The sequence below is a fragment of the Parahaliea mediterranea genome, assembly GCF_017255185.1.
GTDB lineage: Bacteria > Pseudomonadota > Gammaproteobacteria > Pseudomonadales > Halieaceae > JAFKCZ01.
Genome location: NZ_JAFKCZ010000023.1, coordinates 1 through 45156, shown reverse-complemented (window position 1 = coordinate 45156; position 45156 = coordinate 1). Strand labels below are relative to the sequence as shown.

The window sequence follows — 45156 nt, the reverse complement described above, 5'->3', positions numbered from 1 at the left end:
AAGCATTATCAAACCCGCGCCGATGCACAGCAGGACATACTGGACTACATTGCGATGTTCTATAACAGCCAACGGCTGCATTCGTACCTGGGTTACACCAGTCCCAGCCAGTACGAAGCAGCTATGGTGGAAACGAAGAAAGCAGCTTAACTGGGTTGTCACAAATTAGTTGACCACTCCAACTCGCCACATTAAGAAGTAAGGAGGCCGACGCGCCGCATGCTCCCCGGAGCGGAACAAAAGAGGTACCGCCTGCCGGGGCACGATGCAGCGGCCGCCAGGCCGCTTCCCAGCCAGGACCAGCAACACCAGACCGCCTCCCAGCCAGGACCAGCAACACCAGACCGCCTCCCAGTCAGGGCCAGCAACACCAGATCGCCTCCCAGCCAGGGCCAGCAACACCAGGCCGCCTCCCAGCCAGGACCAGCAACGCCAGACCGCCTACCAGTCAGGACCAGCAATACCAAGCCGCCTCCCAGTCAGGACCTGCAACACCAGGCCACCTCCCGGCCAGGACCTCCAAAACCCGATCGCTTTTCAGACAGGGCCTCCAATACAGGCGGTCTTGCTACCAAGCTCCCAAGCCAACAAAGGCTCATGAGATCCCACCCAAAAAACAGGCAAAAAAAAGCCCGCGCAATGGCGGGCTTCCGAAGCGTAAAAGTACCGTGACCGCTTACACGGAGTAGTACATATCGAACTCCACCGGGTGGGTGGTCATGTCCAGGCGCTGTACGTCCTCGGACTTCAGTGCGATGTAGCCGTCGATCATGTCGTTGGTGAACACGCCGCCCTCGGTCAGGAAGCCGCGGTCCGCGTCCAGGGCTTCCAGTGCCATGGTCAGGCTGGAGGCCACGGTGGGGATCGCCTTGCCTTCTTCCGGCGGCAGGTCGTACAGGTCCTTGTCCGCCGGGTCGCCGGGGTGGATCTTGTTCTTGATGCCGTCGATACCCGCCATCAACAGCGCCGCGAAGGACAGGTAGGGGTTGGCGGTGGGATCCGGGAAGCGGATTTCCACGCGCTTGCCTTTCGGGTTCGGCTCATAGGGGATGCGGATCGAGGCCGAGCGGTTGCGGGCCGAGTAGGCCAGCATCACCGGCGCCTCGAAGCCCGGTACCAGGCGCTTGTAGGAGTTGGTGGACGCGTTGGTGAAGGCGTTCAGGGCGCGTGCGTGCTTGATGATGCCGCCGATGTAGTACAGCGCGGTCTCGGACAGGCCGGCATAGCCGTCGCCGGCGAACACGTTGTCGCCGTCCTTGGAGATCGACTGGTGCACGTGCATGCCGGAACCGTTGTCGCCCACCAGCGGCTTGGGCATAAAGGTCGCGGTCTTGCCGTAGGCGTGGGCCACGTTGTGCACGCAGTACTTGAGGATCTGCACCTCGTCGGCTTTCTTGATCAGGGTGTTGAATTTCACGCCGATCTCACACTGGCCGGCGGTGCCCACCTCGTGGTGGTGCACTTCCACCGCCAGGCCCATCTGCTCCATCGCCGAGCACATGGCGGCGCGGATGTCGTGCAGGGAGTCGACCGGCGGCACCGGGAAATACCCGCCCTTGACGCGCGGACGGTGACCGATATTGCCGTCCTCAAAGCTGGCGTTGGAGGACCAGGCCGCTTCGTCGGAGCTGATGGTGTAGCCGCAGCCGCTGATGTCGGCGTGCCACTTGATGTCGTCGAACACGAAGAACTCGGGCTCCGGGCCGAAGAAGGCGGTATCGCCGATGCCGGTGGACTTCAGGTACTCCTCGGCGCGGCGCGCCACGGAGCGCGGGTCGCGCTCGTAGCCCTGCATGGTGGTGGGCTCGACAATGTCGCAGCGCAGGATAACGGTGGTGTCATCGGTGAAGGGGTCCAGCACCGAGGTGCTGTCGTCCGGCATCAGGATCATGTCGGATTCGTTGATGCCCTTCCAGCCGGAGATGGAGGAGCCGTCGAACATCTTGCCCTCTTCGAAGAAATCCTCGTCGACCTCGGTGGCGGGAATGGTGACGTGCTGTTCCTTGCCGCGGGTGTCGGTGAACCGCATGTCCACCCAGGCCGCTTCGCTTTCTTTGATCAGGTTCAGAGTTTGCTCTGACATTGTTTTTCCTCCATGGGATGGTTTTCGTGCCGCTTTGCCGGCCCGTGTGCGTTGTCCTGGTGCGGCGGGCACTTGCGATTGCCCCGGCAGCGGCCAGAAGTTGTTGGTAGTGTGAAGGATAGCAAGAGCTGTGCCAAAAAGGTGCCAATTGTAAGCGATTGAAATCTATCAATAAAAACTTCGAGACCCACGCTCGCCTGGCAATGATGCACCAACAAAGAGCGCATAGGCACCATTTTGGTGCGCCGCTGGCGGTGATTGCCCGATTACTGGCCACACACGGCGCGTCGCAATCCGTATAATACGCAGCCGTTTCAAGCCCACTCGTTATCGTCTTCATGAAACTGGTTGTCAAGTTCTTCTCCGAAATCGCCATCAAGAGTAAGCCGGTGCGCCGCCGCTTTGTCGACAAATTGGCGGAAAACGTGCGCGCGGTGCTGCGCGATATCGACCCGGCGGTGGAGGTGCGTCGCCACTGGGACAAGCTGGAAGTCCAGTGCGCGGCGGATGCCGCGAGCCAGCGGCGCATGGTCGAGGCCCTGGGGCACGTCTCGGGCATTACCTATATCCTGGAGGTCCAGTCGCACCCACTGGGCGAAGTGGAGGAGATTGTCGAGCACGTGCTGCCGGTGTACGCCGGGCGGCTCGCGGGCAAGACCTTCGCCGTGCGCTGCAAGCGCTCGGGCCAGCACGACTTTACCTCGGTGGAGGTGGAGCGCACGGTGGGCGGCGCCCTGCTGGCGCGCACCGACGCCGCCGGGGTGCGTTTGAAGGACCCCGAGGTGACGGTCGACCTGGAGATCAGCAAGCACACGCTGTACGTGGTTGGCCAGCGCCACCGCGGCCCTGGAGGCTACCCGGTGGGCAGCCTCGACCCGGTGCTGTCGCTGATTTCGGGGGGCTTCGATTCGCCGGTCGCCAGCTACCTGACCATGCGCCGGGGCATGCGCACCCACTACCTGTTCTTCAACCTCGGCGGGCGCGACCACGAGGTGGGGGTCAAGGAGGTGGCCCTGTACCTGTGGCAGAAATACGGCTGCAACCAGCGGGTGCTGTTTATCAGCGTGCCCTTCGAGGAGGTGGTGGCGGAACTGCTGGGCAAGATCCAGGACAGCCAGATGGGGGTGATCCTCAAGCGCATGATGCTGCGGGTGGCGGACCGCATCGCCGACGACCTGGAGATCGACGCCCTGGTGACCGGCGAGTGCGTGGCCCAGGTCAGCAGCCAGACCCTGCGCAACCTGTCGGTGATCGACGCGGTGAGCGAGCGCCTGGTGCTGCGGCCGCTGATCGCCACCGACAAGGAGGACATCGTGCGCATCGCCACCGAGATCGGCACCCGCGACTTCGCCGCCAACATGCCCGAGTACTGCGGGGTGATTTCGGTGAACCCCACCACCCGGGCGCGCCTGGCGCGGGTGGAGGCGGAAGAACGGCGCTTCGACATGGCCATCCTCGATCGCGCTCTGGCCAATGCCAAACAAACCCGCATCGACCGCCTGGCACAGGAAGAGCTCGAGCGGGCGGACGTCGAAGTGCTGTCGGTGCCCCTGGCCGGGGCCACGATCATCGATATCCGCCACCCCGACGAGGAGGAGTTGGCCCCCCTGCGGGTGCGCGGCGAGGTGCTGAAGATTCCCTTCTATGAACTCCACGGCAAAGCCGCCGGCCTGCCGCGGGGGCAGACCTACATGCTCTACTGCGGCAAGGGCGTGATGAGCCGACTGCACGCCAGCCATCTGCAGGGCGAGGAGGGCCTGGAGGTCAAGGTCTACGCGCCCTGATCCAATTCCCGCAGGCCAATTCACCACGGCCGAAAAGCGGCGGACTAAATGACCCAAAAAGCGGCGGAATAAATTCCGCCCTACAGTGAGCCCCCCTGTAGGGTCGAATTCATTCGACCAAAACAGAAGCCGCCTCCCCCTGCAGGGCCGAATGCATTCAACCAAAGCAGAAGCCGCCCCCCTGTAGGGTCGAATTCATTCGACCAAAACAGAAGCCGCCCACCCCTGCAGGGCCGAATGCATTTGACCAAAACAGAAGCCGCCTCCCCCTGTAGGGCCGAATTCATTCGGCCACGGCGGAAACCCGCCCGCTCCCCCTACAGCGCTCGCATTCATACGACCGAATCCCGCCGCCAGCAGCCGAATCAATAACCTGAAAAAGGGTGGGCGCTAACGGCCCTAGACAGAGCTGGACAGCTTCATAACAACCATGCCGCTCACGATCAGCAGCGCGGCGCCGGCCCGCAGCGGCGTCAGGGTCTCGCCGAGCAGGACCACGCCGGCAATAAAGGCGCCCACGGCGCCGATGCCGGTCCAGATGGTGTAGGCGGTGCCCAGCGGCAGCTCGCGCATGGCCAGCGCCAGCAGGCCGAAGGAGCCGGCCATGGCCAGCACCATGACCGCGGTGGGTAGGGGGCGGGTGAAGCCCTCGGACTGTTTCATCGCCAGGGCCCAGACAATTTCCAGCAGGCCGGCGAGGCCGAGCAGAATCCAGGACATGTGTGTGTCTCCTGTCCCGGGTCGTCCCGGCAGATTGGCCCATGATGGGGGAGGCCGTCCTCCGCCGCGAATTATGGAGTCTCCGGGATAATTTTCAAGTCCGCCGGGCGGGGGAGTGACTTGCGCCGGTGACAGCGGCATCGTAGTGTGCCGGTGATGGAATCCACCTGGACCCGCACTGAATACCTGTTTCACGCCGCCAGTGAATTGCCGGTGGAAGAGCGCGATGCCTACCTGGAAAAGGCGTGTGCGGACGATTCGGCGTTGCTGGCGGGTGTGAAGGAGCTGCTGTCGCACGCCGGTTCGGACTTCGATCCGCGCGCGGCGGTAATCGCCACGGCCGGCGACCTGCTGAGCCAGGAAACCGATCTCAGCGGCCAGCACCTGGGGCCCTATCGCCTCAAGCGCGTCCTCGCCCGCGGCGGCATGGGGGTCGTGTATCTGGCGGAGCGGGCCGATGAGCAGTTTTACAAGCAGGTGGCCATCAAGCTGATCGGCTCGCCCCTGGTCGGCGAGGAACTGCCGCGCCGCTTTCGTGAAGAGCGCCAGATACTGGCCAGGCTAGAACATGCCTACATTGCGCGCTTGCTCGACGGCGGCTCCACCGATCAGGGCCTGCCCTACCTCGTGATGGAGTACGTGCAGGGCGAGGCGCTGGACAGTTACTGCGCCCGCCACGCGCTCGGCCTGAACCAGCGGCTGGCCCTGTTCCAGAAAGTCTGTGCCGCGGTCGACTACGCCCACCGGCAGCTGGTGGTGCACTGCGACCTGAAAGACTCCAATATCCAGGTGACCCCGGAAGGCGAGCCGAGGTTGCTGGACTTCGGCATCGCCACGCTGATGCGGCGCTCCGATTTCGGGGTTGAGCCGCGCGGGCCCCGGCGCATGACGCTGCGCTACAGCAGCCCGGAGCAATTGCGGGGCCAGCCGCTGGGGACCGCCACAGACATCTACGCGCTCGGGGTCATCCTGTACGGCCTGCTCAGCGGCGGCCCGCCCTTTGATATCGATGAAGGCGACCCCGAGGCCTACGCCGATGCGGTGCTCGCCTCCGACCCGCCGGCGGTGAGTGTTTCGGCCCGGCGCCACGGCTTGCCGCACTGGCGGCGCCTGCGGGGGGACCTGGACGCCATCGCCGCCAGGGCGCTGGCAAAGTCGCCGGAGGATCGCTATTCCACCGCCGCCGAGCTGTCGCGGGATATCGGCCATCACCTGGCGCTCAAGCCGGTCACCGCGCGGGCGGATACCTGGCTCTACCGCAGCGCGACCTTTGTGCGCCGCAACCGCTTTGCCGCCGGCCTGGCCAGCCTGTTGCTGCTGTCGATTCTCGCCTCGGGCGGCCTGCTGGCCGTGAAGTCCGTGGAACTGGCCCAGCAGCGCGATCGCGCCAACGAGCAGCGCGACCGGGCGCTTGCGGTGACCGGGTTCCTCACTGAGATGTTCGAGCTCGGTTCGCCCTACAACACGCTGGGCGAGGAGATTTCGGTGACGCAACTGCTGCAGATGGCCAGTGCGGAGCTGGATCAGGACGGGCGCAAAACCGAAAACGACCGCGAGCTGGAATCGCACATCCACAGGGTTCTGGGGCGCGTCAACTTCGATCTTGGCGCGTTTGAGGCGGCCCGTCAGCACCTGCGCCGCTCCGTCGCATTGTTGCGCGCAGCGGGAAAAACCGATTCGGAGCGTTACCTGCTGAGTTTGCTGGACCTGGCGCGCCCGGAAGACCTGCTCGATCACCAGGACGCCGTGCTCGCCCTCAACACGGAGGCGCTGGCACTCAGCCGGCGCCTGTACGGTGACGACCACCAGCATACCCTCGGCACGCTCAATAACCTGGCGCAGCACCACGCCGAGCAGGGCAACCTGCGGCGGGCGGAGGCCCTGCACCTGGCGGTGTACCAAAAGCGGTTGGCGCTATTTGGCGCCAGCAATCACCACACGGTCGAAACGGCCTATAACCTCGGCAGACTGTACGAACAGTGGGGCAAGGCCGAGCAGGCCGAGCACTACTTCGATGCCTGTCTGCGAGCGGGCCAGGCCGGCCGGGGCCGGCGGCACATCTATACGCTGCGCTGCGAGGGGGCATTGATCGACCTTCAGGCCAGAACCGGGCGCCACCGGCAGGTCCTGGCCTCCGCCAGGGCGCACCTGGCGCTCATGCGCGAGGTCATGGGCGAGCGTCACCCGGACACGTTGCAGGCGATGCACACCCTGTCGCTGGCGTTGCAGCGCAATGGCCGGGTGGCCGAATCCGAGGCCTTGCTCGGGCGGACCCTGGCGCTGCGCCGCGAGGTGTTGGGCGCGCGGCACCGGGATTCCCGGGAGAGCGCCGCGCTGCTGGCCGTCCTGCGGCAGCACCCGCCCGAAGGGCAGGGTGGGGGCAATTCCCGCTTGCGCGCCGAGCACGCCCCGCGGCCCGATCGATAGCCGAGGGGCCGGCGCGCCCCGCGCCGGTGTGACATACTGCCGTCCTGCAAGGCTGCGGCCGTCCCTCGGCCTGGGGTATAATCCGCGCCCATTTTAAGCTGCCGCCCCCCAGGGCCCGGATTTCCCTTGATCGACAATCTTCGCAACATCGCCATCATCGCCCACGTTGACCACGGCAAGACCACACTGGTGGATTGCCTGCTGCAGCAGTCGGGCACCCTCGACCGCCGCGACCAGGGAGCCGAGCGGGTCATGGACTCCAACGACCAGGAGCGCGAGCGCGGCATTACCATCCTGGCCAAGAACACCGCCATCAAGTGGGGCGACTACCGTATCAATATCGTCGATACCCCCGGGCACGCCGACTTCGGCGGCGAAGTGGAGCGGGTGCTGTCGATGGTGGATTCGGTGCTGCTGTTGGTGGACGCGGTGGACGGGCCCATGCCCCAGACCCGCTTCGTGACCCAGAAGGCCTTCGAGCAGGGCCTCAACCCCATCGTGGTAATCAACAAGATCGACCGCCCCGGCGCGCGCCCGGACTGGGTGATGGACCAGGTCTTCGACCTCTTCGACAGCCTCGGCGCCACCGAGGAGCAGCTGGATTTCCCGGTGATCTACGCCTCGGCGCTGAACGGCATCGCGGGCCTGGACGACAGCGACATGGCCGCTGACATGACCCCCCTGTTCCAGATGATCGTCGACCGGGTCAGCCCGCCGGCGGTGGACCTGGAGGGGCCCTTCCAGATGCAGGTCTCGGCGCTGGATTACAGCAGCTATGTGGGTGTGATCGGCGTCGGCCGCATCAAGCGCGGCACCCTCAAGCCCAACCAGCAGGTGGTGGTGCTCGATCGCGAGGGTAACAAGCGCAAGGCCAAGGTGCTGCAGGTGATGGGTTACCTGGGGCTGGAGCGCACCGAGGTGGCGCTGGCCAGCGCCGGCGACATCGTGTGTATCACCGGCGTCGGCGAGCTGAACATCTCCGACACCCTGTGCGACCCGGAACACCCGGAAGCCCTGCCGGCGCTGACCGTTGATGAACCCACCGTCAGCATGACCTTCCAGGTCAACGATTCGCCCTTCGCCGGCAAGGAAGGCAAGTACGTCACCAGCCGCAATATCAAGGAGCGCCTGGACCAGGAGCTGATCCACAACGTGGCCCTGCGGGTGGAGCCCGGCGATTCGCCGGAGAAATTCAAGGTCTCCGGGCGCGGCGAGCTGCACCTGTCGGTGCTGATCGAGAACATGCGTCGCGAAGGTTTCGAGCTCGGCGTGTCGCGGCCGGAAGTGGTGCAAAAGGAGGTCGATGGCGAGATCCACGAGCCCTTCGAGCAGGTGGTGATCGACCTCGAGGAGCAGCATCAGGGCGCGGTGATGGAAGAGCTGGGCCTGCGCAAGGCGGAGCTGACCAATATGGAGCCCGACGGTAAGGGCCGGGTGCGGCTGACCTTCGTGGTGCCCTCGCGGGGCATGATCGGTTTCCGCTCCCTGTTCATGACCCTGACCAGTGGCTCGGGCATCATGACCAGTATCTTCGACCACTACGGCCCGGTGAAAATGGGCGAGGTGGGCAAGCGCATCAACGGCGTGCTGGTGTCGATGGTCAAGGGCAAGACCCTGGCCTACGCGCTCTACACCCTGCAGGACCGCGGACGGCTGTTCCTGGGCCACGGCGAGGATATCTACGAGGGCCAGATCGTGGGCCTGCACTCGCGCAACAACGACCTGGTGGTCAACCCCACCAAGGCCAAGCAGCTCACCAACATCCGCGCCGCCGGTACCGACGAGGCCCTGACCCTGACGCCGCCGGTGCGTCACACCCTGGAGCAGGCGCTGGAGTTCATCGAGGACGACGAGCTGGTGGAGGTCACTCCCGAGAGCATCCGCCTGCGCAAGAAGCTGCTGCTTGAGCACGAGCGCAAGCGCGCCAGCCGCGCCTGAAACCCCGGGGACCGTTTTACCGAACCATCCACCCGGTAAACGGTCCCCGATGCGTCTATGAAAGCACTCATCCAGCGCGTCAGTTCCGCCGCCGTATGTGTAAACGGCGATTGCATCGGCGAGATCGGCCCGGGCCTGCTGGTACTGCTGGGCCTGGACCGGGGCGACGACGAGACCCGGGCCGCACGGCTGCTGGACAAAGTGCTGCGCTACCGGGTGTTCGCCGACGACGAGGGGCGCATGAACCGCAGCGTGGCGGACACCGGCGGCGGGGTGTTGCTGGTGTCCCAGTTCACCCTGTCGGCGGAGACCCGCAAGGGCCTGCGGCCGAGCTTCACCAGCGCCATGCCGCCGGTGGAGGCCGAGGTGCTCTACGATGAATGCTGCAAGCTGCTGCGGGCCAGGCACGGCAACTGTGCCTTTGGTCGCTTTGGCGCCGACATGCAGGTGTCGCTGGTTAACGACGGGCCGGTGACCTTCTTGCTGGAACTCACGGATTAGCTCCGGTTGGCCGAATGAATTCGGCCCTACAAAACCACCCCCACCCCCTGTAGGACCGAATTCATTCGGCCACCGAGACACCGATCCCCCCTGCACGGCCGAGGATCCGCCCCTCTTTCCCGGACACAACGGCCCTCTTTTTACCGGATCATTTATTCTGCCGTCAAAACGCTGAACAGGCCGGTTGAAACCGGCCCTACCGTGGCGCCGCGTAATTCATATGCACATGGGGAATCCCGTCCTCCAGGTAATTCTCCCCGTCGCGGACAAAGCCCAGGCTGCCGTAGAAGCGCTCCAGGTGTGCCTGGGCGCCGATGCGAATGCCGCTGCCTGGCCACTGCGCCAGGTTGTGATCGATACCCCGCTGCACCAGCTCCCGCCCCAGCTGCAGGCCGCGGGCGGCGGGCGCCACCACGATGCGGCCCAGGGAGCTTTCGGGATAGCTGAGGCCCGGGGGCAGGCAGCGCTGGGTGGCGAGCAATTCGCCGCCCCGCCAGCACAGCATGTGCAGGGCGCCCTGGTCCCGGTCGTCCAGGTCCTGGTAGGCGCAGTCCTGCTCCACCACGAACACCGCCTGCCGCAGCCGCAGGGCGGCGTAGAGTTCCCGCAGGTTCAGCGCGTCGAAGGCGCTGACTTGCCAGCGCAGCGCCGTTTCCCGTTCCGCGCTCAATGCTGGTGGCCGCCGACGCCGTGGGCATGGCCGTGGTCGATTTCCTCGCCGGTGGCTTCGCGCACCTCGAGGATCTCGACCTCGAAGCACAGGGTCTTGCCCGCCAGGGGGTGATTGGTATCGACGGTGGCCGAGTGGCGGCCCACCTTGAGCACGGTGACCGGCACCCGGCCCTGGCTGGTGTTGAGCTGGGCCACCGCGCCGGGGCGCAGCCGGCCCTCGAACAGCAGGTGTTTGACCGGCACTTTTTGCTCCCGCTCGGCATTGCGCAGCCCGTAGGCGTCGGCGGGCGGCAGGGTGATTTCCACCGTTTCGCCGGGGCCGTGGCCGGCCAGGGCGTTTTCCAGGCCGGGTATGATGTTGTTGGCGCCGTGCAGGTAGGCGCTGGGTTCGCCGCCGCGGGAGCTTTCCAGCTCGCCACCCTGTTCGTCGCGCAGGGTGTAATGGAAGGTGGCGACACAGTTGTCGGAAATGTTCACGGTACAGTTGCCTCGGATGTGGAGTGGCCGATTCTAGCGATGGCGCCGGCCCGATTCCAGAAAACTCCGGTTTCCGATACTCCCCCGGCGATGCACTTGCTAATATACTGCCCAGGCGCCGGATGGAAATCCGCCAGCGCCCGCAGTCGAAAGCAGGGGCACGGCGGAGCCCCGTACCAACAGACACAGGGCCAACTATGTTAGCGAACGCAGAGCTCGCCCAGGATTTCAACAAACTGAACCAGCAGTACAAGGAGCTGGTGACCGCGCTGCTCGATGTCGTGAATATCCCGCCGGTGCGTCTCGAGGTGGACGCCACCCCCGAGGGCCATTTTCGCGGTTTCGACGGCGGCAAGTTCTACCTTATCGACAGCGGTTCGATCAGCGCGCGCTACCGCGGGCGCACGGTGTACTTCCTGGAAGAGGGCGACATGCTGTTGCCGGACATCGCCGGCGTGACCCACAAGGACATGGCGGTGTTCTACGGCAGCGAGGCGGGCGCCAGTCTGTATAGCTACCCCGCGCTGGAGTTCATGCAGCGGGTGTTCGCCGAGCCGACGGCCATCAAGTTGTGGACCCGCCTGCTCATCACCTACGCGGGCATGATGCTGCGCCTGACCGCCGCGCGCACCAACGAGGACAGCCAGGCCACCCCGGGTTTTGAAATCTACGAGCCGGGAGAGATCATCATTCGCCAGGGCGACCGCGCCGATTACGTCTTCAACCTGTCCACCGGCGTGGCCGAGGTGCTGGTGGATGACGTCACCGTGGGTCGTATCGGCGAGGGCGAGATCTTTGGCGCCATGGCGGCCCTGACCCACGCCGACCGCAGCGCCACCGTCAAGGCCAAGACCAGCTGCGCCGTGGTCAAGGTGCCCAAGGAGCAGTTCACCGACCTGATCAAGAGCAACCCGGCTACCATTCACAGCCTGCTGATCGACATGGCGAACTCCATCGTTAACCTCAACGAACAACTGGTGGGCCTGCGCAGTAGTACCCGCGACCGCGATTTCGACATATAGTACGCCCACACCTAAAAAACCCGGCAGCCCCGCTCCGCCCCCGAGCGGGGCCGCCACGTGTTACCCAATACAGGACCGAGTAAGACATGTCCGACATGCTGCAACTGGACGAGGACGGCGCCGAAAAGGTCTCCCTCAAGCAATACACCGAAAAGGCGTACCTGGACTACTCCATGTACGTGATCCTGGACCGGGCGCTGCCCCATATCGGCGACGGGCTCAAGCCCGTGCAGCGGCGCATTGTCTACGCCATGAGCGAGCTGGGCCTGAAGGCCTCGGCCAAGTACAAGAAATCCGCCCGCACCGTGGGCGACGTAATCGGTAAATTCCACCCCCACGGTGACAGCGCCGCCTACGAGGCCATGGTGCTGATGGCCCAGGAGTTCAGTTACCGCTACCCGCTGGTGGACGGCCAGGGCAACTGGGGCTCACCCGACGATCCCAAGTCCTTCGCCGCCATGCGCTACACCGAGTCGCGCCTGACCCCCTACGCCGACGTGCTGTTGGGCGAGCTGGGCCAGGGCACGGTGGACTGGGTGCCCAACTTCGACGGCACTCTGGATGAGCCATCGGTACTGCCCGCCCAGGTGCCCAACGTGCTGCTCAACGGCATCACCGGCATCGCCGTGGGCATGGCCACCGACGTGCCGCCCCACAACCTGCGCGAGGTGGTCGCCGCGGCGGTGCACCTGCTGGAGTCGCCCAGGGCGACCCTGGAGGAGTTGTGCGAGCACGTTCAGGGGCCGGACTACCCCACCGAGGCGGAGATCATCACCCCGCGGGAGGAAATCCTGCGCATGTACCAAACCGGTCGCGGCGGCATGCGCATGCGCGCGGTGTGGGAGCGGGAGAACGGCGATATCGTGGTCAACGCGCTGCCCTACCAGGTGTCCGGCTCGCGGCTGCTGGAGCAGATCGCCCAGCAGATGCAGGCCAAGAAGCTGCCGATGGTGGCGGATTTGCGCGACGAGTCCGACCACGAAAACCCGACCCGCCTGGTGATCGTGCCGCGTTCCAACCGGGTGGACGTCGAGGCGCTGATGAGCCACCTGTTCGCCACCACCGACCTGGAGAAGACCTACCGGGTCAACCTGAACCTGATCGGCATCGACGGACGCCCGGCGGTGAAGTCCCTGGACGTGATCCTCAGGGAGTGGCTGCAGTTCCGCACCACCACCGTGCGCCGGCGCCTGGAATACCGCCTGGAGCGGGTGCTCAGGCGCCTGCACATCCTGGAAGGCTATCTGGTGGCCTACCTCAATATCGACGAGGTGATCCACATCATCCGCACCGAGGACAAGCCCAAGCTCGCGTTGATGGAGCGCTTCGGCATCACCGACGTGCAGGCCGAGGCCATCCTCGAATTGAAGCTGCGCAACCTGGCCAAGCTCGAGGAGATGAAGATTCGCGGCGAGCAGGACGAGCTCGAGCAGGAACGCGACAAGCTGGAGCAAACCCTGGGCTCCGAGGCCCGGCTGAAGACGCTGATCAAGAAGGAGCTGAAGGCGGTGGCCGAGCAGTACGGCGACGACCGCCGCTCGCCCCTGGCGCAGCGGGAAGAGGCCCGGGCCTTCAGCGCCCTGGAGCTGATGAGCGCCGACCCGATCACCGTGGTAATGTCGGACAAGGGCTGGATCCGCGCCGCCAAGGGCCACGACATCGACCCCACCAGCCTGAGCTACAAGTCCGGCGACGGCTACAAGATGGCCGCCCGCGGCCGCAGCAACCAGCCGGTGGTGATCCTCGACTCCACCGGCCGCTCCTACACCCTGGCCTCCCACAACCTGCCCTCGGCCCGGGGCCAGGGCGAACCGGTCACCGGCCGCATCAATCCACCCTCGGGGGCGACCTTCGAGGGCATGATGATGGGCGCCGAGGACCAGCTGTTCCTGCTGGCCTCGGACGCGGGTTACGGTTTTGTCGGCAAGCTCGGCGACCTGCAGTCGAAAAACCGCGCCGGCAAGGCGGCCCTGAGCCTGCCCAAGGGCGGGCGGGTGATGCAGCCGGCGGCGATCCCGGAAGGCGGCGCCGAGGGCAAGTGGGTGGCGGCGGTGTCCAACGAAGGGCGCCTGCTGGTGTTCCCGCTGGCCGACCTGCCGCAGATGGCCCGGGGCAAGGGCAACAAGATCCTCGGTATCCCCTCGGCCCGGGTGCAGAGCCGCGAGGAGTTCGTGGTGGCGGTGCAGGTGCTGGGCGAGCAGCAGTCGCTGGTGGTCCACGCGGGCAAGCGCCACCTGAGCCTCAAGTTCAACGAGCTGGAGCACTACCGCGGCGAGCGCGGCCGCCGGGGCAACAAGCTGCCGCGCGGGTTCCAGAAGGTCGACAGTATGGTGGTTGAAGGATAACAGCTGTTTAGTTCTTAGCCCACCGTTAGCGGCATGGTGGCGGCACGACCGGTGGGGGGCGCTTTCGGGACACGCCGTGAACCCATCCATGGGGGCTCGTCCTCGGCATCCATGCCTCGCACGGTCCCGAAAGCGCCCCCCACCGCCCGCGCCTTCGGTACTTCTCTCAATACTCCGTTATTGGCTTGTGGGCAGTTCCGGTTGAACGAACGTAGTGTCCGTAGACTGAAGGCATCCGGCCGGACAGGTCCGCGTAGCGACCGTCAACGGCCATGGATGGCCGTTGCCGAGCGCGACAGGGACGTCATGCTTGTAGCGTGTCGCGTAGCGGACCTGTCCGGTCGGTTGCCGCTACCACAGTCTAACGTTTGGGGTTAGTTCGCTTGCGTAGCTTAGGCCTATGGCCCAGACAGCTTCCGCAAAATCAACTGCAACTGTCGCTCCAGCAAATCCGCGTAGGGCCCCTCGAAGCTTTCCAGGATGGCGTACTCCCCCAGCTCGCTGGGTTGGTGCTCCACCCGTCCGCTGATATCCACATCCTCGCAGGCCGCCGGTGACAGCATCACCCGCGGCGGCCGGCTGGCGCAGACCGCCTGCAACTCGTCCAGGGTGTGCTGCATATACAGCCCCGGGTAGATATCCGCCTCGTCCCCCAGCCCCAGCTCGCAGTGGGCCACCGCCATCGCCATGCCCAGCGACAGCGACATCTGCTTCTCCACCTCGCGGCCCACCGCCTGCACCAGCCAGGCGCAGGACGCCGCGCGAAAGGCCGTGCTGCCCGCGCTGCTGTCACCGGTAAAGAAAATCGCCAGGCCGAACTGTCGCATCACCTGGATGCGGCCGCCGTAGAAGCCCGCCGCCGCGTACACCACCTGGTGCAGGCGGTCCGTGTAGCGGTGCAGGGACTGCTCGTCCAGCGTGTCCACATACTCCATCAGGCTAGTCAGGTGCAGGTAGAGAATCGCGCTACCGGTGTAGTTCTCGTCCCGGGGGCCGGCACCCGAGCGCGCCCGCAGCAGGTCCATGGGCAGGGCGTCGATCTCCCTGGCCAGTGCCTCGATCTCATTGTCCGGTGGTACCGCGTCGCGGTTTTCCTCCAGCAGCACCCGCTTGCGCAGCGCCAGCAGCCGCTGGCCCAGGCGCTGGCCCAGGTGCAGGCAGAGGCCGTACACCGCCACGCTGAGCAGGATGGCCAGGCCCAGCAGGCTCAGCAGGAAGCGCCAGCGCGCCTCCTGGGCGCGGTCGGTACTCAGGGTGATCACCACCTCGCCGGCCACGTCCCCGGCGATGCGCACCGGCGCGCGGTAGCGCTGCAATTGCGTCCCCCGGGGTTCGCCGGCCTCTCCCAGCGCCTTGCCCTCCACATCGAAAATGGCCACCTGCTCGGCGGGGGAAGTGGTCGCGAAGCGCTGCAGGGAGGCGGCCACGCTCAACAGGTCGCCGGTTTCCAGCGCGGTGCCCAGGCGGCTGGCTATCTGCTGCGCCAGGGCCCGGCCGTGCTCGGCCTGCTGGGACTGCAGCAAGTGCTGGCTGGAGCGGGTGGCCAGCAACACCAGGGCCAGGCTCACCAGCAGGCAGCAGGCGGCGGCGATAAGGGCCAGCTGCGGGCCCAGGCTCAGGTTTTGTATCCGTTTAAACACGCGGCCCGTGAATTCTGGTGCAAAGCGCCAGAGTATAAACCACCAGCGGGAAATAGGGGACGGATACCAATTCCCTAAGGAATTGGTATCCGTCCCCTATTTCCTTAGAATACCGCGCTTCGCATCCTGCTAGAGCCAGCGAGAGTCGCCCGTGAATGAAATCCTGCTCATTACCCTGTCCGGGCCCGACCGGCCCGGCATCACCACCGCGGTTACTGGCATCCTGGCGCGGCACGCGGGCAACGTGCTGGATATCGGCCAGGCGGTGATTCACGCCACGCTGTCCATGGGCCTGCTGGTGGAGCTGCCGGCCGGGCACGAGCGCGCCGGACTGCTAGCGGCGCTGGAGGCGTTCGCCGAGGACAGCGGGCTCAAGCTGCGCAGCGAGACCGTGGCGCCGGAAAGCTACCGCGAGTGGGTGGAGGCCCAGGGTCGCGCGCGCTACATCATCACCCTGCTGGCACGGAAAATCACCGCCGAGCAGGTATCGCGGGTGAGCGCGGTGTTCGCCGATCACGGTTTGGGCATCGACGGCATTACCCGCCTGTCCGGCCGCATCCCACTCGGCGAGCTGCCGCCGTTGAGCAAGGCCTGCGCGGAATTCTCGGTGCGCGGCCCGCTGGGGGATCCGGAGGCATTCCGCCGCGACCTGCTGGAGCTGTCCTCCAGCCTCGATGTCGACCTGGCGCTGCAGGAAGACAACATGTTCCGCCGTCACCGCCGCCTGGTGGCTTTCGACATGGATTCCACCCTGATCGAGGCGGAGGTCATCGACGAGCTGGCCCGGGAGGCAGGGGTCGGCGATGAGGTCAGCGCGATCACCGAGCGCGCCATGCGTGGCGAGCTGGATTTCAACGAAAGTTTTCGCGCCCGGGTCGCCCTGCTCAAGGGGCTGCCCGAGTCGGCGCTGGCGGGCATCGGCGAACGCCTGCGCATCACCGAGGGCGCCGAGCACCTGATCAGTACGCTGAGGCGCCTGGGCTATCGCACCGCCATCCTGTCCGGCGGTTTCACCTATTTCGCGCGGCAACTGCAGGAGCGGCTGGGGATTGATCACGTGTACGCCAACGAACTGGACATCCGCGATGGCGCGGTGACCGGTGAAGTGCGCGGGGATATCGTCGATGGCCGGCGCAAGGCGGAATTGCTGCGGGAGATCGCCGCCCGGGAGGGCATTGACCTGCAGCAGGTGATCGCGGTGGGTGACGGCGCCAACGACCTGCCGATGCTCAGTATCGCCGGCCTGGGGGTGGCCTTTCGCGCCAAGCCACTGGTCAAGCAGTCCGCCGAGCAGTCCATCTCCACCCTGGGCCTGGACGCCATTCTCTACCTGCTGGGTATCTCCGACCGCTACCTGCCGGGCAGCTGATCCGCCGCGCGCCGGGCTTCGCTCAAATCTCCGACCACAGGGAGTCGAAGGCGGGCCGGGGCAGTTCCACGGGTTCGGCAATGGCGCTGTTGTTCTGTTCCAACTCGCGGATGTAGCGGAAGTCGAACTGGCTGAAGCCGGGGGCGGCCCCCACCTGGCGCTGTAGCTGCACCAGGAACTCCTCCCCCTGTCGCAGCAGCACCACCTTCTGCCGTTCGCGGAAGCCGGTGCGCGGGGTGATCAGGGTATGGGGCTTGCCCACCAGTTTGATCTCGGGCAGCAGCAGCACGCGCATCGGCTCGGACAGCGCGCCGCGCTGGCCCACGGTGCGCGCGCCATAGGGCATGGCCTTGGGGCTCAACAGCTCCACCCCGACCAGGGTGTTGGCCTGTTCCAGCGCGCTCACCCAGCGCACCGCGGCAATGACCCACTCGCGCTGTCCCGGTTCGCGCACGCACATGACGTCGCCGGAGCGCAGGTTGGGCGGCGTGCGTTGTGTCCACTCGAGGCAGTAGCCGCCGGGGCTGGCGTTGATGGCGCTGACCCGGTACACGGGAAAACGCAGTCCCGGGTGGCGCTCGCCCGACAGGGCCTCGCTGGTATCTTCCATTTCCACCACCGGGGGGCCGCCGGTGTGGCTGTTGGCATCGGCCTCCCCGCGGTGAATGTCGTCCGCCTCGGCTTTTTCCCAGTGGTCGCGGCCGGGATCGCGCGCGGTGAAGGGATCGTGGCTGGCGGCCGCCAGCAGGTGTCGCGGCAGTAATTCCGCGAAGGGCTTGCCGCCGGCGACGTGGTAGTGGGCGCTGCTCAGGCCCACGGCGACTTCCAGTTCGGTATCGGAGCCGGCGGCGCGGCTGAAATTGCGCAGGCTGTGGCTGCCGAGGGAGGCGATCAGGTGGTCCAGCAGGTTGGAGGGCAGGGTGATTTCGTCATCCAGGCGCAGCCCCAGGCGGCCGCTGGCGCGGTCCCGCTCGCGCAGCTGTTCCAGGTGATCGACCAGTTCCCGGGTGTCGATATAGCGCTGGTTGCGGCTGCGCTGGGTCGAGGAGGTGTTGTACACGGGGGGGTGGTCGCCGTTGAGATCGATCATGAACAGGGCTTCGTCGGCGTCCTCGACACCCAGTAGCCGCACCTTGCCGCTCCACTCCTGCAAGCCCCGGTGAACTCCCACGAGATCGCTCTGGCGCAATTGGTTGGCCTTGCAGCAGCCCAGCAGCAGTGCCTGCAGATAGCTTTCCTGCAGTGTCACCTGCCGGTTGTGCTGGTCCCGCACCGGCAGCTCGGCCAGGCGCTGGCGCTCGCCGAGGGCGTAGAGCTGGTGCAGGGTGAGCCAGCCGCCGGGCTCCACGTTCTGGTACAGCTGGAAAGTCTGCAGCATGCGCCGGCCGGCGAAGCTAATCGCCCGCTGCAGGCTCTCGCAGGTCAGGCGCGCCGGGTTGACATCGCCCAGTTGTTCGCGCTGCTGGATGGCGTGCACGGCGACCAGGGTATAGGCCGTGCTGAAGGCGCTGTAGAGGTTTTCCGCCAGCTCGGCGAGCTGGCGCGGCTCCTCCGGCAATACCAGGGGCTGGTTGAGGAAGCGGCGGGACAGGTTGGTGACCGCGACCTGAAGGCTCGGCGACAGCTCCTCCATAATGCCGAAGCGGTCGGCGGCGGCGATTTGCACCCGGTTGAGGTCGCGGACCGCGTCGCGCAGCCGCGACACCGACAGCCGGGTATTGGTCACCGGCAGTGCGTGGGCCCACTGCCGCGCGCTGTCCGCGTCGAGGGGGAACAACTCAAAAGCAGCCAGGTCCTGTCGCGGGATGCGCAGCTTGATAGGCGGGTTTTCGCTCATGGACTTCCGGTGGCCCTCCGTGTCCACTGTGCTGGGTTGCTTAAAGAGTAGCCTATGTGCGGCCCTCGCGGCTAGCGCAATCCAACCCGCGTGGCCCTGCCAAAAGCGGGCCGGGTGCGGTATCATTGGCGCCCATTTTTTTCAAGCAGCACCGTTAGTCATGGCAAGTTACTCAACCAATGAATTCCGTTCCGGCCTCAAAGTCATGCTGGACGGCGACCCCTGCAGCATCCTGGAAAACGAGTTCGTCAAGCCCGGCAAGGGGCAGGCTTTCAATCGCGTGCGCCTGCGCAACCTGAAGACCGGCCGCGTCTGGGACCGCACCTTTAAATCCGGGGAATCCCTGGAAGGCGCCGACGTGATGGACCGCACCATGGAGTACCTCTACAACGACGGCGAATTCTATTACTTCATGGAGCCCGACACCTTCGAACAGCACCAGGCCGACGTCAAGGCCGTGGGCGACGCCCACCTGTGGCTGAAGGAGCAGGAGTCCTGCGAGGTCACCCTGTATAACGGCACGCCGCTGTCGGTCGCGCCGCCCAATTTCGTCGAGCTGGAAATCGTCGAGACCGACCCCGGCCTCAAGGGCGACACCGCCCAGGGCGGCAGCAAGCCGGCGACCCTCAGCACCGGCGCCGTGGTCAAGGTGCCGCTGTTCCTCAGCCAGGGCGAAGTGATCCGCGTCGATACCCGCTCCGGCGAGTACCAGGGCCGCGGCGGCAAGTCCTGAGCCCATGCCCGACTGGCAACCCGGCGCCGGCCTGTCGCAACTGCGGGCCCGCGCCGGCCTGCTGGCCGCTATCCGCCGCTTCTTCGCCGAGCGGGATATCCTGGAGGTCGAGACGCCCCTGCTGTGCGGCAGCGGCATCACCGACCCCGCCATCGAACCGCTGATCGTCGCCGCCGGCGACTCGCTCAGCGCGCAACGTTACCTGCAAACCTCCCCCGAATACGCGATGAAACGCCTGCTCGCCGCGGGCAGTGGCCCCATCTACCAGGTGGCCCGGGCTTTCCGCGACGGCGAGGCCGGCGCCCGTCACAACCCGGAGTTCAGCCTGCTGGAATGGTACCGCCCGGGCTTCGACCACCACGCGCTGATGGCCGAGGTGGCGGCGCTGGTGTGCGCCTGCCTGGGTGAGCGGCCCTGGCGCAAGCTGAGCTACCGCGAACTGTTCCGGCAGGGGCTCGGCCTCGATCCCTTCGAGGTCGACGCCGGGGAGCTGGAGCGGGTTGCCCGCGGCCGGCACGACCTGGGCAATCTGGAAGGTGACCGCGATTTCTGGCTCGATCTGCTGCTCACCCACGACCTTGAGCCCTGGCTGGCGGGCCAGGGGCTGTGTTTCGTCTATGACTACCCGGCGTCCCAGGCGGCACTGGCGCAAATCGTGGACCACGACGGTGTCGAGGTGGGGCAGCGTTTCGAACTCTACATCGACGGCGTGGAGCTGGCCAACGGATACCATGAGCTGACCGACGCCGCCGAGCAGCGCGCGCGTTTCGAGGCCGACAATGCGCGGCGCCTGGCGCGCGGCCAGCCGGCGAGGCCCCTCGATGAATATCTGCTGGCCGCGCTGGCCGCGGGGATGCCCGCCTGCAGCGGGGTGGCGCTGGGGGTGGACCGCCTGCTGATGCTGGCCTGTGGCGAAGCGGATATCCGGCGGGTGCTGGCCTTCAGCTGGGAGCGGAGTTAGCCTCGCTAGCCGCCAACGCGGCCGCGAGTTCGGGCGCGGCGGGCGCTTCACCCCAGGTGTCGCCATGCAGCAGGTCGGTCAGCGGCAGCCGCGAACGCCAGCCCTGCAGCTCCAGTTCCGGCCGGGGCTGGAATTCGCTCACGTAGCCCAGGCACAGGTAGGCCACCGGGTAGACCTGGTCCGGCAACTTGAGAATATCCGCGAGTTGCCCCTGGTCCAGTATGCTTACCCAGCCCACCCCGACACCTTCGGCGCGGGCCGCGAGCCACAGGTTCTGCACCGCCAGGCAGGTACTGAACAGGTCTGTTTCCACAATGCTGTTGCGCCCCAGCACATGGGGGCCGCCGCGACCGCGGTCGCAGGTGATACAGAGGTTGACCGGGCTCTCCAGGATGCCCTCGAGCTTGAGCCTGCGGTACTGCGCGGCGCGCTCACCCTGGTAATTCTCCGCGGCCCGGGCATTTTCCCGCTCGAACAGCGCCTGTACCGCCCGCCTGACGGCCGGGCTGTCGATCACCAGGAAATCCCAGGGTTGCATGAAGCCCACCGACGGCGCGTGGTGGGCGGCGTGCAACAGCCGCGCCAGCACCTCGAGGGGGATCGGATCGGGCTTGAACTGGGCGCGGACATCCCTGCGCTCGTGGATGGCGCGGTAGAGACCCTGGCGCTCGGCGTCGGAAAAGCTGTGTTCGTTGGTGCTCATGGCTGTGGATGTGCGCTCAGGGCTGTCTATTCTCGCTCAGGGCTGTCTATTTCCGCTCAGGGCTGTCTATTCCCGCTCAGGGCTGCTCGAGTACCGCCGGGCCATAGCCCTCGATAAATTCCGCCGGCATCCGCCGCGGCCGACCGCTGCTGATCTCGATGCAGGCAAACTCCATGCCCCCGCGCAGGATGGTCGCGCCGTCCGCCGGGCGCACAATCTGGAAGCGGCGCCGCATTGTGAGGCGGCGGTCCCAGCCGGTGATCCAGGTGGCGGTGAGCAGGTCCTCGCCCTCCCGGGAGGCGCGCAGGTAATCGTATTCGGAGCGGGTGATCGCCATCGCCCGGTCCAGGGCCCGGTAGCGGTCGAGGTCCAGGCCCAGCGACACCGAGTGCGCCCAGGCGGCCTGTTCGCACCACTTTACGTAGACCGTATTGTTGGTGTGCTGCAGCCCGTCGATATCCCCGGCCTCGACCCGGTGGCTCACCACGAAGGGGGCCGGGTGATCCCACTGCGCTTGCGCTTCGTTCACTGCTCCGCCTCGACTCCCGGTTCCGCCGCAAAGCGCTGTTCCCGTGGTGTCTCCGCCGGCTTCAGGGCGATGTGGAAGAAGCCGTAGATGATCGCGATCACCGGGCACAGCAGGTTGAAAAAAGCGAAGGGCGCGTAGGAAAAGGTCGCCACGCCCAGCGTCGCCGACATGTAGGCGCCGCAGGTGTTCCAGGGAATCAGCGCCGAGGTCAGCGTGGCCGAGTCCTCCAGGGTGCGCGACAGGTTGAGGCGCGACAGGCCGTGGCGCTCGTATTCGTCCTTGTACATGCGGCCGGGCAGGGCCACGGCGATGAACTGGTCCGCCGCCAGGATGTTGGCGCTGATGCAGGTGAATACCGTGGTGGTGATCAGCGAGCCGACGCTGTGCACGCCCTTGAGCGCCAGGGTCAGCAGGTAGCGCAGGATGCCGGTGCGCTCCAGCACGCCGCCGAAGCCCAGCGCCGAGATGATCAGCCACACCGTGTTGAGCATGCTGCTCATGCCGCCCTTGCTGAGCAGGGCGTCCAGGAATTCGTTGCCGCTGTTGGACACGTAGCCGTTGAACAGGCTGATCCAGATGCCCTTGAGCAGCACGAAGGCCCCGGACAGGCCCTCGCTGTCGCCCGCCAGCCCCCGCACCGCCTCCGGCTGGAACAGCAGCGCGAACAGCGCGCCGATCAGGGCGCTGACCACAATGGCCGGATAGGCCGGGAAGCGCTTGTACACCAGGCCCAGCATCACCAGCAGGGGCAGCAGCAGGTGAAAACCGATGTTGAACTGCTCGCGGATGCTGTGTTGCAGGGCCTCGATTTCCTCCGGGGTGGCGGCGTCGGCGCTGCCGATCAGGGCGAACACGATCAGCGCGATGACAAAGCTGGGGATGGTGGTCCACAGCATGTGGCGGATGTGGTCGAACAGGTCGACCCCGGTGGCGGCGGAGGCCAGGTTGGTGGTGTCCGACATCGGCGACAGCTTGTCGCCGAAATACGCGCCGGAGATGATGGCGCCGGCGGTGATCGCCGGGGACAGGTCGAAACTGCCGGCAATGCCCATCAGGCCGATGCCCAGGGTGCCCGCCACGGTCCAGGAACTGCCGATACTGATGGCGACGATGGCGCAGATGGCGGCGCTGGCGGCGTAGAAAATCGACGGGTCCAGCACCGCCACGCCGTAGTAGATCATGGCGGGCACGGTGCCGCTGAGGATCCAGGTGCCGATCAGCATGCCCACCGACAGCAGGATCAGGGTCGGCCCCAGGCCGACGCCGATGCCGTCGATGATGCCCTCCTGGCATTCGCGCCAGCCGATGCCGGTGTGGCGGCCCACCAGGGCCGCCACGCAGGTCGCCAGCACCAGGGCGATCTGGTTGGCGCCGTAGGACGAGTCGGCCCCGAACAAGTAGACCGAGCAGGCCAGCAGGGCGACCAGGAACAGGATGGGCGCCAGTGCCAGTGGCAGGTTCAGGCGGTCATTGGTGTGGGCGGTCACGCTCAAGGCAGGCGGCTCTCTTCGGGGGTTGTTATTGCTAATCGTGTGGTATCGCAGACGGGGATGCCGCGCGGTCGCTACACCCGCAACGGTGCAGAATGCCTCAAAACCCGCCCCGGGTACAGCCGCTCGCGACGGCGCGGCCCCCGGGCCGGTGGCGGCTGGCGCGGATTTGGGCTATAAATTGCGCTGATACGCCGCCCGAAGTCGTGGCGCGGGGGGGCCGTAACCACCGCGGCATTGGATGCCCGGGCCAACGAGGTCCACGCCATGAACGAAGTGTCCGTTTTGCCCCAGCCAGCTTGTGCCGACCGCGGATTGCGCGCCCTGCGCCGAGCGCTGTTGTTGCTGCTCTGCCTGTCCGTGGGGGCCTGCAAGGTCGTGATTCTGGTGCCGCCGGGCGGCAAGGTCGTGTCCGCCAACGGCGAGGTCTGCCTCGCCGGCCAGACCTGTGTCATCGAGGTGAGCGACACCGATTTCGACGACACCTTTACCGCGGTGCCCGACGCGGGTCGCGGCTTCGCGGGCTGGGAGAGTGGCAACGGCTATTTTTGCGGCGGCCAGGAGGAGCCCTGCCACCTGGCCACCACCAGCTTCGATGGCAACGACAACCTGATGGCGGCGCTGGCCTCCGACCTGGAGTTCTTCCTGATACCGCGCTTTACCCCCACCCCCGGCTACAATTGGGCCTACTGGAAGCGGGTGCTCCACCAGATCGACAACGGCGATTTCACCACCGCCAGCGCCCTGTACGCCATCGCGCCGATTCCGGGACAGTGCGACCCGGGCGCCATCGCCGGTCCGGTGCGCAAGCGCGTGCTGGAGGCGGTGAACCGGACCCGCGCGCTGCACGCGCTGCCGCCGGTGCAATACGACAAAAACTTCGACATGCAGATGCAGCTCACCGGCCTGGTGCAGCGCGCCAACGAATACCTCTCCCACTTTCCGCAACCCGGCGACGCCTGCTACAACGCCGATGCTGAAATCGGCGCCGGCAGCGCCAACCTCAGTGGCGGCAGCCGGATTACCGACCCGGCGGAGGATGTCTTTGGCTGGACCAACGACAATTACAACGTGGCGGCCCTGATGGAGGCCGGTCACCGGCGCTGGATCCTGTTCCCGGAGCTGGGCTATACCGCCTACGGACAGGTGGACGGCTATGCGGCGCTCAAGGTCTTCGGCTTCAACCGGGCGCCGGCGCGGGAGCCGGACCCCGATCTGGGTTTTGTCGCAGTGCCCTATCGCAACTATCCCTATGTGCTGTTTTCCGGCGGCGACAAGCCCACGCCCTGGAGCCTGTCGATCGTTCCTCCCCAGGGGGGCTCCAGCGATTTTGACTACTTTGCATCGGCCACCGTCAGTGTGGTGGACAAGGACAGCGGCCAGCCGCTGACCGTGCGCGGCAAGCACAGCGACAACAAGGGCTTTGGCCTGCGCAACTTCCTGTCCTGGATGGTCGACGGCTGGGCGTATGACACGCGTTACGTCGTCAGTATCAACAATATCCAGCAGCCCGGTGGCGCACCGCTGCAGATCCAGTACGAGGTGATGCTGGACCGCTTCAACCTGTTCACCGTGGACAAGCCCCTGGAGGCGGGGGACAGCGGTGGCGCCGCGGGCTTCTCCGGCAATTTCGACAGCGAGCGGGACGAGGACAGCTACCGGCTGGCGCTATCCGGCAACGTCAGCTTCAGTAAATCCCAGGGCTACTTCCTGCGCATCTACGATGCCGGCAAGCAGCTGGTGGTATCGGCCGACGGCAATTTCAACCGGAGTTTCGCTGCGGGCGACTACACCGTGGTGGCCAGCCGCTGCGACGAGAACGGCCTGTGCTACCAGGGTGTGGACAGCTACAGCGCCAGCATCCAGTAGCCGGCTCCCGGGGCGAGGCATTCGCGGGCCGCCGGGGCGACACATCAGCCCCCGGGGGTCTGACTTCAATTCTGCGATCACGTACCATAGCCGCTTCGAGAACCTCAGGATTGTAGAGCATGCTTACCCTTTCCCGGCTGCTGTGGGCGGCCACCTCCGCCGCGTTGTTCGTCGCGCTGCCAGCCTGTGTCGCGCCGGGTGCGGATAGCGGCCCACCGCCGCAGGCCATTGCCCGCGAGGGCGCCGCCAGCGGCGCCGGTCTCGCCCCGGAAACGCCGATACGCATGGTCACCCTGGTGGACGACCTGGACAAGCCCTGGGGCATGGACTTCCTGCCCGACGGCAGCCTGCTGGTCACCGAGAAAAGCGGCGTCCTGAAACGCATCGACCTCGAAAGCTACGCGGTGACCGCGATCGGTGGGTTGCCCGCGTCGGCGGATGTCGGCCAGGGGGGGCTGATGGATGTCCTGGTGCACCCGGATTTCGCCAGCAATGGCTGGGTCTACCTCTCTTATAGCGTGGCGGAGGGCGGCGCCTTCAGCACCCGGGTGAGCCGCGGGCGCCTGGCGGACGGGGCCCTGGTGGATGTCGAGGAGCTGTTCACCGCGCAACCCTTCTTCCGCGAGCGCCGTCATTTCGGTTCGCGCCTGCTGCTCGACGGCGGCTATCTCTATGTCACCGTGGGCGATCGCGGCAATCGCGATCTCGCGCAGAGCCTCGAGACCCACAACGGCAAGGTACTGCGCCTGACCGAGGATGGCGCGCTGCCCCCCGACAACCCCTTCGTGGGCGTGCCGGGCGCGCGGCCGGAAATCTGGACCTACGGCCACCGCAACCCCCAGGGCATGGCGCGCCATCCGGTTACCGGCGCGATCTGGGTGGCGGAGCACGGGCCCCAGGGCGGCGATGAGTTGAACGTGCTGCGGCGTGGCGCCAACTACGGCTGGCCGCTGGTGACCTACGGCGAGGAGTACGGTGGCGGCCGCATCGGCGAGGGCACCCACCGCGCCGGTACCGAGCAGCCGCTGGTGTACTGGGTGCCCTCCATCGGCACCGGCAATATCGCGTTCTACGATGGCGACCTCTACCCCGGTTGGCGGCCTTCGGTGCTGGTGTCCGGCCTCAAGCTCACCCGCATCAGCCGCCTGGAGCTGGACGGGGACGGGGTCGGTGCGGAGACGCGACTGCTGGCCAACCTGAAAATGCGCATCCGCGATGTGCGGACCGGGCCCGACGGCCGGGTGTACGCGCTGGCGGCCGGCTCGCGGCTGATCCGGCTCGAGGTCGCGGAGCCCGCCCCGACGCAGTGACAGGCAATCAATGACCAACGACCGCAAAGCCCTGCTGCTGGGCCTGGCCGCCATTTTCCTGTGGTCCACGGTGGCCACCGCGTTCAAGCTCGCCCTGCGCCACCTCGATGTCTTTCAACTGCTGGCCTGGGCCGCCACCTGTTCCGCCATCGCGCTGTGGCTGATTGTGGTCCGCCAGCGCAAGGCGCGCCTGGCCCTTGGCTACCTGCGCGAGTCCCCCGGGTACTTCCTGTTCATGGGCCTGCTCAACCCGCTGGCCTACTACCTGATCCTGCTGCACGCCTACGATTTGCTGCCGGCGCAGCAGGCGCAGCCCATCAATTACACCTGGGCGATCACCCTGGCGCTGCTGGCGGTGCCCATGCTCGGGCAGAAGCTGTCGCGGCGCGACCTGCTGGCGGTGTTGCTGGGCTACAGCGGGGTGGTCGTGATCGCTACCGAGGGGCGCGTGCTGGACATGCAGTTTGCCAGCGTCGAGGGGGTGATCTGCGCCCTGGCGAGCACCATCATCTGGGCCCTGTACTGGCTCCTGGGCACCCGCAACCACCGCGACCCGGTCGCCTCGCTGTGCCTGAATTTCACCCTCGCCGCGCCGCTTGCCTGGTTGGTGTGCGCGCTGTTTTCCACCCCCTGGACCAGCGGCTGGCAGGGGCCGGCGGCCGCCATTTATGTGGGCCTGTTCGAAATGGGCATTACCTTCGCCCTGTGGTCCAGCGCCCTCAAGCTGGCCAGCGGCGTATCGCGGGTGGGCAACCTGATCTTCCTGTCGCCGCTGTTCTCGCTGGTGTTCATCGCCACCATTCTCGGCGAGACCATTCACCCGGCCACCCTGGCGGGCCTGGCGCTGATCATTCCCGGGGTGCTGCTGCAACAGACCGGCCGGCCGGCGGTGCCGGCCCAGGCCTGAGGCCTTGGCCGGGCCCGCCGGCGGGGAGGCGGTGGCGTTGCCACCGCGCTACTATCGCGACAATTTCCTGGCCCTGTGCCGGACGGTGGAGGCGCAGTACGGCGACCTGCTGACCGCCGACGAGCGGGACTGGCTGGCCGGCTTTCGCGCCCTGACCGTGCAGGCCCAGTGCCTTTATCTGCGCCTGGTGTCCCGGGTGGGCCCCTGGTTCCGCCCGCGGCGGCTCGACTATGCCGAGATCGGCTCCCTGTCCGCGCCCCTGGCCGAGTTGCGCGCGGCGGGCTACCTGGTGGCGGCCGAAGTCCTGGCTGTCGAAGAGCTGGGCCGGCTGTACACCCGCGCGGAGCTGGGCGGACTGTTCCCGCGGGCCCTGCGGGGCCTGCGCGGCGACAAGCGCGCCGCGCTTGCCGCGATCGCGCAGTGGTCGGAGGCGGAGGGGGCCGACCTGCTGGCGGTGGCGCGCGGCGCGGACGGCGAGGCGCCGGTGGCCGCCACCGGGCTCGACCGGATGGAGTGCCTGCAACTGCTGTTTTTCGGCAACCGCCGGCAGAGCCTGACCGATTTCATCCTCAGTGACCTCGGGGTGGCGACCTACCACCCCTACCGTCTCGACCGGGCGCACCGCCTGTTTCCCGACCGGCCCTCGGTGGAGGACTACCTCGCCTGTGGCCGGCTGGCGGACCACTACGCCGTGTTGCGCGAGGCCGGAGACGATGCCGGTATTGTCGCGCTGGCCCGTTCGTTGCTCGATATTAGCGTCAATCATTGCGCCAGCGAGCGGCGCTGGTGGCGACTGTTCAACCGCGTGGCGCGCCAATTGGAGCGTTGCGGGGAACTCGACACCGCCCTGTCACTGTACCGCCGCAGCGCCCTGCATCCGGCCCGGGAGCGCGCCGCCCGGGTGCTGGAGGCGCAACAGGACTGGCGCGGCGCCATCGCTCTGTGCCGCGAGATTCTCGATACTCCCTGGGGCGAGGAGGAGCGCGAGGCCGCGCGGCGCATACTGCCGCGGGTGCAGCGCCGCGCCGGTGACACGCCCGCGCGCCGGCCGCGGGACAGCTTCGCGCGCCTGGATCTGTCACTAGAGCGGGCCGCGGAGCGGGTGGAACTGGCGGCCGCCCGGGCCCTGGCGGCGGACTGGGCCGCGGTGTACTACGTGGAAAATACCCTGGTTAACGGCCTGTTTGGCCTGGCCTTCTGGGAGGAAATGTTCAGCCCGGTGGCGGGCGCTTTCCACAACCCCTACCAGGCCGTGCCGGCGGACATGTACGACGGCGGCTTCTACCGCAACCGGAGGTCGATGCTGGACCGGCGCCTCGAGAGACTGGCGGAAGCCGACCTGGCGGCGGAATTGGGCGCCGCCTACCGGCGCTACCAGGGCCTGCAGTGCCACTGGGTGCATTGGCGCGCGCTGCCGCTGGCGCTGGTGGAGGCCGCGCTGGCGCGCATTCCCGCTTCGCACCTGCTGGCGATGTGGCGGCGCATGCTGTTCGATCCCGGCGAGTGCCGGCGCGGATTTCCCGACCTGCTGGCATTGGGGGAGCGGCCCGGGGAGTACTGCATGATCGAGGTCAAGGGACCGGGCGACGCCCTGCAGGAGAGCCAGAAGCGCTGGTTGCGCTTTTTCGGCGAGCAGGACATCCCCGCCGCCGTGGCCTGGGTGCGGTGGCGCGATGACTGAACTGACCCTGTCGGTGGGCGATCTGGTGCGCTTTTGCTTTCGCGAGGGTGACATCGACCACCGTTTTCGCCCCTCGCCCACCGCGGTCGAGGGCATCGAGGGCCACCAGCGCATTTACCGCCGCCGCGGCGACAGCTACCGCGGCGAATACCCTGTCGATTACCGCTGTGAACTGGATGGGCTGGCCCTGCGCCTGCGCCTGCGCGGTCGCGCCGACGGCTACGACCCCGCGGCGGGGCTGGTTGAGGAGATCAAGACCTGCCGGGTGGCGCCCGCCGGCATTGCGCCGGCCGTCAGCCGGATGCACCTCGCCCAGGGGCGGCTGTACGCGGCGATGATCGCGGCCGCGCGGGACTTGCCGGCCCTCGACGTGAGATTGACCTGGCTGCACCTGGACGAGGACCGGGAGTATCCCCTGGAACAGCGTTACAGCCGCGAGGAACTGGATGCGTTCCTGGGCGACGCCCTGGCGCGCTTCGCCGACTGGTTGCGCCGCGTGGTCGCGCTGCGCTCGGCGCGCGACGACAGTCTGCGGGAACTGCCCTTTCCCCACGCCGGTTTTCGCGCCGGCCAGCGGGATCTGGCGGAGCGGGCCTACAAGTGCATCGACCGCGGCGGCCAGCTGATGCTGGAGGCGCCCACCGGCCTGGGCAAGACCCTGGCGGTGCTCTACCCGGCGCTGAAGGCCCTGGGTCGCGGCAAGCACGAGCGGGTGGTGTTTTGCACCGCCAAGACCGCCGGCCGCCGCGCCGCGGAGCAGGCCGTGGCCGCGCTGGCAGTGGCGGGCTATCGCGGCCGCGCCATGACCTTGTCGGCGAAGGAGCGGGTGTGCCTGTCCCCGGGCTCGGCCTGTCACGGCGATGACTGCCCCTTCGCCCGCGGTTACTACGACCGCCTGCCGGCGGCCCTGGCCGCCGCGCTGGCGCGGCCCGCCCTGCGCCGCGAGGACCTGCAGGCGCTGGGCCGTGAGTTCCAGGTCTGCCCCTACGAGCTGGCCTGGGACCTGGAGCCCTGGATGGATACCCTGATCGCCGACGTCCACTATCTCTATAGCCTGAGCCCCGCCCTGTCGCCGCTCCACCGCGACACCGGCGAACGCACAACGGTGCTGCTGGACGAGGCCCACAACCTGGGCCCGCGGGCGCGGGGCATGTACAGCGCCCGGCTGCGCAAGTCCGCGGTGCTGGCGGCGCGGCGGGAATGGCAAGCGGAGGCGCCGAAGGGGGGCTCACAGGGGCGCGCGCCCAGGCGGGGACTCAACCGCCTCAACCGGGTGTTGCTGGCGCTGGGCAAGGAGGCGTGGCGGGAGGCGGACTGGGACGGCCGGGCGCAGGCGCCGACCGCGTTGCTGCAGGCCCTGCAGCAATTTGCCGCCGACATGGGCGAGCAGCTGGCCAGGCAGCCGGTGGCGTTGGTGCGCCACCGCCGGTTGATGGACCTGTACTTCGATGTACTGCAATTGCTGCGCTGCGCCGAGAATTGGGGCCCGGAGTTTCGCTGCGAACTGCATCGCGGCGAGGGCGCGCAAGGCCTGGAAGTGCACTTTAACTGCCTCGACCCGGCGCGGCTGCTGGCGGCGCGCCAGGCCACCTGCCACGCGGTGGTGGCTTTCTCCGCCACCCTGTCGCCCTGGCACTGGGCCCGAGACGCACTGGGCTTCGACGCACAGGCGGTATGTTATCGCGCGGCCTCGCCCTTCGCCCGCGAGCAGTTACAGGTGGAGCTGGCCACCCATATCGACACCCGCTTTCAACAGCGGCAGGCCTCCCTGCCGGCGCTGGTCGCGCTGTTGCGGGACTGGTTGCGTCAGGCGCCGGGCAACTGCCTGCTGTATTTCCCGTCCTACCGCTACCTGCGCGATTGCCTCGAAGCGGTGGGGGAGATTCCCGGCCGCCATGTGGCGACACAGGCCCCGGGCGATGGCGATCCCGAGCGGGATGCGCTGCTGGACCTGCTGGAGCGCCGCCGGGACGTGGCGGCCTTCTGCGTCCTGGGGGGCGTGTTCGGCGAGGGTATCGACCTGCCGGGGGAGCGCCTGGCCAGCGTGGTGGTGGTGGGGGTCGGCCTGCCCCAGGTCAACCGCGACAGCAACGCCCAGCGGAACTTCTACCGGGAAAAATACGGCGATGGCTTCACCTACGCCTACCAATACCCGGGGATGCAGAAAGTCAGCCAGGCACTGGGCCGGGTGATCCGCGACACCGGGGACCGGGGGCGGGCGCTGCTGGTCGACAGCCGCTACCGCCAGGCCGCTTACCGCGAGTTGCTGCCGCCCTGGTGGATCTACAACGAACGCGATGCCGCGTCTTCAAAGTGAGTTTTAGCCAGCCGCGAGGTGCCGCGAAGCCGGTTTCGGGAGTGATGTGATCGCATGACTTGCCGGCGCGGAGCGGGGCAGTGGCTCGGCGGGGCAGCATCGATGTGGGAGGCCGGACCCGCCCAAGGCGGATGCGGCCTCGTCTGTCGGCCGAGGCGCGCTAGCGGCTGCCCTCCATTGAAAAGTGGTGGGAAAACTCGATGTGATCGGCGGCGTTGTTGGCCTTGGCCAGCTCGTACATGAGGCGGCAGTCGACAACCGCGCCCACGCTGCCATCATCGTTGTAGCCCACGATGGGGCCATCGCCAACCGCGAACATAATGACCCCAGTGGGGGAGTCGGCCACGTGGATGGCCCCGCCCGGCTCCAGCGAATGAGTCCAGACGCCGCCGCGGTCATCTTCCCCGTATCCGAATTCGCCTTCGAGAATAAAGGCCTCGGCGTTGCCGATGTGGTGGTGGGGGGGAGCCTCGGTGTTGGGGTCGACCTTGAGCAGCATGCTGAAGCCGCCGCTGTGCTCGCGCACGGTGAGCAGCTTGAAGTAGGTCCCGGGCATCACCCACTCCGTCCACGGAATGGTGGCCGGATCGAAAAAGGTCGGCTTGTGCGGCACGTTGATCTGGATCGGGTTGTTGCCACTGAATTTAGATGGGTCTGACATGGTCATTTCCTCTTTGCTATGGAGAGTTGTTGGCAGCCAGTGAGCGATCGCTAGCCGTTCAAGTGGATACCGCCATCGACGACGAACTGGTTGCCGGTGATGTAGCGGGATTCATCGGAGGCCAGGAACAGCACCATGTGGGCGATGTCCTCGGGGTCGCCGAAATATCCCAGGGGAATTCGGCCGAGGAACTGTTCCCGCACGGCTTCGGGTTGCTGGCCGCTGGCCCGCGCCATCTGCTCGATCCCTGCCGCCAGCATGGCGGTGTCGATATTTCCGGGGTGCACGCTGTTGCAGCGGATGCCCGTGCCGCTTCTGGCGCAGTGCAGGGCCACCGACTGGGTCAGGTGGGTGACCGCCGCCTTGCTGGCGCCGTAGGCCGTGAGAAAGGGGGTGGCCATCAGGGCGGCTAGGGAGGACAGGTTGACAATGGCGCCGCCCGGGGACATGGACTCAATGGCGTGACGGCAGCCCAGGAAGACACTTTCAGCGTTGATCTTCTGTAGCTTGCGCCACTCCTCCACGGTGGTGGAGGCCGGTGAGTTCTGGGTGGCATCGCCGCCGTAGCCTGCGTTGTTGACCAGGACATCGAGCTGCCCGTGGCGGTGGATGACTTGGTCGGTGACCGTCCGCCAGTCTTCCTCGGATGTAACGTCCTGGCGGATAAACTCGATGCCCAGGCGATCCGCGGCCTCCTTGCCCAGGTCGGTTTGAATGTCGGTGATAATGACCGATGCGCCCTCCTCCGCGAGTCGCTTGGCCATGGCGTAGCCCAGGCCGGCGGCGGCGCCTGTTACCAGGGCGGACTTGCCCTGAACACGTCCGTTGCGGGTCATTGTTGATTCTCCCTTTGGTGAATGTTTCGTGGTTTGGATATCCGCTTTGGTCCGGGCTAGAAATGCCAGTTAAACTCCAGGCCCCATTCCCGCGGCCGCCCAGGGATCGCCGAGGCGACCCCGACACTGGAAAGCGCCGACACGCCGTTGTCGATATATGCTTCACCGGTCAGATTGGTCACGAACATGGCGAGTTCGTAGCTTTCGCTGGACGGGAGCAGGGAGGCGCGAACGTTCCACAGGCCCAGGCTGTCCCTGGCGATGGATTCGGTGTTGATGACATCCATGTACATCTTGCTCTGGTATTGGTAGTCCAGCCGCAGCTTGAGGTCGAGGCTATCCAGTAGCGGTCGCTGGTAGCTGGCGGCGAGGTAGTGGCTCCAGCGTGGCGTTCGCGGCAGGTAGCTGTTTTCGTCGATGCCCTCGGCGGCGCCGATATCGGTGTATTTGCTATGCAGGTAGGAAGAGCCGAGGTCGAGCTGGAAGTGTGCGCCGAGCAGGGCGCTGACCTCGACTTCCATGCCCCGGATTTCCGCTTCCCCGGCGTTCTGGATCGCCGACAGGAAGGTGCCGGTGTCCGGGTCCGCGGACAGCACCAGCAGCTGGATATCCTCGTAGTAACCCTGGAAGGCGGCGGCGTTCAGACGCAGGCGGTCGTCGAAGAACTGTGATTTCGCGCCCATTTCATAGGACCACAGGTACTCGGGGTCGAAGGATTGGAGTTCGCCTTCCGCTGTCGGGCGGCCGTTGAAACCGCCGCTCTTGTAGCCGTAGGACGCGGAGACGTAGAGCAGCGTGCCATCGTCGGTGGTGTAATCCAGGCCGACGCGGCCGGAGGTCGCCGTGAAGTCCTCGGCGACGGTTTTGTCGTGGAAGATGTATTCCCCGGCGGACAGGCGGTAGTGGTCCAGCGTGTAGGATTTGTCATCGTAGGAATAGCGCAGCCCCAGGGTCACGGAGACGCGCTCGTCGAGATCGTAGGAGCCCTGGCCGAACACCGCGTAGCTGTCGGTTTCGATTTTGTTGTAATCGTCCAGCATCAGGTCGAGTACCGCATTGGTCGGATTGCCGGCGCCGCCGGGCACACCTGGCGTCTGGCCCATGCAGGACGGGGGAGAACTCGCCAGGCAGTCCACGCTGGCTGGCAGGCCTTCCAGGGCGTCGTAGAGGCCATTGGCGATCATGACGTCGATGCGATCCACCGCTTCCTCGTGGTAGTAGTAGGCGCCCGCCACCCAGTTCAGTCGGGCATCAGGCGATGAGCCCTGGAGCTGGAACTCCTGGCTGAACTGATCCTGGGATACGGTGTCCCGGGTCTCCGCGTAGCGGGCGGAACTGTTGTCGGTATCGCGACCGAACACGGCATCCAGGTCGCGGTAGGCGGAGATCGATTTCAGGGTCAGGTCGCCGATATCCCACTCCAGGGTTGCGGAAACACCCCAAATTTCGTGGTCGTTGACGCTGACGCCGGTACCGTCGGAGTGGAACATATCGCTCTGGGGGTGGGCGCCAGTGATTGCCGTGCCCTGGGGGCCGCTAACCAGGGCATTCCACAGCGATAGCAGCGGGGCTTGCTCGTCGACCTCCGCCAGTACCATGGGTACCGATTCCTGGTTCTGCTTGCTGTAGTCAAGTTTAAGGCTGGCTTCCAGGTTACTTGTCGGCGTCCAGTAGAGGGCGCCACGCGCCAGTTGCTGGTCGATATCGCCGGCCTCTCGGCCATCGACGCGGTCGGCGTAGCCGTCCCGCTGGTTGGAGGCCAGCGAGAGGCTGCCGCCGAGGGTGTCGGCGACCAGCGGGCCCGACAGGGAAGCGTGGATGTCCTGGCGGTTGTAGCGCCCGGTAGTCAGGCGGACCGAGCCCTCGGGTAGCGGCGCGGGTTTGCTGGTGATGACGCTGATGGCGCCGCCGATGGTGTTGCGCCCGAACAGGGTGCCCTGGGGGCCGCGCAACACCTCGATACGCTCCACGTCGAGCAGGTCGAGATTGGCGCCCGTGGCACGTCCGAGGTACACGCCGTCCATGTAGATGCCGACGCCCGGATCGGTGGTGATCAGGAAGTCGGTTTGGCCGATACCGCGTATCGTGGCCTGTATATTGCTTCCGCCGCCGTCACCGGTGGACGAGGACAGGTCGAGATTGGGGGTTGCGCGGGAAATGCCGGTCAAATCGCTGATCGATAGGGCGTTCAGGTCTTCACCCCGGAATGCGCTGATGGAAATCGGGGTGTCTTGCAGGCTTTCCACCCGTTTGCGCGCGGTAACGACCACTTCTTCGAGCGCCGGTGCGGCGTTTGCCAGCTGGATTCCGCCAACGGCGGCTTGACTGGCTACCAGGGCGGTTAATAACCCCCTGGTAGCCAGAGCTGTAGGGCGACCGCGGAGGGTGCAGAGATTGACAAGACTCGAGGGGTTTGTAGATGGCATGGCGAATTCCCGCGTTTAGAAGTGTTTTTAGTACAGATGGAAAGCATTCCAGGCATGCGAGTGTGAAGAACCGACTGCGCGGCGCTCAATACCGGAATCTACGTAGGGAGGACAGGGCTGTCGGGATTGCGTGCTCAGTCGAGCGAGACAAATGAGAGGGAGGAAAAGGTCCCCGAACGGCTTGTTGTATTGCGCTGCCCTGGCTGCAAGGCTCAGTGGGGCGTCAGCTTGCTAACCAGTTCCGTGCGGTTGTGTACGCCGAGTTTGGCGTACATGCTTCTGAGGTGGGTTTCGACAGTGCGTACGGTGATCGATAGCGACTGGGCTAGCTGTGCGTTGGTGAGCCCCTTGCTCAGCTCGTAGGCGACTTCCAGTTCGCGCTTGCTCAGACCGTGGCTTCGGCCTCGCGCATACAGTTTTTCGCGAACGCCGGGGAGACGGGCATTGACCAGATAGTGAGCCTTGCCTTCGTGACTTTCCCGGCGTTCCACTGTGCACTCAATCGTGCCGCCGGGAGCGTTGATCTCAAGGTATACCGGGGATTGGCTGGCTCCACGCGAGCGTTTGTCGAGTTGGCGACATTTTTCAAGGACAGCTTGCCCTGCCGTGCCGCCGGGAAAGTTGCCGTGCAGTGGTGAAAAGGCGTGATTGGCCAGTTCGTTGCCGTAAATATATCTCCCATCTTCAGCAAGCAGCGCTATTGCGCGGTGCCCGCTATCGGATTCCAGTGCGTCGATAACGGATTGTAGCTGTGCAAGCCGGTTTTCAAGTGAAAACCGCCCAATTACTGGAAGAATGGCCTTGCCGAGGGTACGAAATTCCTGGATGTCTCGCTGGTTGAAGGGCCGGTCGAGATGCTTGCGGTGAAGTCCGAGCAGGAATATGTCGGGGCTGGCTGGCGAGGGTCGGCATGCCAGTACCAGTACGTGTTGGAAATCGAAGGGCTGCAGGAAGTCGCGGTAGTAGCCACTGGCGTTTAGCTGTCTTGAGCTGCGAATTTCCCGCAGATTCAACAGCTCGATGGTTGGCCTCTGTCGCGGCTGGCGTAAACGTGTGCCCAGCGTCTGGATGACGGGATCCGACTGGATGAACTGGTCGAAATACAAACGTGTTATCTGAGCGGATACGCGATAGCTGTCGTGAAAATGGTCCTGCGCGGCGAGTTTCTGGCCGTCAATCAAACCGAAGATGCCGCTTTCGGAATTCAGATGCCTGCAGGTCGGCGCCAAGATCTTTTCACGGACATCGGCAAGGGAGTGGCAATCCAAGATGGTCCCCAGTGCATCGCCCGGGCTGTAGCTGTAGTGTGGCATGTTGGCACTGTTCGCGTTCAGTGGCCCCTCAGCTACCGGATTTCTTCAGTGGTGCCCAGTGCACTACGCCAAAAAGCAGGCACAGCAGGACACTTTGCGCCATACCTCCCGGGTGGCGTTGAAGAATCTGGAATGTGAACACGGTTTCCAGCGCGTGAATGGCCAGGAGCGCGAGGGCGACGTATTGTAAATAGATATCGCCGGGACCTAACACCGGCACCACCAGGGATGCCGCGGCGGCAAGGTACACGGCCAGCAGCCCGATTTTCAGTATCAGCATAACCACTCCCGCAATTATTGTCCTGCCATGGTAGCCGCGCCACCGTGCGCCGACAACTCCCACGCCCGGGATCGCCCTGCTGGTGGGGCCGTCAGCCAGGAGCCGAGTCGCCAAAACGGTAACCGGGCTTGGCCATGGCCAGCTGTACGGTGCCGATAATCCGTTCGCGAAAACCGCCCTCGCAGTAGCACAGGTAGAATTCCCACATGCGGATGAAGCGCTGGTCGAAGCCCATGCGCTTGACCGCATCGAGTTGCGCCGTGAAACGCTCGCGCCAGCAGGCCAGGGTGCGGGCGTAGTCGTCGGTGATGTCGCGCAGGTGCACCAGTTGCATGTCGGTGTCGCGGGCCAGGTGGTCGGCGATGACCGCCAGCGAGGGCAGGCAGCCGCCGGGAAAAATATAGCGCTTGATGAAGTCCACCGAGTCCCTGGCCTGCTCGTAGCGCTGGTCGGCCATGGTGATGGCCTGGATGACCATCTTGCCCTCGGGCTTGAGCAAGGCGCTGCAAGCGCGGAAATAATCGCGGTAGAAGGCGTGGCCCACTGCCTCGATCATTTCGATCGACACCAGTTTGTCGTAGCGACCGGACAAGGCGCGGTAGTCCTCGCACAGCACCTCGACGCGTTCCTCCAGGCCCGCCGCCCGCACCCGTTCGAGGGTGTACTGGTACTGTTCCCGGGAAATGGTGGTGGTGGTTACCCGGCAGCCGTAGTGCCGCGCCGCATGCAGGGCCATGCCGCCCCAGCCGGTGCCGATTTCCAGCAGGTGGTCGCCGGCGGTCAGTTCCAGTTGCCGGCAGATTTCATCGAGCTTGGCCTCCGAGGCCGCTTCCAGCGTGGCGGCGCGATCGCTGAACAGCGCCGAGGAATACATCATGGTCGGGTCCAGGAACAGCGCGAAAAAGTCGTTGCCCAGGTCGTAGTGGGCGGCGATATTGCGCCGCGATCCCTGCCGGGTATTGCGATTGATGCGGTGGGCGGCCCTCAGCGCCAGCCGCATCAGGATGGACTTGCGGGACTCCATCGCTTCCATGGTCGCCAGGTTGGCGCAAAACACCCGGGTGACCCGGAGCAGGTCCGGGGACGACCAGTCGCCGTCGATATAGGCCTCGCCGGAGCCGATGGTGCCGCCGGTCAACACCCGGCGCCAGGCCCGCGGATGGTGAACCCGCAGTTCCGCCCTTGGGCCGCCGCCGTCCCGGCGACCCAGCTGGAAAGTTTCCGGGCCGTCGTGAATCACCAGTTCTCCCACCGCGATCCTGTCCAGTACTTTCAGCAACAGGCGGCGCGCCAGCCTGTCGTTGGACCACAGTCGGCGCGGCCGCGGCAGGGAAGGTATACGGGTGACGCTGGTGTTACTCATGGTGGACTCCGTTCGTTGGGGAACCGGGGTGGGGGTGGAAGGGAACGCGTTTGGCAAACAGTTTCAGCGCCTGCCAGTAAATGCCCAGTGCGACCTGGGCGGTCATCGCCGGGTAGCGCCACAGCACACGGTTGAGATTGGCCGTGGTCCACGGCCGGGCGCGCATCGACAGGCCGGCGTCGAACACGCGTTCACCCGCCACGGTGTTGGCCAGGTGCAGGCGCAGGTTCTCACCGGGCGTATTGCTGCGCCACCGGTAGCGCATATCCATCGGGTTGAAGGGCGAGACGTGAAAGGACTTGCCGAAATCGTGTCGCAGCCAGTCGCCCTGGTCCGGCCCGGGCAGCACATAGCTGTGGCGCTCGTTCCACGGGGTGTTGGTCACCTCCGCGACCAGGTACTCGAGCCGCTTTTCGTCGCGGTCGAAACAGTAATAGCAGCTCAGCGGGTTCATGTTGAAACCGAAGTAGCGCAGGTTGGCCAGCATAAAAACAGGGCCGGTGGGGCGCTCGCCCGTTTCGCGCTCGACCCGCGCGCGCACCGCCGCGTCCAGCTCCGTGCCGGGATCGCCGAGAAAATCCGCGCGCCTGAAACTCGCCGGCGTGCGCCCCTCCAGGGACCAAAGCCTGGCGCCGCGAAACAGGTCGGGCAGTTCCTCCAGGCAGATATAGGGCATGAACACCCGGTAGCGGAACTGGTGTCGACGCGGCTGCAGCCGCCGGTGCTGCAGCCAGCCTTCGTAGAGCCGCGACCTCACGCCGCCACAACCCCTTTTTCGCCCAGTGCCTGCACCACCCGCAAGGCGCTGTTGACGCCGTCCTCGTGGAAGCCGTTGTGCCAGTAGGCGCCGCAGTACCAGGTGTCGCGCACACCGTTGATTTCCGCCCAGCGGGCCTGGGCGGCGATGCCCCCGGGGGAGAACACCGGGTGGTCGTAGTAAAAGGTGCCCAGCACCTTGTGCGGGTTGATGGCGGCGCCGTTGTTCAATGTCACGCAGAAAGTCTCCGGGGCCTCCAGGCCCTGCAGGATGTTCATATTGTAGGTGACCACGGCGCGGTCACTGTGCCGGCCCAGGTGGTAGTTCCAGCTGCTCCAGGTCTTGCGGTTGCGCGGCAGCAGGCGGGTATCGGTATGCAGGACCACCTCGTTGCGCTGGTAGGGCAGGGCGCCGAGCACCTCCCGCTCGGCCGGCGAGGGGTCGGCGAGCATCCGCAGGGCCTGGTCGGAGTGGGTGGCGATCACCACCTGGTCGAAGGTGTGCCCGGCACCGTTTTCCAGCTCGATGCGCACGCTGTTGCCGGTCGGGCGCCGCACGCTGCGCACCGGGCTCCCGGTGTGGATGCGTTGTTCGAAGCGCCGGCACAGGGGGCGCAGGTACTCCCGCGAGCCGCCCTCGATGACGCGCCACTGCGGGCGCTCGCCGATGCTCAACAGCCCGTGATTGCGGAAGAAACGCAGGAAAAAACTCACCGGGAAGCGGCTGATGGTGTCGCAATCGGACGACCAGATGGCGGAGCCCATGGCCACCAGGTAGTCGCGCTGGAAGGCCTGGCCGTAGCCCTTGCGTTGCAGGTACTGCCCCAGGGTTTCACCGTCGTCCAGCCGGCCCTCCTCGAGATCGGCCACCGATTCGCGGTTGAAGCGCAGGATGTCGCGTATCATGCCGATAAAGCGCGGCGACAGCAGGTTTCGGCGCTGCGCGAAGAGCGCATCCAGGCTGGAGCCCGAGTACTCCAGGCCGGTGCGCTCGTCGCGCACGCTAAAGCCCATGCTGGTGGGTTTGCTGGAGACGCCCAGCTCCTCCATCAGGGCAATGAAACGGGGGTAGGTCCAGTCGTTGTAGACGATGAAACCAGTGTCCACGGCGTAGCGCCGGGTGCCCACTTTTACATCCACGGTAGCGGTGTGGCCCCCCACTTCCCGGCCCGCCTCGAACAGGCTGACCCGGTGCGAGCTGCTGAGATAGTGGGCGCAGGCCAGTCCCGAAATGCCGCCGCCTATGACTGCGATGTCCAATATTCCGTCTCCCTTGCCGGTTCGCCGGGTCGGAGGCGATGCCGCCGCGCTCCCGTTGACTGGGTTACGCCCGGGTCGCGGGACTGGATCAGGCGGCAATCGCCCCGACCGGGCTGATCCACACGTCTCTGGCGCGCGTATACTGGCCAACACGGGTATCAAGCGGGAGAAACGCGGTGACGGAACGCCAGGACAGTGGCACCGACAACATGCAGCATACGGCGGACGGCCCGCGTCGCGACGAATGGAGCGAATGCCTGGTAGCCATCGGCGCCAGCGGCGATCGCGCGGCGTTTACGCGCCTGTTTCGGCACTTTGCGCCCCTGGTCAAGGCCTTTGCGCTGTCCGGTTCCAGCCTGTCCGCCAGCCATGCCGATGAGCTGGTCCAGGAGGTCATGTTGAAAGTATGGCAGAAAGCCGGTGTCTACAACCCGGAAAAGGCGGCTGCGAGCACTTGGGTTTACACCATCGCGCGCAATTGCCGCACCGATCTGTTCCGCCGCCTGCGGAAATTCGATACCCCGCTGGCGGCCGAGGATTTCACCCCCGAGCAGGCCCTGGGGGAGCCTTTCGAGGTGATGCATTCGCGCCGTAGCCGGGACCAGGTCAGGCGCTTGATGGGCGAACTGCCCATCGACCAGGCGCAGATCCTCGCCAAGGTCTACATGGAGGGTAAGTCCCACTCGGAAGCAGCGGCGGAACTGGACCTGCCCCTGGGCACGGTGAAATCCCGCGTCCGGCTGGCAGTACAGAAGTTACAGATTCAGGTTGAAAGATAGCACTATGGCCAAATATCACCCCGACCTCGATTTTCTCACTGAATACGCCGCCGGTACCCTGCCGCTGGCGCAGAGCGCCTGCGTGGCCGCGCACCTGAACTACTGTCCCGAGTGCCGGCGCCTGGCCACCAGCCTGCAGGAAGTGGGCGCGGCGATGTTCGAGCGCGCGACCCCGGAACCGGTGTCCGAGGCCCTGCTCAACACCGTGCTGGCGCGCCTGGATGAAGAGCCGCCCCTCAGTTACGGTGCGGGCCAGGTGGCGGGCGCTCCCGCCGGACGCACACCCGCATTCCTGCAGCGCCTGATGGACGGGGACTTCGCCGACCTGGCGTGGAAGCACATTACCCGCACCCTGTCGATCTGCTACCTGCGCACCGGCGATCCGGGGCATGAGTTCGCGCTTTACCACATCAAGGCCGGCGGTCGCATTCCCCAGCACGACCACAGGGGGTCGGAAATCACCCTGGTCTTGCAGGGCGGGTTTTCCGACGCGGACGGCGATTATCACGAGGGCGATTTCCTGCTGCGTCGAAAGGACGAGGTGCACGCCCCCACGGCCCTGCAGTCCGAGGATTGTATTTGCATCGGCGTGCTCGACGCGCCGCTGCGCTTCACCGGTTGGAAACACCGCTGGATGAACCCCTTCCTGCATCTGCGCGCCGGCTGAACACCTGTCCCAGCGCCCCGCGCACGGGGGCGCGGTCCGCGAATGCGCGCGACGCATCCCCCGAATGGGTTCGACTTCGGGGCTGTCACAACGGGTCTAGTTATTTGGGCTCAATGGCCATTGATTGGCAATTTCATCCAGGTAGATTAGGGCGACAGCCGCGGCCTGCGCTAAGGTTGCCGGCCGTTTGGGTGCTCTAATGCAGCCCTGCCGGGCTGTATGAAATGGCCCGTCGGCAATTCAGTTGGTGAATAGTGGCCATAGTTCCTGCGTTTCAGGGGCTGTGCTACAGTCACCGGCCGCCTTGCGAAAAGCAACGGCGATATAAAGGGTGACAGCAACCGCTAGAAGTTGCAGCAGAAACTATAACACCCGAAATACAACGACACACAGGTATGGGGAAAAAACGCTATGCGCATCGCAATTCCCAGGGAGACGCATCCGGGAGAGAACCGGGTGCCCATCATCCCGGAAACGGTAAAGAAACTTTGCCTGCTCGGTGCAGAGATTGTCATTGAGCCAGGCTTGGGACTGGGCTCCGGTTTCGCCGACGAACAGTACACCGAAGCCGGCGCCGGTCTGGAGCCGGACCGGAACAAACTGTTTGCCGAGGCGCAAATATTGCTTCGCCTGCGCAAGCCCACGCTGGAGGAAGTGGCACTGATGCCTTCGGGCTGCATCCACATCAGCTACCTGGACCCCTTCAATGAGCGCGAGCTGGTTCGCGCGTTGCAAAAACAGGGCGTGACCGCGATCAGCATGGAGATGATCCCCCGCACCACGCGCAGCCAGAAAATGGACGCCCTCAGCTCCCAGGCCAACCTGGCGGGTTACGTGACGGTGTTGCTGGCCGCGAACCACCTGCCGAGCATTCTGCCGATGATGATGACCCCCGCGGGCACGCTGAAACCGGCCAAGGTTTTCGTGCTCGGCGCCGGCGTGGCGGGCCTGCAGGCCATCGCCACCGCCAAGCGTCTCGGCGCCAAGGTCACCGCCTTCGACACGCGGCCGGTCGTGGCGGAGCAGGTGCAGTCACTGGGCGGAACCTTTCTGGAAATCGACCTGGGCGAGACCGGTGAAACCGCTGGCGGCTACGCCAGGGAACTGACGCCCGAACAGATCGAGAAGCAGCGCCAGGCGCAGAAGGAAGTCATTGCGCAATCCGACGTGGTGATCACCACTGCCCAGGTTTTTGGACGCAAGCCGCCCGTACTGGTGACCCGCGATATGGTGGAAGCCATGCAGCCGGGCTCGGTGATCGTGGACATGGCCGCCGAAACCGGGGGCAACGTGGAGGGTTCGGAGCCCGACAAAACGGTGGAAGTGAACGGTGTCACCATCATCGGCCAGGCCAACTTGCCCAACCGGGTGTCCCGGGATGCGAGCAAGATGTACTCCAGCAACCTGTTCAACCTGGTGGAAGACGTCTGGGACAAGGACAGCAAGCAACTGGCGATCGACTTCGAGCACGACATACTGCCCGGCTGCATCATCACCCACGGTGGCGAAGTCACCAACGAAACCATCAAGAACATCCTGGAGGGGGGCAGCTGATATGGAAGCCGTATTCCTGACATTCATTTTGATGTTGTCCATCTTCGTGGGCTTCGAACTGATTAACAAGGTCCCCGCGACCCTGCATACGCCGTTGATGTCTGGCGCCAACGCCATTTCCGGCATCACCGTGGTGGGCGCCATCAGCCTCGCCGGCACCGGTCAGCACGACCTGGCCAACTGGCTGGGCGCGGCCGCCGTGGCCCTGGCCTCGATCAACGTGGTGGGCGGTTACCTGGTGACCGACCGCATGCTGGCGATGTTCAAGAAGAAGGAGGGTTGAGCGTGGAACCAATGCAATTGATCACCCAGCTGGCCTTCGTCGTCGCGGCCGCGCTGTTTATCTTTGGCCTCAAGCTGCTGGGCTCGCCGGCCACAGCGCGCCGGGGCAACATGTTGTCCTCCGTCGGCATGCTGCTGGCGATCATCGCCGCGCTGCTCGACCAGGGCATTGTCGAGTTCCAGTGGATTCTGGCCGGTGTTGTCGTCGGCGGCGCCATCGGTGCCGCGGCCGCGCGCCTGGTGAAGATGACCTCGATGCCGGAGATGGTGGCCCTGTTCAACGGCTTCGGTGGCATGGCCAGCCTGCTGGTGGGGGCGGCCGCGCTCTCCACCGCCGGAAATACGTTCACCCTGGTGACCATCGTGCTGTCGATCCTGATCGGTGGCCTGACCTTCACTGGCTCTCTGGTGGCCTGGGGCAAGCTCTCGGAAACCATCGGCTCCGGGGCGGTCATGTTCAAGGGCCAGCAGGTGGTCAACAGCCTGATTGTGCTCGGTATCCTGGCCAGCGCGGTGATGTTCTGCCTGGAGCCGGAAAACCCCCTGTGGCTGTACCTGGTCATCGGCCTGTCCCTGTGGTTCGGCATCATGGCGGTGATCCCCATCGGCGGCGCCGACATGCCGGTGGTGATTTCGCTGCTGAACTCCTACTCGGGCCTGGCCGCCTGTGCCGCGGGCTTCGCGGTCAACAACAATATCCTGATCGTCGCCGGTTCCCTGGTGGGCGCCTCGGGCATCATCCTGACCCAGATCATGTGCAAGGCGATGAACCGCTCCCTGAGCAATGTGCTGTTCTCGGGCTTTGGCAGCGTGAGCAGCGAGGAGACGGTGATCGAGGGCGAGATCAAGCCGATCTCGGTGGAGGACGCCTACTACGTGCTGGAAGCGGCCACCAATGTCGCGATTATTCCGGGCTACGGCATGGCGGTGGCCCAGGCCCAGCACGTGGTGAAGGAGTTGACCGAACTGCTGGAGAAGAACGGTGCGGAGGTGAACTTCGGTATCCATCCGGTGGCCGGGCGCATGCCGGGGCACATGAACGTGCTGCTGGCGGAGGCGGATGTGCCCTACGACCAGCTGCTGGAGATGGACGACATCAACCCGCGCATGGAGACGGTGGACGTGGCGATTGTGATCGGCGCCAACGATGTGGTGAATCCGGCCGCCCGCGAGGTGGAGTCGTCGCCGATCTACGGCATGCCGGTGATCAACGTGGACAAGGCGCGCACGGTGTTCGTGCTCAAGCGCTCCATGGCCTCGGGCTTTGCCGGCATCGAGAACCCGCTGTTCTACAAGGAGAACACGCGGATGCTGTTCGGCGATGCGAAGGAGACCATCGGCGGGCTGGTTCGCGAACTGGCGGGCTAATCACTGAAACCTGCCCCGCGATGACGGGGCTTTGATGTTTCTCAACGCCGGCCATGTTGCCGGCGTTTTTTGTTGAGCGGTATCGTCCCGGCCTGCGGCGCAGGCGGAATGAATGACCCGAAAAGAGGGGCCCGCTGTCCGCCCTACAGGGGGAGCGCCAGTCCGGTGTAGGGTCGAATTCATTTAAGCGTGGGAAACCACGTCCTACGGACGTGGTCATGAGTGGCAGGCTCTGCCTGTTACGAATAGAAAGGCTCATGCTATCTCTTGAGGTTGAGTTGTGCCCACAACTGACC

The 45156-nt window shown here is 65.8% G+C and carries 37 protein-coding genes; 20 read left to right on the top strand and 17 right to left on the bottom strand.

The window, feature by feature from the left end; all coding sequences use genetic code 11:
* Nucleotides 1–150 (top strand): IS3 family transposase (locus JYP50_RS21020; RefSeq protein ID WP_206562333.1); only part of this gene is annotated, 150 nt, incomplete at its 5' end.
* A gap of 526 nt (nucleotides 151–676) precedes the next feature.
* Here the strand turns inward: JYP50_RS21020 and glnA are convergent.
* Nucleotides 677–2083 carry a glutamate--ammonia ligase gene (gene glnA / locus JYP50_RS21015; RefSeq protein ID WP_206562539.1) on the bottom strand — a complete coding sequence of 469 codons (1407 nt, stop codon included), beginning with the start codon at nucleotides 2081–2083 and terminating at the stop codon, nucleotides 677–679.
* A gap of 338 nt (nucleotides 2084–2421) precedes the next feature.
* On the opposite strand from glnA, the gene thiI reads away from it, so the two are divergent.
* On the top strand, nucleotides 2422–3867 hold the full coding sequence (gene thiI, locus JYP50_RS21010; RefSeq protein WP_206562538.1) for a tRNA uracil 4-sulfurtransferase ThiI: 1446 nt from the start codon (nucleotides 2422–2424) through the stop codon (nucleotides 3865–3867).
* 399 nt (nucleotides 3868–4266) lie between these two features.
* On the opposite strand, the gene JYP50_RS21005 is transcribed toward thiI, so the two are convergent.
* Nucleotides 4267–4587 (bottom strand): DMT family transporter, encoded by a 321-nt coding sequence (locus JYP50_RS21005; RefSeq protein WP_206562537.1) that lies wholly within the window; start codon nucleotides 4585–4587, stop codon nucleotides 4267–4269.
* 156 nt (nucleotides 4588–4743) lie between these two features.
* On the opposite strand from JYP50_RS21005, the gene JYP50_RS21000 reads away from it, so the two are divergent.
* From JYP50_RS21000 to dtd, 3 genes are all read left to right on the top strand, one after another.
* Nucleotides 4744–7014 (top strand): protein kinase domain-containing protein, encoded by a 2271-nt coding sequence (locus tag JYP50_RS21000; protein ID WP_206562536.1) that lies wholly within the window; start codon nucleotides 4744–4746, stop codon nucleotides 7012–7014.
* 126 nt (nucleotides 7015–7140) lie between these two features.
* Nucleotides 7141–8952, top strand: coding sequence for a translational GTPase TypA (gene typA / locus JYP50_RS20995; RefSeq protein WP_206562535.1), 1812 nt, complete (start codon nucleotides 7141–7143; stop codon nucleotides 8950–8952).
* Nucleotides 8953–9009: 57 nt separating this feature from the next.
* Nucleotides 9010–9453 (top strand): D-aminoacyl-tRNA deacylase, encoded by a 444-nt coding sequence (gene dtd, locus JYP50_RS20990; RefSeq protein WP_206562534.1) that lies wholly within the window; start codon nucleotides 9010–9012, stop codon nucleotides 9451–9453.
* A gap of 196 nt (nucleotides 9454–9649) precedes the next feature.
* Here dtd and JYP50_RS20985 read toward each other — a convergent pair whose 3' ends face one another.
* Both JYP50_RS20985 and JYP50_RS20980 read right to left on the bottom strand, forming a co-directional pair.
* Nucleotides 9650–10123: a GNAT family N-acetyltransferase gene (locus tag JYP50_RS20985; RefSeq protein WP_206562533.1), complete on the bottom strand. Its 474-nt coding sequence runs from the start codon at nucleotides 10121–10123 to the stop codon at nucleotides 9650–9652.
* Nucleotides 10120–10602 (bottom strand): FKBP-type peptidyl-prolyl cis-trans isomerase, encoded by a 483-nt coding sequence (locus JYP50_RS20980; RefSeq protein WP_206562532.1) that lies wholly within the window; start codon nucleotides 10600–10602, stop codon nucleotides 10120–10122. Before JYP50_RS20980 ends, JYP50_RS20985 begins: the two co-directional genes overlap by 4 nt.
* Before the next feature lie 197 nt (nucleotides 10603–10799).
* Between JYP50_RS20980 and JYP50_RS20975 the strand changes: the two genes are divergently transcribed.
* Both JYP50_RS20975 and parC read left to right on the top strand, forming a co-directional pair.
* Nucleotides 10800–11624, top strand: a complete 825-nt coding sequence (locus JYP50_RS20975) for a Crp/Fnr family transcriptional regulator (RefSeq protein ID WP_206562531.1) — start codon at nucleotides 10800–10802, stop codon at nucleotides 11622–11624.
* A gap of 86 nt (nucleotides 11625–11710) precedes the next feature.
* Nucleotides 11711–13969 carry a DNA topoisomerase IV subunit A gene (gene parC, locus JYP50_RS20970; protein ID WP_206562530.1) on the top strand — a complete coding sequence of 753 codons (2259 nt, stop codon included), beginning with the start codon at nucleotides 11711–11713 and terminating at the stop codon, nucleotides 13967–13969.
* A 398-nt stretch (nucleotides 13970–14367) separates the two neighbouring features.
* Here parC and JYP50_RS20965 read toward each other — a convergent pair whose 3' ends face one another.
* Entirely contained in the window at nucleotides 14368–15609 is a 1242-nt protein-coding gene (locus JYP50_RS20965; protein ID WP_206562529.1) for a hypothetical protein, read from the bottom strand.
* A 151-nt stretch (nucleotides 15610–15760) separates the two neighbouring features.
* On the opposite strand from JYP50_RS20965, the gene serB reads away from it, so the two are divergent.
* Complete coding sequence (serB, locus tag JYP50_RS20960) at nucleotides 15761–16978, top strand: phosphoserine phosphatase SerB (protein ID WP_206562528.1); 1218 nt, start codon at nucleotides 15761–15763, stop codon at nucleotides 16976–16978.
* Between the two features lie 22 nt (nucleotides 16979–17000).
* Here serB and JYP50_RS20955 read toward each other — a convergent pair whose 3' ends face one another.
* Complete coding sequence (locus JYP50_RS20955; RefSeq protein ID WP_206562527.1) at nucleotides 17001–18815, bottom strand: GTPase; 1815 nt, start codon at nucleotides 18813–18815, stop codon at nucleotides 17001–17003.
* A 160-nt stretch (nucleotides 18816–18975) separates the two neighbouring features.
* Between JYP50_RS20955 and efp the strand changes: the two genes are divergently transcribed.
* Nucleotides 18976–19548 (top strand): elongation factor P, encoded by a 573-nt coding sequence (efp, locus tag JYP50_RS20950; protein WP_206562526.1) that lies wholly within the window; start codon nucleotides 18976–18978, stop codon nucleotides 19546–19548.
* A gap of 4 nt (nucleotides 19549–19552) precedes the next feature.
* Nucleotides 19553–20509 (top strand): EF-P lysine aminoacylase EpmA, encoded by a 957-nt coding sequence (gene epmA, locus JYP50_RS20945; RefSeq protein ID WP_206562525.1) that lies wholly within the window; start codon nucleotides 19553–19555, stop codon nucleotides 20507–20509.
* Here epmA and bluB read toward each other — a convergent pair.
* From bluB to nhaC, 3 genes are all read right to left on the bottom strand, one after another.
* The gene (gene bluB, locus JYP50_RS20940; protein ID WP_206562524.1) at nucleotides 20490–21212 is read right to left on the bottom strand and encodes a 5,6-dimethylbenzimidazole synthase; all 723 of its coding nucleotides are present in this window, start codon (nucleotides 21210–21212) and stop codon (nucleotides 20490–20492) included. The genes epmA and bluB overlap by 20 nt on opposite strands.
* Nucleotides 21213–21288: 76 nt before the next feature.
* On the bottom strand, nucleotides 21289–21741 hold the full coding sequence (locus tag JYP50_RS20935) for a thioesterase family protein (protein WP_206562523.1): 453 nt from the start codon (nucleotides 21739–21741) through the stop codon (nucleotides 21289–21291).
* A complete protein-coding gene (nhaC, locus tag JYP50_RS20930; protein WP_241263403.1) occupies nucleotides 21738–23234 on the bottom strand; it encodes a Na+/H+ antiporter NhaC in 1497 nt (498 codons plus the stop codon). The genes JYP50_RS20935 and nhaC overlap by 4 nt, the downstream gene beginning before the upstream one ends.
* 264 nt (nucleotides 23235–23498) lie before the next feature.
* Here nhaC and JYP50_RS20925 point away from each other — a divergent pair, with 264 nt between their 5' ends.
* From JYP50_RS20925 to JYP50_RS20905, 5 genes are all read left to right on the top strand, one after another.
* Entirely contained in the window at nucleotides 23499–25100 is a 1602-nt protein-coding gene (locus JYP50_RS20925) for a CAP domain-containing protein (protein ID WP_206562522.1), read from the top strand.
* 119 nt (nucleotides 25101–25219) lie between these two features.
* A complete protein-coding gene (locus JYP50_RS20920; RefSeq protein WP_206562521.1) occupies nucleotides 25220–26410 on the top strand; it encodes a PQQ-dependent sugar dehydrogenase in 1191 nt (396 codons plus the stop codon).
* A 10-nt stretch (nucleotides 26411–26420) separates the two neighbouring features.
* Entirely contained in the window at nucleotides 26421–27317 is an 897-nt protein-coding gene (locus JYP50_RS20915; protein WP_206562520.1) for a DMT family transporter, read from the top strand.
* 4 nt (nucleotides 27318–27321) lie between these two features.
* Nucleotides 27322–28998 (top strand): VRR-NUC domain-containing protein, encoded by a 1677-nt coding sequence (locus tag JYP50_RS20910; RefSeq protein WP_206562519.1) that lies wholly within the window; start codon nucleotides 27322–27324, stop codon nucleotides 28996–28998.
* On the top strand, nucleotides 28991–31315 hold the full coding sequence (locus JYP50_RS20905) for an ATP-dependent DNA helicase (RefSeq protein WP_206562518.1): 2325 nt from the start codon (nucleotides 28991–28993) through the stop codon (nucleotides 31313–31315). Before JYP50_RS20910 ends, JYP50_RS20905 begins: the two co-directional genes overlap by 8 nt.
* Before the next feature lie 160 nt (nucleotides 31316–31475).
* Here the strand turns inward: JYP50_RS20905 and JYP50_RS20900 are convergent, their stop codons facing one another.
* The 8 genes from JYP50_RS20900 to JYP50_RS20865 all read right to left on the bottom strand — a co-directional run bounded on the left by JYP50_RS20900 (nucleotide 31476) and on the right by JYP50_RS20865 (nucleotide 40210).
* Nucleotides 31476–31976, bottom strand: a complete 501-nt coding sequence (locus tag JYP50_RS20900) for a cupin domain-containing protein (RefSeq protein WP_206562517.1) — start codon at nucleotides 31974–31976, stop codon at nucleotides 31476–31478.
* A 50-nt stretch (nucleotides 31977–32026) separates the two neighbouring features.
* Entirely contained in the window at nucleotides 32027–32812 is a 786-nt protein-coding gene (locus JYP50_RS20895; RefSeq protein WP_206562516.1) for an SDR family oxidoreductase, read from the bottom strand.
* Nucleotides 32813–32868: 56 nt separating this feature from the next.
* Nucleotides 32869–35082 (bottom strand): TonB-dependent receptor domain-containing protein, encoded by a 2214-nt coding sequence (locus JYP50_RS20890; protein WP_206562515.1) that lies wholly within the window; start codon nucleotides 35080–35082, stop codon nucleotides 32869–32871.
* A gap of 368 nt (nucleotides 35083–35450) precedes the next feature.
* Nucleotides 35451–36551, bottom strand: a complete 1101-nt coding sequence (locus tag JYP50_RS20885) for a response regulator transcription factor (protein ID WP_206562514.1) — start codon at nucleotides 36549–36551, stop codon at nucleotides 35451–35453.
* A 28-nt stretch (nucleotides 36552–36579) separates the two neighbouring features.
* Nucleotides 36580–36831, bottom strand: coding sequence for a hypothetical protein (locus JYP50_RS20880; RefSeq protein ID WP_206562513.1), 252 nt, complete (start codon nucleotides 36829–36831; stop codon nucleotides 36580–36582).
* A gap of 91 nt (nucleotides 36832–36922) precedes the next feature.
* Nucleotides 36923–38194 (bottom strand): SAM-dependent methyltransferase, encoded by a 1272-nt coding sequence (locus tag JYP50_RS20875; RefSeq protein WP_206562512.1) that lies wholly within the window; start codon nucleotides 38192–38194, stop codon nucleotides 36923–36925.
* On the bottom strand, nucleotides 38187–38951 hold the full coding sequence (locus tag JYP50_RS20870) for a DUF1365 family protein (protein ID WP_206562511.1): 765 nt from the start codon (nucleotides 38949–38951) through the stop codon (nucleotides 38187–38189). Before JYP50_RS20870 ends, JYP50_RS20875 begins: the two co-directional genes overlap by 8 nt.
* Nucleotides 38948–40210: an NAD(P)/FAD-dependent oxidoreductase gene (locus JYP50_RS20865; RefSeq protein ID WP_206562510.1), complete on the bottom strand. Its 1263-nt coding sequence runs from the start codon at nucleotides 40208–40210 to the stop codon at nucleotides 38948–38950. Before JYP50_RS20865 ends, JYP50_RS20870 begins: the two co-directional genes overlap by 4 nt.
* A 176-nt stretch (nucleotides 40211–40386) precedes the next feature.
* Between JYP50_RS20865 and JYP50_RS20860 the strand changes: the two genes are divergently transcribed.
* From JYP50_RS20860 to JYP50_RS20840, 5 genes are all read left to right on the top strand, one after another.
* Nucleotides 40387–40989: a sigma-70 family RNA polymerase sigma factor gene (locus tag JYP50_RS20860; RefSeq protein WP_347136888.1), complete on the top strand. Its 603-nt coding sequence runs from the start codon at nucleotides 40387–40389 to the stop codon at nucleotides 40987–40989.
* 4 nt (nucleotides 40990–40993) lie between these two features.
* The gene (locus JYP50_RS20855) at nucleotides 40994–41656 is read left to right on the top strand and encodes a ChrR family anti-sigma-E factor (RefSeq protein WP_206562509.1); all 663 of its coding nucleotides are present in this window, start codon (nucleotides 40994–40996) and stop codon (nucleotides 41654–41656) included.
* A gap of 411 nt (nucleotides 41657–42067) precedes the next feature.
* Entirely contained in the window at nucleotides 42068–43210 is a 1143-nt protein-coding gene (locus JYP50_RS20850; RefSeq protein WP_206562508.1) for a Re/Si-specific NAD(P)(+) transhydrogenase subunit alpha, read from the top strand.
* A gap of 1 nt (nucleotide 43211) precedes the next feature.
* Nucleotides 43212–43493 (top strand): NAD(P) transhydrogenase subunit alpha, encoded by a 282-nt coding sequence (locus tag JYP50_RS20845; protein ID WP_206562507.1) that lies wholly within the window; start codon nucleotides 43212–43214, stop codon nucleotides 43491–43493.
* A gap of 11 nt (nucleotides 43494–43504) precedes the next feature.
* Nucleotides 43505–44860, top strand: coding sequence for an NAD(P)(+) transhydrogenase (Re/Si-specific) subunit beta (locus tag JYP50_RS20840; RefSeq protein WP_206562540.1), 1356 nt, complete (start codon nucleotides 43505–43507; stop codon nucleotides 44858–44860).
* Nucleotides 44861–45156 lie beyond the last annotated feature (296 nt).

Coding starts and splice junctions, on each gene's coding strand:
- glnA (WP_206562539.1), bottom strand. CDS start 2,083: ATGTCAGAGCAAACTCTGAACCTGATCAAAGAAAGCGAAGCGGCCTGG.
- thiI (WP_206562538.1), top strand. CDS start 2,422: ATGAAACTGGTTGTCAAGTTCTTCTCCGAAATCGCCATCAAGAGTAAG.
- JYP50_RS21005 (WP_206562537.1), bottom strand. CDS start 4,587: ATGTCCTGGATTCTGCTCGGCCTCGCCGGCCTGCTGGAAATTGTCTGG.
- JYP50_RS21000 (WP_206562536.1), top strand. CDS start 4,744: ATGGAATCCACCTGGACCCGCACTGAATACCTGTTTCACGCCGCCAGT.
- dtd (WP_206562534.1), top strand. CDS start 9,010: ATGAAAGCACTCATCCAGCGCGTCAGTTCCGCCGCCGTATGTGTAAAC.
- JYP50_RS20975 (WP_206562531.1), top strand. CDS start 10,800: ATGTTAGCGAACGCAGAGCTCGCCCAGGATTTCAACAAACTGAACCAG.
- parC (WP_206562530.1), top strand. CDS start 11,711: ATGTCCGACATGCTGCAACTGGACGAGGACGGCGCCGAAAAGGTCTCC.
- JYP50_RS20955 (WP_206562527.1), bottom strand. CDS start 18,815: ATGAGCGAAAACCCGCCTATCAAGCTGCGCATCCCGCGACAGGACCTG.
- efp (WP_206562526.1), top strand. CDS start 18,976: ATGGCAAGTTACTCAACCAATGAATTCCGTTCCGGCCTCAAAGTCATG.
- epmA (WP_206562525.1), top strand. CDS start 19,553: ATGCCCGACTGGCAACCCGGCGCCGGCCTGTCGCAACTGCGGGCCCGC.
- bluB (WP_206562524.1), bottom strand. CDS start 21,212: ATGAGCACCAACGAACACAGCTTTTCCGACGCCGAGCGCCAGGGTCTC.
- JYP50_RS20925 (WP_206562522.1), top strand. CDS start 23,499: ATGAACGAAGTGTCCGTTTTGCCCCAGCCAGCTTGTGCCGACCGCGGA.
- JYP50_RS20920 (WP_206562521.1), top strand. CDS start 25,220: ATGCTTACCCTTTCCCGGCTGCTGTGGGCGGCCACCTCCGCCGCGTTG.
- JYP50_RS20915 (WP_206562520.1), top strand. CDS start 26,421: ATGACCAACGACCGCAAAGCCCTGCTGCTGGGCCTGGCCGCCATTTTC.
- JYP50_RS20905 (WP_206562518.1), top strand. CDS start 28,991: ATGACTGAACTGACCCTGTCGGTGGGCGATCTGGTGCGCTTTTGCTTT.
- JYP50_RS20900 (WP_206562517.1), bottom strand. CDS start 31,976: ATGTCAGACCCATCTAAATTCAGTGGCAACAACCCGATCCAGATCAAC.
- JYP50_RS20895 (WP_206562516.1), bottom strand. CDS start 32,812: ATGACCCGCAACGGACGTGTTCAGGGCAAGTCCGCCCTGGTAACAGGC.
- JYP50_RS20885 (WP_206562514.1), bottom strand. CDS start 36,551: ATGCCACACTACAGCTACAGCCCGGGCGATGCACTGGGGACCATCTTG.
- JYP50_RS20880 (WP_206562513.1), bottom strand. CDS start 36,831: ATGCTGATACTGAAAATCGGGCTGCTGGCCGTGTACCTTGCCGCCGCG.
- JYP50_RS20875 (WP_206562512.1), bottom strand. CDS start 38,194: ATGAGTAACACCAGCGTCACCCGTATACCTTCCCTGCCGCGGCCGCGC.
- JYP50_RS20855 (WP_206562509.1), top strand. CDS start 40,994: ATGGCCAAATATCACCCCGACCTCGATTTTCTCACTGAATACGCCGCC.
- JYP50_RS20850 (WP_206562508.1), top strand. CDS start 42,068: ATGCGCATCGCAATTCCCAGGGAGACGCATCCGGGAGAGAACCGGGTG.
- JYP50_RS20845 (WP_206562507.1), top strand. CDS start 43,212: ATGGAAGCCGTATTCCTGACATTCATTTTGATGTTGTCCATCTTCGTG.
- JYP50_RS20840 (WP_206562540.1), top strand. CDS start 43,505: ATGCAATTGATCACCCAGCTGGCCTTCGTCGTCGCGGCCGCGCTGTTT.